The sequence below is a fragment of the Streptomyces sp. bgisy027 genome (assembly GCF_057710365.1).
On sequence record NZ_JBYIVZ010000038.1, the window covers coordinates 1 to 57671 of the forward strand.

44 protein-coding genes and 5 pseudogenes (1 of these 49 running past the window's edge) are annotated in these 57671 nt (G+C 71.6%); 25 read left to right on the forward strand and 24 right to left on the reverse strand.

Going from position 1 to position 57671, the window contains the following annotated elements; all coding sequences use genetic code 11:
• Window positions 1-4: 4 nt before the first annotated feature.
• The 3 genes from AC3ETA_RS32435 to AC3ETA_RS32445 all read right to left on the reverse strand — a co-directional run bounded on the left by AC3ETA_RS32435 (window position 5) and on the right by AC3ETA_RS32445 (window position 2772).
• Window positions 5-1003 (reverse strand): RNA polymerase subunit sigma-70, encoded by a 999-nt coding sequence (locus tag AC3ETA_RS32435; RefSeq protein WP_432196467.1) that lies wholly within the window; start codon window positions 1001-1003, stop codon window positions 5-7.
• Between the two features lie 498 nt (window positions 1004-1501).
• Window positions 1502-2029: a DUF1062 domain-containing protein gene (locus tag AC3ETA_RS32440; RefSeq protein ID WP_432196468.1), complete on the reverse strand. Its 528-nt coding sequence runs from the start codon at window positions 2027-2029 to the stop codon at window positions 1502-1504.
• Window positions 2030-2139: 110 nt separating this feature from the next.
• Window positions 2140-2772, reverse strand: a complete 633-nt coding sequence (locus AC3ETA_RS32445) for an ankyrin repeat domain-containing protein (protein WP_432196469.1) — start codon at window positions 2770-2772, stop codon at window positions 2140-2142.
• A gap of 187 nt (window positions 2773-2959) precedes the next feature.
• Between AC3ETA_RS32445 and AC3ETA_RS32450 the strand changes: the two genes are divergently transcribed.
• Window positions 2960-3484 (forward strand): MepB family protein, encoded by a 525-nt coding sequence (locus AC3ETA_RS32450; protein WP_432196470.1) that lies wholly within the window; start codon window positions 2960-2962, stop codon window positions 3482-3484.
• A 71-nt stretch (window positions 3485-3555) separates the two neighbouring features.
• On the opposite strand, the pseudogene AC3ETA_RS32455 reads toward AC3ETA_RS32450, so the two are convergent.
• Together AC3ETA_RS32455 and AC3ETA_RS32460 are read right to left on the reverse strand one after the other, a co-directional pair.
• A pseudogene (locus AC3ETA_RS32455) lies at window positions 3556-3675 on the reverse strand (FAD-dependent monooxygenase); the annotation flags it as partial.
• Window positions 3676-3927: 252 nt separating this feature from the next.
• A complete protein-coding gene (locus tag AC3ETA_RS32460; protein WP_432196471.1) occupies window positions 3928-4392 on the reverse strand; it encodes a winged helix-turn-helix transcriptional regulator in 465 nt (154 codons plus the stop codon).
• 105 nt (window positions 4393-4497) lie between these two features.
• Between AC3ETA_RS32460 and AC3ETA_RS32465 the strand changes: the two genes are divergently transcribed.
• The 5 genes from AC3ETA_RS32465 to AC3ETA_RS32485 all read left to right on the forward strand — a co-directional run bounded on the left by AC3ETA_RS32465 (window position 4498) and on the right by AC3ETA_RS32485 (window position 12031).
• Window positions 4498-4992 (forward strand): PaaI family thioesterase, encoded by a 495-nt coding sequence (locus AC3ETA_RS32465; protein WP_432196472.1) that lies wholly within the window; start codon window positions 4498-4500, stop codon window positions 4990-4992.
• 445 nt (window positions 4993-5437) lie between these two features.
• On the forward strand, window positions 5438-5587 hold the full coding sequence (locus AC3ETA_RS32470) for a hypothetical protein (protein ID WP_432196473.1): 150 nt from the start codon (window positions 5438-5440) through the stop codon (window positions 5585-5587).
• A 126-nt stretch (window positions 5588-5713) separates the two neighbouring features.
• Entirely contained in the window at window positions 5714-6703 is a 990-nt protein-coding gene (locus tag AC3ETA_RS32475; protein WP_432196474.1) for a hypothetical protein, read from the forward strand.
• Window positions 6704-6959: 256 nt separating this feature from the next.
• Window positions 6960-8798: an HSP90 family protein gene (locus AC3ETA_RS32480; RefSeq protein ID WP_432196475.1), complete on the forward strand. Its 1839-nt coding sequence runs from the start codon at window positions 6960-6962 to the stop codon at window positions 8796-8798.
• 2 nt (window positions 8799-8800) lie between these two features.
• On the forward strand, window positions 8801-12031 hold the full coding sequence (locus AC3ETA_RS32485) for a hypothetical protein (RefSeq protein WP_432196476.1): 3231 nt from the start codon (window positions 8801-8803) through the stop codon (window positions 12029-12031).
• 103 nt (window positions 12032-12134) lie between these two features.
• Here the strand turns inward: AC3ETA_RS32485 and AC3ETA_RS32490 are convergent, their stop codons facing one another.
• A complete protein-coding gene (locus tag AC3ETA_RS32490; protein WP_432196477.1) occupies window positions 12135-13142 on the reverse strand; it encodes an alpha/beta fold hydrolase in 1008 nt (335 codons plus the stop codon).
• Between the two features lie 384 nt (window positions 13143-13526).
• Between AC3ETA_RS32490 and AC3ETA_RS32495 the strand changes: the two are divergent.
• Window positions 13527-14425 (forward strand): annotated as a pseudogene (locus AC3ETA_RS32495) (GNAT family N-acetyltransferase).
• Between the two features lie 182 nt (window positions 14426-14607).
• Here AC3ETA_RS32495 and AC3ETA_RS32500 read toward each other — a convergent pair.
• Both AC3ETA_RS32500 and AC3ETA_RS32505 read right to left on the reverse strand, forming a co-directional pair.
• The gene (locus AC3ETA_RS32500) at window positions 14608-16617 is read right to left on the reverse strand and encodes a spermine/spermidine synthase domain-containing protein (RefSeq protein ID WP_432196478.1); all 2010 of its coding nucleotides are present in this window, start codon (window positions 16615-16617) and stop codon (window positions 14608-14610) included.
• A 120-nt stretch (window positions 16618-16737) separates the two neighbouring features.
• Window positions 16738-17616, reverse strand: coding sequence for a S1 family peptidase (locus tag AC3ETA_RS32505; RefSeq protein WP_432196479.1), 879 nt, complete (start codon window positions 17614-17616; stop codon window positions 16738-16740).
• A gap of 210 nt (window positions 17617-17826) precedes the next feature.
• Here AC3ETA_RS32505 and AC3ETA_RS32510 point away from each other — a divergent pair, with 210 nt between their 5' ends.
• Entirely contained in the window at window positions 17827-18804 is a 978-nt protein-coding gene (locus tag AC3ETA_RS32510; RefSeq protein WP_432196480.1) for an MsnO8 family LLM class oxidoreductase, read from the forward strand.
• Window positions 18805-18850: 46 nt separating this feature from the next.
• Here the strand turns inward: AC3ETA_RS32510 and AC3ETA_RS32515 are convergent, their stop codons facing one another.
• From AC3ETA_RS32515 to AC3ETA_RS32540, 6 genes are all read right to left on the reverse strand, one after another.
• Window positions 18851-19534, reverse strand: a complete 684-nt coding sequence (locus AC3ETA_RS32515) for a TetR/AcrR family transcriptional regulator (RefSeq protein WP_432196481.1) — start codon at window positions 19532-19534, stop codon at window positions 18851-18853.
• Between the two features lie 62 nt (window positions 19535-19596).
• On the reverse strand, window positions 19597-21255 hold the full coding sequence (locus tag AC3ETA_RS32520; protein ID WP_432196544.1) for an allophanate hydrolase: 1659 nt from the start codon (window positions 21253-21255) through the stop codon (window positions 19597-19599).
• 5 nt (window positions 21256-21260) lie between these two features.
• Entirely contained in the window at window positions 21261-24851 is a 3591-nt protein-coding gene (gene uca / locus AC3ETA_RS32525) for an urea carboxylase (protein ID WP_432196482.1), read from the reverse strand.
• Complete coding sequence (locus AC3ETA_RS32530; protein WP_432196483.1) at window positions 24848-25657, reverse strand: urea amidolyase associated protein UAAP2; 810 nt, start codon at window positions 25655-25657, stop codon at window positions 24848-24850. The genes uca and AC3ETA_RS32530 overlap by 4 nt, the downstream gene beginning before the upstream one ends.
• A gap of 1 nt (window position 25658) precedes the next feature.
• On the reverse strand, window positions 25659-26612 hold the full coding sequence (locus tag AC3ETA_RS32535) for an urea amidolyase associated protein UAAP1 (protein WP_432196484.1): 954 nt from the start codon (window positions 26610-26612) through the stop codon (window positions 25659-25661).
• 80 nt (window positions 26613-26692) lie between these two features.
• The gene (locus tag AC3ETA_RS32540) at window positions 26693-28291 is read right to left on the reverse strand and encodes an amino acid permease (protein WP_432196485.1); all 1599 of its coding nucleotides are present in this window, start codon (window positions 28289-28291) and stop codon (window positions 26693-26695) included.
• Between the two features lie 230 nt (window positions 28292-28521).
• Here AC3ETA_RS32540 and AC3ETA_RS32545 point away from each other — a divergent pair, with 230 nt between their 5' ends.
• The 6 genes and pseudogenes from AC3ETA_RS32545 to AC3ETA_RS32570 all read left to right on the forward strand — a co-directional run bounded on the left by AC3ETA_RS32545 (window position 28522) and on the right by AC3ETA_RS32570 (window position 34678).
• On the forward strand, window positions 28522-29703 hold the full coding sequence (locus tag AC3ETA_RS32545; protein WP_432196486.1) for a cytochrome P450: 1182 nt from the start codon (window positions 28522-28524) through the stop codon (window positions 29701-29703).
• 165 nt (window positions 29704-29868) lie between these two features.
• Window positions 29869-30045 (forward strand): annotated as a pseudogene (locus AC3ETA_RS32550) (PucR family transcriptional regulator); the annotation flags it as partial.
• 147 nt (window positions 30046-30192) lie between these two features.
• A complete protein-coding gene (locus tag AC3ETA_RS32555) occupies window positions 30193-30819 on the forward strand; it encodes a hypothetical protein (RefSeq protein WP_432196487.1) in 627 nt (208 codons plus the stop codon).
• Window positions 30820-31020: 201 nt separating this feature from the next.
• Window positions 31021-32280, forward strand: a complete 1260-nt coding sequence (locus AC3ETA_RS32560; RefSeq protein WP_432196488.1) for a low temperature requirement protein A — start codon at window positions 31021-31023, stop codon at window positions 32278-32280.
• 161 nt (window positions 32281-32441) lie between these two features.
• Window positions 32442-33233, forward strand: coding sequence for an SAM-dependent methyltransferase (locus AC3ETA_RS32565; protein WP_432196489.1), 792 nt, complete (start codon window positions 32442-32444; stop codon window positions 33231-33233).
• Window positions 33234-33493: 260 nt separating this feature from the next.
• A complete protein-coding gene (locus tag AC3ETA_RS32570) occupies window positions 33494-34678 on the forward strand; it encodes a beta-ketoacyl-[acyl-carrier-protein] synthase family protein (RefSeq protein WP_432196490.1) in 1185 nt (394 codons plus the stop codon).
• Window positions 34679-34732: 54 nt separating this feature from the next.
• Here the strand turns inward: AC3ETA_RS32570 and AC3ETA_RS32575 are convergent, their stop codons facing one another.
• From AC3ETA_RS32575 to AC3ETA_RS32605, 7 genes and pseudogenes are all read right to left on the reverse strand, one after another.
• Complete coding sequence (locus AC3ETA_RS32575; RefSeq protein ID WP_432196491.1) at window positions 34733-36895, reverse strand: ATP-binding SpoIIE family protein phosphatase; 2163 nt, start codon at window positions 36893-36895, stop codon at window positions 34733-34735.
• A gap of 207 nt (window positions 36896-37102) precedes the next feature.
• Window positions 37103-37246: a hypothetical protein gene (locus tag AC3ETA_RS32580; RefSeq protein WP_432196492.1), complete on the reverse strand. Its 144-nt coding sequence runs from the start codon at window positions 37244-37246 to the stop codon at window positions 37103-37105.
• Window positions 37243-38025 (reverse strand): respiratory nitrate reductase subunit gamma, encoded by a 783-nt coding sequence (gene narI / locus AC3ETA_RS32585; RefSeq protein ID WP_432196493.1) that lies wholly within the window; start codon window positions 38023-38025, stop codon window positions 37243-37245. Before narI ends, AC3ETA_RS32580 begins: the two co-directional genes overlap by 4 nt.
• Entirely contained in the window at window positions 38022-38837 is an 816-nt protein-coding gene (narJ, locus tag AC3ETA_RS32590) for a nitrate reductase molybdenum cofactor assembly chaperone (protein ID WP_432196494.1), read from the reverse strand. The genes narI and narJ overlap by 4 nt, the downstream gene beginning before the upstream one ends.
• Window positions 38834-40390 (reverse strand): nitrate reductase subunit beta, encoded by a 1557-nt coding sequence (gene narH / locus AC3ETA_RS32595; protein ID WP_432196495.1) that lies wholly within the window; start codon window positions 40388-40390, stop codon window positions 38834-38836. Before narH ends, narJ begins: the two co-directional genes overlap by 4 nt.
• Window position 40391: 1 nt before the next feature.
• Complete coding sequence (locus tag AC3ETA_RS32600; protein ID WP_432196496.1) at window positions 40392-44090, reverse strand: nitrate reductase subunit alpha; 3699 nt, start codon at window positions 44088-44090, stop codon at window positions 40392-40394.
• A 774-nt stretch (window positions 44091-44864) separates the two neighbouring features.
• Window positions 44865-45185, reverse strand: a pseudogene (locus AC3ETA_RS32605) (pyridoxamine 5'-phosphate oxidase family protein); the annotation flags it as partial.
• Between the two features lie 432 nt (window positions 45186-45617).
• Here AC3ETA_RS32605 and AC3ETA_RS32610 point away from each other — a divergent pair.
• Window positions 45618-46829: a nitrate/nitrite transporter gene (locus AC3ETA_RS32610; protein ID WP_432196545.1), complete on the forward strand. Its 1212-nt coding sequence runs from the start codon at window positions 45618-45620 to the stop codon at window positions 46827-46829.
• Between the two features lie 33 nt (window positions 46830-46862).
• Window positions 46863-47330, forward strand: coding sequence for a hemerythrin domain-containing protein (locus AC3ETA_RS32615; RefSeq protein ID WP_432196497.1), 468 nt, complete (start codon window positions 46863-46865; stop codon window positions 47328-47330).
• Window positions 47331-47336: 6 nt separating this feature from the next.
• Here the strand turns inward: AC3ETA_RS32615 and AC3ETA_RS32620 are convergent, their stop codons facing one another.
• Window positions 47337-48326 carry a GAF domain-containing sensor histidine kinase gene (locus tag AC3ETA_RS32620; RefSeq protein WP_432196498.1) on the reverse strand — a complete coding sequence of 330 codons (990 nt, stop codon included), beginning with the start codon at window positions 48324-48326 and terminating at the stop codon, window positions 47337-47339.
• Window positions 48327-48343: 17 nt separating this feature from the next.
• On the opposite strand from AC3ETA_RS32620, the pseudogene AC3ETA_RS32625 reads away from it, so the two are divergent.
• A pseudogene (locus AC3ETA_RS32625) lies at window positions 48344-48929 on the forward strand (RNA-guided endonuclease InsQ/TnpB family protein); the annotation flags it as partial.
• On the opposite strand, the gene AC3ETA_RS32630 reads toward AC3ETA_RS32625, so the two are convergent.
• Window positions 48910-49878: a universal stress protein gene (locus AC3ETA_RS32630; protein ID WP_432196499.1), complete on the reverse strand. Its 969-nt coding sequence runs from the start codon at window positions 49876-49878 to the stop codon at window positions 48910-48912. The pseudogene AC3ETA_RS32625 and the gene AC3ETA_RS32630 sit on opposite strands and share 20 nt — an antisense overlap.
• A 66-nt stretch (window positions 49879-49944) precedes the next feature.
• Between AC3ETA_RS32630 and AC3ETA_RS32635 the strand changes: the two genes are divergently transcribed.
• From AC3ETA_RS32635 to AC3ETA_RS32670, 8 genes are all read left to right on the forward strand, one after another.
• Entirely contained in the window at window positions 49945-50847 is a 903-nt protein-coding gene (locus AC3ETA_RS32635; protein ID WP_432196546.1) for a universal stress protein, read from the forward strand.
• 14 nt (window positions 50848-50861) lie between these two features.
• On the forward strand, window positions 50862-53552 hold the full coding sequence (gene ppdK, locus AC3ETA_RS32640) for a pyruvate, phosphate dikinase (protein WP_432196500.1): 2691 nt from the start codon (window positions 50862-50864) through the stop codon (window positions 53550-53552).
• Between the two features lie 162 nt (window positions 53553-53714).
• Window positions 53715-54155, forward strand: a complete 441-nt coding sequence (locus AC3ETA_RS32645; protein WP_432196501.1) for a pyridoxamine 5'-phosphate oxidase family protein — start codon at window positions 53715-53717, stop codon at window positions 54153-54155.
• Between the two features lie 115 nt (window positions 54156-54270).
• Entirely contained in the window at window positions 54271-55101 is an 831-nt protein-coding gene (locus tag AC3ETA_RS32650; RefSeq protein WP_432196502.1) for a universal stress protein, read from the forward strand.
• 135 nt (window positions 55102-55236) lie between these two features.
• The gene (locus tag AC3ETA_RS32655; RefSeq protein WP_432196503.1) at window positions 55237-55977 is read left to right on the forward strand and encodes a hypothetical protein; all 741 of its coding nucleotides are present in this window, start codon (window positions 55237-55239) and stop codon (window positions 55975-55977) included.
• Window positions 55978-56093: 116 nt separating this feature from the next.
• Window positions 56094-56276: a hypothetical protein gene (locus AC3ETA_RS32660; protein ID WP_432196504.1), complete on the forward strand. Its 183-nt coding sequence runs from the start codon at window positions 56094-56096 to the stop codon at window positions 56274-56276.
• 6 nt (window positions 56277-56282) lie between these two features.
• Window positions 56283-56621, forward strand: coding sequence for an ArsR/SmtB family transcription factor (locus tag AC3ETA_RS32665; RefSeq protein WP_432196505.1), 339 nt, complete (start codon window positions 56283-56285; stop codon window positions 56619-56621).
• A 207-nt stretch (window positions 56622-56828) separates the two neighbouring features.
• Window positions 56829-57308, forward strand: a complete 480-nt coding sequence (locus tag AC3ETA_RS32670; RefSeq protein WP_432196506.1) for a hypothetical protein — start codon at window positions 56829-56831, stop codon at window positions 57306-57308.
• A 19-nt stretch (window positions 57309-57327) separates the two neighbouring features.
• Here AC3ETA_RS32670 and AC3ETA_RS32675 read toward each other — a convergent pair whose 3' ends face one another.
• A protein-coding gene (locus tag AC3ETA_RS32675) for an ArsR/SmtB family transcription factor (RefSeq protein WP_432196507.1) crosses the window boundary here: on the reverse strand, window positions 57328-57671 show its 3' portion. The gene runs 7 nt beyond the window's last position; only the last 344 of its 351 coding nucleotides appear in the window; the start codon falls outside the window, past its right edge; the stop codon is at window positions 57328-57330.

Here is a 57671-nt window from a genome sequence, read left to right on the forward strand (position 1 = left end):
GGGACTACACCGTGCCGTCCGCAGGCAGACGCTCCGGCAGCCCGAGTCGCGGGAACTGGTCGTCGTGGAAGGTGACGATCTCGGCGATCGCCCCGTCGGTGACGCGTAGGACGTCGATCGTCAGCGGCAAGTACGCGCCTTCCTGCTTCTGCCAGATGTAGAAGGCGACGGCGGGCTGCCGGTTGACGGACGTCTGGAGGCCGCGCAGGCCCTTCATGCCCTCGAAACCGCTCTCGATCCAGTCGCTCACCACCGCGTCGCGGCCGACGTACAGGCCGGGCGTGGGCGGCATCGAGCACCGGATGTCGTCCCGCAACATCGAGGCGAGCACCGGGATGTCCGTGGCCACGCTGGCGTCGGTATAGCGGCGCACCAGCTCGCGCGTTCCGGCGTCCTGTTCGCCGCCGGTCCAGTCCTGCCGCTCGGCGGGCAGGTGCTCCCGCATGCCGGCGCGAGCCCGCTGCAGAGCGCTGTTCACGGAGTTGACGGAGTCGCCGAGGAGCTTCGCGACGTCCTTCGCCGGCCAGCCGAGCACGTCCCGCAGGATCAGCACGGCCCGCGGGCGCGGTGCGAGGTGCTGGACGGCGATCAGGTACGCCAGCTCGATCGTCTCCCGAGCGACGGCGACGGCCTCCGGCTCGTCCGCGTCGCCGGCGGGCAGCTCGTCGAGCAGCCGGTCCGGGTAGGGCTGCAGCCAGAGCACCTCGCCGCCGGTCGCGGGCTCAGGACGGCGCTTGGCAAGCAGATCCAGGCAGGCGTGGGTGGCGATCCCGTACAGCCAGGCACGGAAGGTCGACCGCCCCTCGAAGGTCTCCCGTCGGCGCCAGGCACGGAGGAACGTCTCCTGCACGGTGTCCTCGGCGTCCTCGAACGACCCGAGCATCCGGTAGCAGTGCACGTGCAGCTCCCGCCGGTGCCGCTCGGCCAGCTCCGAGAACGCCGATTCGTCGACGTCACCCAGCCCGCTCACACCCAGCTCCTCCAGCCGCATGTCCGCACTCATCACGTCATCCTTCCGCCTCGTCGTGTCCCGTCGTAGGTGTGACGGGCGGGGGCGCGAAAACTCATCACTCGGGTCGGTCGGCAGGTTGAGCGTTCCTTTGTGCAACCGGCAGTGACGTCGGCAGGCCAAGGGATGGCCAGGGGCGGGATGCGCCTCGGAGGTTCACTTCAACCGGCGGGCCCGACGAGGGCGACGGAAGCGCTGCCGCAGAACGCCGTCGCGCCTCCGGCCGCCCGGCCGGCACCGCTCCTCCCGCGATCGTCGACGGGGGAGTGCGATGACCGACTTCAGCGCGATCGACGCGCTGCTCGCCGGGTCAAGGGAATGCCCCCGGGCATGGGCTCCCGGGCATGGGCTCCCGGGCATGGCCTCTCGGGCATGGGCCCCCGGGCAGGGCGAATCCGCCGAGGCGATTTCGCCGAACTTCGATCAAGCCAGGTGCAGCGGACATCAGCCAAGATCGTCCCGCTCGGGGGGCCCTGCGCGTCCCCGGAGGGCTCAGCGTTTGAGCGTGAAGGTGAAGTCGCCGGCAAGCCTGCCGCTCAGCCGGACCGCCGAGACGAGCTTCCCTTCCGAATTCAGTCGCTCGACCTCGGCCCGTGAAAGACCGCAGCCTTCGGCGATGAGCCGCACCGGCCGGACCGGAATCTTCGCAGCGAAGCGGACCGAGACGTCGATCACCTCACGGTCCAGGTGATCCGAACCGCCGGTGTCGAGACGCCAGGCGCCGTCCCAGTCGAGGGCGACGCGATTGCGGCGCTGCAGTGCCGGATCCTGGAGCAGCTCGGCTGCCAGACCGGGGTCGTTGTCGTGCATCCGGTCCAGCAGTCCGGACGGTATGGAACGCACGTTCATGCGCTCCAGGACCGTGAGCTTCGCCGTGTCCCCGCAAGAGGCGCAGAGCACGAGGAGCCAGGCGTCCAGGAGCTTGTGGTGGGCGTTGACGCGGAATTTGCCGTTCGCCAGGAAACGCTCGGACGCGCACGAATGGCAGCGCCGGACGACGAGCGGAAGGCAGGTGGGCATGACCACCCAGATGTTGAGCACAGAGGTACACCGGTTTCAGTGAGAAGTCCGCAGCAAAAATCAGCGCGGCGCAGATGCGCGACGCGCGACAGATCAGCTCTCGGGAGGTCTCACACGGTGTACAACGGCACGTCCTTGCCTGGACTACTCGGGTCGGCAGCACGGTAACGGCGCCCGGTGGCGCCGTTCCACCGAATTACGGCCGTCCAGTCGTCACCCGCCGTCCGGGTTCGCCTTCCGCCGTTCCCACCGCCACAGCCCGTCGGCGCGATGGTCGTGCTCGAAGCCTGGGCCGAGCGGCCCCACCCGCTCGATCGCCTCGGCAGTACGCGGATCGTCGTGGCCGGACCTGTCGTGCCGGTCCTGCGCCGCAGTTCCTCGGCCGCGCCCCTCTCGTACCAACTCCGTGCGCAGGAGAGCAGCCGTTCACATTCGGGCTCCGGAAGCCGCAGGCGCGGTTCCTTGCCCAGCACCGCCGAGCAGACGGCCGCGGAACCACCCTCGACGGCTCGCCACAGCGGCGTGGTTCCGTCCGGCAGCGGCAGATCGGGATCCGAGCCGCCCTCCACCAACGCCTCGGCGACCGGCTCGTCGTACGCCGCTACCGCCAGGCACAGCACCGGCAGCCCGTCCGCGTCCGGCGCGTCCGGATCCGCGCCCTTGTCCAGCAGATCCCGCACCGCCTCGGCGTCCCCTGCCCGAACCGCCGATCTGAGCCGATCGTCGAGCCCGCCCGCGCCCATGCTGCCGCCCCCTGTTCGAACTGCAGTGCCATGCCGCCGTGGGGAGCCCCGTACTTGCCGGGAATCCGGCGGGCACTGCATTCGCCATCAGATCTCGGTCCACTCCGGGACCGTGTGCGCTTCCTACTGCGAGACGGCGGAGTGACCCCGGGCAGGGACGCGACGAACGTGATGGCACGATGTCTGGATGGTGGCGAATCAGTCCTGGTCAGGGCTTCATGGAGACCTGCTCGCGGCGAAGACATCGGTGTACGACCCGATGGGCTTCGCCTGCTCGCAGCCGGTGCCCGAACCGGAGAGCGCCGAGTACGCGGCGCACGCGTTCACGCTCGACGGCCTGTCGGTCAGGTTCCGCGTGGCCAGGACCACCCCGACGAAGGCCGGCCAGTTCGTCACCGTGTGGCAGCGATCCGAACAAGGCCCGATCCGGCCCTTCGACGCCGAGGACGGGGTCGATCTCGTCATCGTCAGCAGCCGCGGCAGCGGCCACTTCGGACAGTTCGTCTTTCCGCGCGAGGAGTTGCGCCGGCGCGGCGTCATGTCCCGCAACGGTTCCGGCGGCAAGCGAGGTTTCCGTGTGTACCCGCCGTGGGTGACCACGACCAGTCGTCAAGCGGGCAACTCGCAGGCGTGGCAGGTGCGGCACTTCCTGAGTCTCGGGGAGGGGGAGCCTGTCGACGCGGCGCGTGCCCGGGCTCTCTACCACCCGTAGGTGCGTGGACGCCTCCGCGCGCCGACGTTCCCCGTCCGCCCGGTCCGCGAGACCCGCGGGGCCACCTCGTGACGCGCCTCGCCCAGGGCATCGGCCTCGTGGACCGTGGCCGGGCTTCCGTGGACGTGCAGGACGCGGGCCAGGGTGAGGCCGTCGAGTCCGGCGCCGATGATCGTGACGGGAGTATGCATGGTCGCTCCTTCGGGATCGGGCCGACCGGTGTGTTCCGGCAGGCCGTCCTCGAAAGGTGCCGAGCCCCGCCGACGAGCCGCCTACCTCGGACCGACAGCCCTGACGGGCGACCGACACGGCCGACCAGCCCCGATACCTGCCCGGTACGGCGACCGCGCCCAAAAGCCGATCGAGCGCCATCGCTACGGGCGACGCGGCCCCGGCATCAGGACGGCCACGCCAGAAGCCGAACGGCTTTCACAGCCGTCCAGTCACAAGGCGTGCGCCGCGGAACCAGGCCGTGTGTAGGCCTGCCGCGGGGTGAGCGGCTCGTGATCGCCGGTGCAGACGACCACAGCCTCGACGGGTGCACCGCAGTCACGGTGGAGGACCTCCAGCGGCGGCCCCTCGGCGTCCGCCGTGTACCGGTCCCCCCACTGCTTCAGGGCGATCATCACCGGCCACAGGTCCCAGCCCTTGCCGGTGAGCCGGTACTCGTGCCGGGTGCGGTGGCCCGCCTCCCGGTAGGGCACGGTCTCCAGGACCCCGGCGGCGACCAGCTTGCGCAGCCGGTCCGCCAGTACCGCCTCCGACAGCCCCACATGCCTGCGGAAGTCGTCGAAGCGGCGCACGCCGTTCATGGCGTCACGCAACACCAGCAGCGACCACTTCTCGCCGATCAGATCGAGGGTGCGCTGCACCGTGCAGTTCTCCGTGCTCGTCTCCAGCCACGTCATGACGCCATCGTAGGCTGGCTTCGCCATTGACAGCCAGCTCCTCGCGCAGCTAACTTCGATTATCGAAGCCAGATGGGCGAAATCCGGACGGGGAGGAACGGACGTATGACGAGGTCACGCACGTACGAGTGGCAGGATCCGGGCATCTCCGCGGCCGACGTCGGCCAGGAAAGCGGCCTCGACTTCCTGCGCAAGGTGCTGAGCGGACGTCTGCCCGCCCCGCCCATCGCCGCGACCCTGGGATTCACCCTGGACCAGGTCGAGTTCGGTCACGCCGTGTTCGCCCTGGCGCCGGGGGAGGAGCACTACAACCCCATCGGCAGCGTCCACGGCGGCGTCTACGCCACGCTCCTGGACTCGGCCGCCGGCTGTGCCGTGCAGTCCGTGCTTCCGGCCGGCATGGGATACACCTCGCTCGACCTGAACGTGAAGTTCCTGCGCCCGATCACCGTCGACACCGGCAAGGTCCGGGCCGTGGGCACCGTCCTCAACCACGGCCGCCGCACCGCCCTGGCGCAAGCCGAACTGCTCGACTCCGAGGACCGGTTGCTGGCCCACGCCACCAGCAGCTGCATGCTCTTCCCCGTCCCGCCGAACTGAACGCGGCAACCGCATCCCTTTCAGCCGACGGCGCCCCGCTGCAACCTCCGCCCCGCTGCAACCTCCGCCCCGCTCGCAGGTCTGACGCATCGGGGAGTTCATGGGATCGCAGCGGCAGATCGCCTTCTTCCTGGTTGCCGAGGGGCTGCGCCGGTGGGAGCGTCATTCCGTGGCTCGGGCGCTGGTGGCCCACCTCGCCGCCGGACCCGACCACGGTCTGGCAGACGCACAACGCGCTCATCGGTCTGAGGGAGGCACTCCCGGGGCTCCGGCGGACCGTGGACCGGACCCCTTCGGCCGATGTCCGTGCCGCCGCGCTGTCGCTTCTCGACACGCACAACGCCACCGACGAGGACACGAGGCACGACCTGGCGCGCTCCGTACGCGCCCTGGACGACCCGGACGAGACGGTCCGTCACCACGCCGCCGAGGCCTGGCCCACTGGGTGGTCACCACTGGCGTGCTGCCGCGGGACGAGCAGCGGTTGCACGCCCGGCTCACCGACCTCGCCGCGAACGCCTCGCAGGCGCGGACCCGTGCGGTGGCCGAGGAGGCGCTGCGAGCGCTGGAGGGATGCGGCCGCTCCTCGTCGTGACCGGGAAAGCGCGAGGGCGGCTGCGCCCAGACCGTGGAACTCGGGTGAAAACCCTGTGGAAGCGGTGTCAGTGGTGCCGTTTATGCTGCCCCAGATGATCACGCGGGACCCAGGGGAGGGCGCGGCATGTTCGGCAAGCTGTTCGGTAGGGACGCGGAGAGACCGGCGGGGGATCCGCATGTCCTTCCCGCGCGCAAGCAGAAGCACGGGACGTACGCGCTGCGCGCGCTGGGGGACACACGGGTACTTGCGTTGGTCGAGGCCGCCGACGTGGGTGACTGGCAGGCGGTCAAGGCGGCGCTGGCCCCCTTCGACCTCGGCCACGAGCAGGCGGTCCTCGGGCAACTGGCCGTTGTGGACGGTGTGGAGGAGTGGATCGGCCGGGCTGCCGAGGAGGACAGGGGCGACGAGGAACTCCGGGCGACCGCCCTGCTCATATCGGGTGCGCGCCATGTCTCCTGGGGCTGGGAGGCGCGTACGTCCGCCCGTGCCGTGGACGTCAGCCGGGAGCAGTGGCAGACGTTCTACGAGCGGCTGCGCATCGCCGAGGAGCACCTGCTCGAAGCCGCCGAGCTGCGGCCCGACTGGGTCACGCCGTGGCGGCACCTGCTCACCTCGGGACGCGGCATGTCCGTCGACGACAGCGTCCAGGAGGCCCGGCTCGCCGCCGGTCTGCGCCGTGATCCGCTGAACCTGGACCTCCACCTGGAGTGGGTGTCGCACCTCCAGCCGCGTTGGGGCGGAGAGCCGGGCCAGGCCCTGGAGTTCGCCCAGAAGGCCTTCGCCGCCGCGCCCGACGGGCACCGGCTCGGCTGTGTCGTCGCCATGGCACATATCGAGGAGTGGGTGGAGTCCGACGACCGCGACTGCCTCCAGCAGCCGCGCATCCGGACCGAGCTGAGGGAGGCCGCGGAGCGCAGCATCCTGCACCACGCCTACGAGCGCCGCCTGGGCTGGCAGGGTGACTACAACATCTTCGCCATGGCCCTCTCGCTGGCGGGCAGCAGCAAGGCCTCCAATGTCTTCCGCGAGCTGGACGGTGTGATCACCGAGTGGCCGTGGACCTTCATGGCGGAGCCGGAGAAGGCGTACGCGCGCTTCCGCAAGGCCTTCTGAACCACCCGTTCGCACCGGCCACGGGTCGCACTGGCCATCCGGCCACCGGTCGCACCGGCTACCGGCTACCGGTCGCACTGGCCATCCGGCTATCGGTCGCACCGGCCACCGGCCACCGGTCGCACTGGCCATCGGCTACCGGCCGCACCGGCCACCCCGCCACGTCGGCTTCCCGGTCACACCGTCACCGCCCGTCCTCGGCCGGTCCCACGGACCACCGCCCACCCCTGCCGTTCCCTTCACCCCGGACTGCCCCATGCCCTTGCGCGACACCTCCGCCGACCACGCCGCCACCGACCGCACCTTCCAGGTCGACCTCCGCGGCCTGGTGGACCTCCTCTCCCATCACCTCTACTCCAGCCCTCGCGTCTACCTGCGCGAACTCCTGCAGAACGCGGTCGACGCCCTCACCGCACGGCACGCCGTCGAGCCGCACGGCAACTTCGGCATCCGCCTGTACGCCGACGGCAAGGTCGTACGCGTCGAGGACGACGGCGTCGGTCTCACCGAGGCCGACGTACACACCTTCCTCGCCACGATCGGCCGCAGCAGCAAGCGGGCGGAGCGCATCGCCGAACAACGCGCCGACTTCATCGGCCAGTTCGGGATCGGCCTGCTGTCCTGCTTCCTGGTCGCCGACGAGATCCACGTCCTCAGCCGCTCCGCCCGCACCCCCGACGCGCCCGCCGTGGAGTGGCGGGGGCGCGGCGACGGCAGCTACACCGTCCGTACCCTGCCCGCCTCCGCCCGTCCCCGACCGGGCACCACCGTCACCCTGACGCCGCGAGCCGACGCGGGCGAATGGACCCGCCCGCAGGAGGTGCACGCACTGGCCCGGCACTTCGGCTCGCTCCTGCGTCACCCGGTCACCTTCGAGGACGGCTCGGGCGGCCCGGGCGCGCCCGTCAATCCCGAGCCGGCGCCCTGGGCGCGCAGTTTCCCCACTCCGGGAGCCCGCTCCCGCGCGCTGGCGGCGTACGGCGAGGAGGTCTTCGGGTTCACCCCGCTCGACACCATCGAACTGGACCTGCCGGCCGTCGGTCTGAAGGGCATCGCCTGCGTGCTGCCCGAAGCGGTGCCCGCCGGACGCCGCCACGGCCACCGTGTGCACGTCAAGGGCATGCTGCTGTCCGAGCAGGCCGAGGAGATCCTGCCGGACTGGGCGTTCTTCGTGCGCTGCGTCGTCGACGCGGAGAGCCTGCGCCCGACGGCGTCCCGTGAGTCCCTCTACGAGGACGACACCCTCGCCGCCGTCCGTGACGCCCTCGCCGAGCGGCTGCGCGAGTGGATCGCACGTGCCGCCGCCAGCGACCCGGAGCTGCTCGGCCGCTTCCTCCAGACCCACCACCTGGCCGTCAAGTCGCTCGCGGTGCACGACGACGAGATCCTGCGGATGCTGCTGCCCTGGCTGCCGTTCGAGACCACCGACGGGCACACCACCCTCGACGAGTTCGCGCGCACCCACCGCACCGTGCTCGTGACGTCCAGCGTCGAGGAGTTCCGGCAGGTCGCGGCGATCGCCTCGGCCGCCGGACTCGGAGTCGTCAACGGCGGCTACACCTACGACCGTGAACTGGTCCACAGGACGCCCGAGATCAGGCCGGAGGTCACGGTCGCCGACCTGGACCCGGCGACCCTCACCGCCCACCTCGACCCGGTCGACCGCGAGACGGAACTGGCCGCCGCGCTCTACCTGGCGCAGGCCCGTGACGCGCTCGCCCTCTTCGACTGCGACGTCGCCCTGCGCACCTTCCAGCCCGCCTCCGCCCCCGCCCTCCTCGTCGACAGCCGCGAGGCCCGGCACGAGCGCACCCGCTCCCGGCTCGCCCGCGAGCAGGAGGGCGGCCTGTGGGGCGACATCCTCGGCGCCCTGCGCCAGGAGGCACCGCGCGCCCAGCTGATCCTCAACCAGCTCAACCCACTGGTCCGCACCGCCGTCACCATCGACGAGCCCGAGCTGGCCCGCACCAGCGCCGAAGCCCTCTACGGGCAGGCCGTGATGCTCTCCCGACGCCCCCTCAGGCCCGCCGAGTCGAGCCTGATCAACCGCTCCTTCCTCGACCTTCTCGCCCACGCCCTCCGCAAGGACAGCTGACGATGCCGACCGCACCCCAGAACACCGACGAGCTGTACCAGGCGCTCCAGGAGAACGACCGGCGCCCCTACGGCCGCACCCGTACCGTCACCGCCGAGGAACTCGTCGACGCCGCCGAGCAGTTCGACGAGCCCGGCCCGCTGGTCCACGCCCTGCTCGAACTCCAGGAGGCGTACACGTACGGCTCCGAACCCCGGAAGTCGCCCGTCGTCTTCGCCCGCCTGCTCAATCTCTTCGACGAGCAGCCCGACGTCTTCGACGACCGACTGCGCCACCTGCTGTTCTGGCGTTTCAAGTGGGTGGGCCACGCCCTGCGCCAGCTGCCCGAGGTACCGCTGAGCGGACTGCGCCAGTGGCTGACGGAGATGCGGGACCGGTACGAGAAGGCCGGCCTCGGTCTCCAGCCGTACTACGGGCAGGCGTACCAGCTCGCCGCCCACCTGGGCGAGGGCACCAACCTCGCCTACGAGCTGTGGGCGAGCCGCACCCGCACCCAGCTCAGCGACTGCGAGGCCTGCGAGATCTGCGATCGCGCCCTGTACCACCTCATGGAGGGCGACGACGAGCGGGCGCTGAGGGTGTGGGAGCCCGTACTGGCCGGCAAGGAGTCCTGCCAGGAGGAGCCGGCCCGTTCGGTGTCGTACGCGCTGCTGCCCCTGCTGCGCACCGGCCGCACCGACCGGGCCCGCGAACTGCACCTCGCCGGCTACCGCGGCTGCCGCCGCAACCCCTCCATGTCCCAGGAGGTCGGCCGGCACCTGGAGTTCTGCGCGCTGACCGGCAACGAGGCCCGCGGCCTGGAACTGCTCGCCGAGAACCGGAACCTGTTCGACGAGGTCGGCTCGCCGCTCGACCGGCTCGGCTTCCTCACCGGAGTGGAGGTCCTCCTCCAGCGCGTCGAGAGCGTCGGCCACGGCGCACTGCCCGCCGCCGGTTTCGCCGGCCGTACCTGGACGGTGGCCGACCTGCGAGCCGAAGTACGCAGTCGCGCCGATGACCTGGCCGCGCGCTTCGACGCCCGCAACGGCACCACGGCCCACGCCGACCACCGCCGGGCCCGCCTCGAACGCGCGCCGCTCGTGGACACACTGGAACTGACGCTGCGCGCCCGAGCCCTCGACGACGTGGCTCCGGCCGCTGCCGTCCCGGCGACCGCGCCCACCTCCCGCACGGCCGCCGCCGTCCCCGACGCGCTCCCCGAACTGATCATCCACGCAAGGACCCTGGACGAGCAGGGTCACCCGGACGCACAGGCCTGCTGGGCGCGCCTGCGCACACTCGTCACCGCCCCCGACTACACCCACCCCGACGACCCGGCCGTCGGCCCGCTCGTGCGGCTGCGCGCGGACCTGCTGGCCGAGGAGGCGAGCCGGGCGGGCGACAAGGACGAGTTCACGGTCGCCGCCGACCTCCACGAGGAGGCCGCGGCTCTGTACGACGACGCCGGGGAGGCGGGGCACGCGGCGGTCTCCCGGGCCTGCGCGCTCCTGGCGATGGCCGAGAATGCCGAGGAGGGCGCCGAGGCAGCGGCTGGGAACGCCGCGGAGGGCGCTGAAGCGCTGGTCGGGAATGCCGGGGAGGGCGCCGATGCGCGGGCAGTGCAGTCTGCCGAGGGCGTCGACGCATTGGCCGAACAGGTCGCTGAGGGCAGCGACGCACCCGCGGCGGGCGCCGTGGAGGGTGCTGAAGCGCTGGTCGGGAACGCCGGGGAGGGCGCGGACGCGTGGGCAGTGCAGTCTGCCGAGGGCGTCGACGCACCGGCCGAACAGGTCGCTGAGGGCAGCGACGCACCCGCGGAAGGCGCCGCGAAGGGCACCGACGCCGCCGCGAAGGTCGCCGCGCTGACCACCGCCCACGCGTCCATGGTCCGCCTGCATGAGGAGACCCGCGGCCTCACCCCGTCCCAGGAGGCCCGTCTTTTGCGCCTCAGGGCCACCGCCCTCGGCCTGCGCCTCCAGACGTCGAGGAGCGCGGAGCACGCCGGTCCGGTTCAAGCCGAGATCGACAAGCTGCTCGCGTTCGCCACCGAGCACGACATCGCCGTACAGGTCTCGGGAGCGCTGCTGCTGCGGACCAGCACCCACGCCCTCTCCGGCGACCTGCCCACCGCGGTCACCGAGATCGACGCCCTCCTGGACCGGCTGAGGACGGACGGCCCCGCCTGGCACCTGCCCCGCACGCTCGGTCTGCGCGGCCGGCTCCAACTCGGCCTCCGCGACGCGCAGGCCGCGCACGCGGACCTGGCCGAGGGCCTGCGCCTTGCCGCCGACTGGCCCGCCGACGCGGTCGACACCGCCCGCCTGCACGGCGACCTGGCCGAAGCCGTCATGCACCTGGGCCGCCCCGACGAGGCCCTGCGCCACCTGACCCGCTCGGCGGAACTGGAACTCCGCCGCGGCAGCCGTACGGACGCGTACTGCACCTACAGCAACGCGGCTCAGCTCAGCCTCGACCTGGGGCGGGTCGAGGACTGCATAGCCCTGCTCGACTCGCTGCTGGCGGAAGCGGACATGGCCGCCGGCGACCTGGACGACCGACTGGTCGCCCAACTGCGACTGACCCGCGCCCGCGCGCTGCACGCGGGCGAGGACCTCAAGGCGGCCACTGCGGAGTTCGTCGCCCTCGCCGCAGAGTCGGCCGGCTGGGACGACGACCCGGGCAGCCACGCGATGATCGCCGCGGAGACGGCCGTACTCCTCGGCGAGTCCGGCGAGTTCGACCGGGCCCGCGAGGTCGCGGACCAGGCCCTCGCCGCCCACGCCAGGGCCCCGCGCTACGAGCACCTCAGCAACAGCCTGCGCGAACTCGCCCGCCTCCAGGCCCAACAGCAAGGCCGGCACGGCCTGGACGACGCCCGCGCTTTCCTCACGGACGCCGGCCGAATCGCGGACGAGGCCCGCACCGCCGAGTACGAGACGCACGGCCGCTCCCTGGACACGGCCCTGGCCTACGAGCACGGACGGGTGGCGGCCTACGCAGGCGATTACGAGGACGCCCTCGTCGCCCTGGACAAGGCCCTCGCTCTGCTCGGCGAGCCGGACCGGGACGGCGACGCCGGCGAATGGGCCGAGTGCGTCCGCCTCGCCGGTGCCGTGGAGGGCCTCTATCTGGAACGCCCCGCCCCTGCCCTCACCCGCCTCGACGCGGCGATCGACCGCTTGACGGCCTTGGGCCACACGGAGGAGGCCGAGGCGCTGACGTCGTTGGCGGCCCGGCTGCGCGACGAGGAGTGACGGGCCGGTGCCGGGGCGGGCGTCCAACCGCTCCGGCACCCGGACCGGCCACCGCGACGGCGGAGGGCCGGCCGGCCTCCTTCGCAGGGCGTTGGAGCGAAAGTCAATTGAGGAAGTCCCGAAGCACGGCGGCCATTTCTTCGGGGGCTTCGAAGGGCCAGAAGTGGCCGGAATCGAAGAGGTGCACACCACTGCCTTCCGGGAGCTTCGCCACCACGTCGGGGTCGGTGTAGAACTCACGGGGCTGGAGGGGGTCGTTGGCGCCCTGGAGCAGCAGGACGGGGCATTTCCACTGAGAGATGAGCCGGGTGCGCCGATCGATCCATTCCTGGCGGAACGATGATGAGTTGAAGTAGCGGGGGACGGCGGTGTTGATGCCGTCGTAGCTGAACTCCTGCACGGTTCGCACGAGGTCCGACACCTTCACTTCGCGTTCGCCGAGCACGGAGTACGCGGTGACGACGACGCGGCGGGCATCGGCCAGCACGGCCGGTGCCTCGGGCGAGGTGAACATGTCCTGCTGCGGGTGGAGGTCGGGATGGAGATGCCAGAGGTGTTGCTGCCCTCGGCCGTAGCGGATGACACGGTTCCCCATGCGTGCCGCGAGGTGGTCGCCGACCGGTGTTCCCCTGTCGTGCGTGACCAGGCTGAACCTCTCGATCCGAAGGTGGTCCAGTAGCGCTTCCAGCTGGATGGCGACTCCCTCCTGACGGAAGTCGCCGGTGCCCTTCTCCGACTGGCCGTAGCCCTTCAGATCGATGGCCAGGCAGCGGAAGTCGGAGCCGAGGGCCTCGATGGCGTAGTGCCACTGCCACCACGAGTCGGGTACGCCGTGGAGGAACACGACGACAGGTGCGTCGAGGGGGCCGCCCTCCACGTAGTGCCAGCGCACGGTTTCGCCGTCGCCGGGGGCGTCGACGAACCGGTGCGTGACGGTGACCTCGCCCAGGCGCTCCTGGTCGCCGTCCGCTTCCGGAGCACGGGGCGGTGTTTCAGGCAGCTCAGCCACGAGTTGGTCCACGCGCGACAGTCTGTCCACCGCTTCTTCCAGGCCCGTGCGGACCCGGGGCGGGGGCGTTGTGTAGGTGTACGCGGTTGCGTGCTGTGACATTGCGAAGTCCTCCAGAGTGTCCCGGCACGAGCTCAAACTGAATCTTTCTTCAGCAGTGATGGAATCATCAGAAAATCCACCCGTCAAGGAATCGGTACTGCTTGTGGGCGGTGTCGAGGAGGCAGCGCAGGGGCGCGTCAGGGGCAATCGGGCGTCTTGGAAGGCCTCGGCGCCGCAACGCCGCTGTGGCCGGCAGCGTCACCGCCAGCGGGCCCAGTCCCACCACGCCCCCCGGGCGGTGAGGCGCAGCGGGAGCAGCACGTTCCGCTCGGCGGTGAGGTCCGCCGGGGGTGGTCCGCGACACTCATGCGGCGGTCCGCGTGCTGCCGCCGGCGACGGCGAGGGCAGTGTTCCGCCCCCGGGCTGAGTCCGGGACCATGAATCATGCTCCGGGATGACTGGCACCTCACGAACGACGTTCACGACTTCCTCGCCCGAGCCGGGGACTTCCTGCGTTCGCGACCCGCCTTGCACAACACGCCGCTCACCGACCTGGAGAAACTGCGAACACGCGGAACGGACCGAGAGGGCGCCGAAGCCACGGTCCTCGGCCGACTGGACTCAGGAGGCGAGACCCACGCCGTCTTCTACCGCACTCCCCGCGGATACCTGAGCATCACCCCTCTCTCCGCCGGGCGGACCGGTACCCTCGCCGCTCATCTGGCCGGCCTCGGGCACCGCCCCTGCGGCGTCATCGCGGACCACGACACCGCCACCGCCTTCGCCGAGACATGGCAGCGGCACACGGGCGCAGCGCTGACCCCCTTCTGGCGGACTCACCTCTACCGACTCGGCACGCTCGCCCCGCCGTGGCCGCATCCGGAGGGCCGGGGCGCGTCGCGAGCGCGCAGGACCATGAGCACATCGTGCGCTGGTGCCGCGAGTTCTGCGTCGACGTCGGCGAGCAGCCGTCGATCGACTTGATCGACGCGGGCTCCTGGGCCGACTCGCGCTTCGGCGACCGGCACTTCACGTTCTGGGACACCCCGGGCGGCATCGCCGCTTCCATGGCCGCTACGACCTCGATCGTCGCCGGCATGATCCGGGTGGACCCCGTCTACACCCCGGCCCACCTGCGGGGGCACGGCTACGCGGCCGCCGTGACGGTCGAGGTGAGCCGGGCCGCGCTGGCCGAGGGCGCGACGGACGTCGTCCTCTACACGGACCCCGCCAACCCCACGAGCAACGCCCTCTACCAGCGCCTCGGGTACGTCCGCGTCGCCGACTTCACCGGATACAGGTTCAGCTACGGCACACCACAAGCCGACTGGTCCCGTCCCTGACGCCCCTCAGTCGAAGGGCGTCAGAAGTCGCGTGTGGACAGCGCCCTGTTCGCGATGCGGGTGTCGCCGCTCCAGGACGCTGTACGGCACCGTGCCGTGCATGCCCTTGCAGGTGTCCGCGGCGAGCCGGGTGCCGGCAAGAGCCTGAACGGCGGACCCGCACAGGGCGCATGCCGCGGACGCTAGGTCTTGACGGCCACCGATTCCTTCGGCGCCGGTGTCGCCCCAGTGCCAGGCCCTCGTCCGGTGAAGCGCATGGCGATGCATGCCCCGAGATACAGCATGGCCACGATCAGCAACAGCGCCTGATAGCCCGTCACCAGGGCCAGGTACTCCAGTGCGCCCCCGGTCAGCGCGCCCAGCAGGTTCGCGCCGAATGCGGAGGTCGGGTCGGGGGCCAGTGCCAGCCGGTCGGAGAAGATGAGGTTGGCGCAGAAGATGGGCGCGAAGGCCAGCGCGATCGCTGCGGCGAGCCGACCGGCGAAGGGCAGAGAGAGGACGGACTGCACCGGGACCAGCCAGGCGACCGCCAGTGAGCCGAAGAGCAGGAGCTGGAGGAGCAGCAGGTTGACCCGTCGCAGTCTGCGTCTGACCTCGACCGCGGCGAGGACGGAGACCAGGACGCCGAAGAAGACGAGGGCGTTGACCAGCCAGGTCGTACCGAAGTAGAGGGCGAAGCCGATCACGTTCTTCGTTTCGAGCAGCATGAAGGCCGCGCCCAGGAGGAACATGTCGGTGTAGCGCAGCGTACTTCGGATGCGAACCCCGGCCATGCGCACCGAAAGCAGCGTCACCAGCAGGATTGCGCCGAGCGCGCCCAGGTAGATCGTGGGGACGGTGCGGTGCAGCAGATACGGGAAGGGGTGGTCGTCGGTCGCGGCCGCGGGGACCGGGCCGCTGGGCGTCCAGATCTGCTTGCAGGACTGGTCGCCGGGGGTCATGCCGGCCACCAGCACGGCCGCGTTGCGCTTGTACGTCGTCATGCAGGGTGCGTGGCCGTAGAGACTGTCGAGGTCGCCGGCGAAACGGTCGACCAACCAGCTCTTGCGGTAGTAGTTGTACATGGCGAACGCGCCGTCAGGCTTCAGATGGTCGCGAGCCGCCTCGAACGCCTGCCGGGTGAACAGGTAGCTCTCCAGCCGCAGATTGCTCGCGCCGGAGACGAGTGTCAGGGAGTCCGGCAGGGCCAGGACGATGAGGTCGTACTTGGCGTTCGTGCGTTCCAGGAATGCCCGTCCGTCATTGATGTACGTGTGCACTCTGGGGTCGTCGTACGGCTTGGCGGGGTGCAGTTGTGCGCCGATCTCCTGCAGACGGGGATCGATCTCTACGGCGTCCACACGCTCGGCTCCGTGCGCCAGCGCTACGGCGACGTCGTTGCCGTTGCCTGCCCCGATGACCAGGACGCGTTTGTGCGGGTTGCGGGGCGTCTGCTCGTAGGCCTGCCGATAGGGGGAGTTCTCCCGCAGCAGGACCGGCAGAGGCGCGGTGCTCTGGTGCGGGACGCCGTTGGCGGAGATGAAGTAGGTGCGGGTGGTGGCCGGCGAGGCTTCGAGCTGGATCTTGTAGTAGGGCGACCAGGTGATGCCGGCCGTGGTCGTCTCCAGGAACAGCGCGGCGGTCATCGCGGTGAGGGGGATGCCGTACAGCAGGGTGTTCCGGCGCCCGCCCAGGATCAGCAGGGCCACCGCGGCGAGTACGCCCCACACCACCGAGGGGGCGCGGAGCCACGACAGCACGGCGAAGGAGACCGAGCCGGTGATGCTGCCGAGCAGGTCGTAACGGTAGGCATCGAGCGAGGCGAGCCGGCGGAAGAGGTCGGCGGTGATTTTGCCGATCCCCGCCATGATCAGTGCGGTCAGCAGGAAGATCGCGGGCAGCGTCACCCACTGCGGCAGGCCGGTGGTCTTCACGGCGGTGAAGTAGATGACCTCACTGCTGCTCTGGCGCACCTGCACGGGGTAGGCGCGGACGAAGACGACGAGAAGCGCCAGGGGGATGGGTGTCCAGCGTTTGAGCCACTGGCCGCGAGCGGCCGGGATCAGGAATCCGATGCCGATGCCGAGGAACGACCCCAGCAGGATGAAGTTCGAGAAGTAGCTGAGGTGGACGACATTGGCGCCCGCCCATCTGATCAGCGCCAGCTCGACGAAGAGCATGGTGGCGCTGGCCAGCACCAGCCTCCAGCGCACCGAGCTTTCCGTTTGTCCGTATTTGTTCACCTTCACGAGGGTTTACGGTGTCAGTTTTGGTTCGTCGAGTCGAGGTGCCTTGCCGGTGGGCGCGCAGCAGAGGCCTGTTCGTGTGTGTCGTCAGTACACCGACACGCCGTAGGCGCTCAGTGCTTCCTGGATCGGCTGGTAGTAGGTGGTTCCTCCCGTGGTGCAGTTGCCGGAGCCGCCGGAGAGGATGCCGATGACCTTGTCACCGGCGTAGAGCGGACCGCCGCTGTCGCCCGGTTCCGCGCAGATGTTGGTCTGGATCAGACCGGTGACGATGTCGCCGCCGCCGTAGTTCACGGTGGCGTTCAACGCGGTGACCACGCCGCAGCGGACTCCGGTCGTGGCACCGCGGGTGCAGACCCGTTGGCCGACGTAGGCGGACGCGGTCCCGGTCACGTCGACCGTCCCGACGGTGCCGGGGTGCGGCACGGCCGGGTTGGCGTAACGGACGACCCCGAAGTCGTTGCCGGGGAAGCTGCTGCCCGTGGTGGGGCCGACGGCCGTGTCCATGGCGGCGCCGGTGTACCAGGTGGGCAGTCCCTCGGTGCAGTGTCCGGCGGTGACGAAGTAGTACGTGGACCCGCTGTGCACGTTGACGCCCGCCGTGCAGCGCCGGCCGCCGGCGTGGATGCCGTCGCCGCCGGACAGGAGCGTGCGCAGCCGGCCGTCGAGCCGTTCGAGGGTGAGTCCGCCGGCGAACCGGTCGGCCGCTCGCCGAAGTCGGGCGAGTTCGGTGTCCGAGACGGTCGAGTCGGCGAGGACTCGCAGCCTCCCGCTGCGTTCGTCCACGGTCCATGCCATCCCGTCGATCCCCAGCCCGGCAACGGCCGAAGCCAGGCCGGGCGCGGGAGCCGCGGCGGGTGCCGCTGTCGCGCTGGTGCCGGACACCGTGAGGGCGGCCGCCCCCAGCAAACTCAGCAGGTACGCGATGAGTTGTGAGCGGCCCTTGGTCGTACGGCGTGCTGTCATCCCGGATCTCCCCGAGTACGGTCGGTCGGTTTCGGACACGCCCCACTGGTCACCGGGCGTGCCGGGCTTGCATGCCGTGGTGCTGATGTCGTACGGGATGGGCAGCGCTCATTGTGCCCGCGCGGGTCCGGCGGGGGTAGGGCGTGTTCCCCGCTCGACGCATGGCTGGAAATCCCAACGGTCGTCGGGGAGTTGGGACATGATGATCACATGATGGCGGTACCGCTCTCCGTGCTGGAAGTCGCGCTGGTTCAGGCCGGCAGCAGGGCTGCCGACACCCTGCGGGACACGACCACGTTCGCCCAGCAGGTCGAGACCATGGGCTACCGGCGGCTGTGGTACGCCGAGCACCATCATTCGCCTGCCATCGGTGCCTTCCCGCCGGTCGTGCTGATCGCCCACGCCGCCGCGTCGACGTCGACGATCCGGTTGGGATCAGGGGGCGTTCTCGCTCCCAACCACAGTCCGATCATGCTGGCCGAGCAGTTCGGCACGCTTGCCGGGCTGCACCCGGAACGCATCGACCTCGGCATCGGACGGGGCCCCGGCACACTGGACGAGCCGACGGCGCGGGCCCTGCGACGCGGAGCGGGGCCGACCACCGACGACGAGTACCGGGGCGACGTGGCGGCCACACTGCGGTTCCTCGTGGACGAGGTCGCGCTCGACGACCTGCCCGAACCGTGGCTGCTCGCCTCCAGTGCCGCCGGTGCCGCGCTCGCCGCGGACCTCGGCCTGCCGGTCGCGATCGCCCACCACATCCGACCCGACAACACCGCCGCCGCGATCGAGGAATACCATGCCCGCTTCCGACCCTCGCGCTGGTGCGCCGGCCCGCGTGTACTCGTGTGCGTGGAGACGGTGTGCGCCCCCACGCAGCAGGACGCGGACCGGCTCGCCGGACCGATGAACGTCATCAAGGCCGGCCTGCTCCAAGGCCGCGGCGACACTCCCTTTCCCACGCCGGCCCAAGCCGCGGAACACCCCTTCACCGAGCGGGAACGTCAGGCCCTGGCCGGCTTCCTCGCCCATCAGGCGCACGGCACTCCGGATGCCGTCGTCCAGCGCCTCACCGAGATCGTCGAGGCGACGGGGGCTGAGGAGTTGATGCTCGTCACGCCCGTCCACGCATTGAAGGACCGACTGCGGTCCTACGAGCTCGTCGCGATGGCTGCTGGCCGAGCGTGACACGGGGACGGACCGGCCCCGGCGGTGTCACCGGGTTACGTGTTCGTCAAGCCAGGCCGGTCAGCAGGGCGTGTGCCTCGTCCCTTGCGGCGGCCACCGCCGGCTCGCCCAGCCCGCACAGCCGCAGACACGACGACGCGATGACGTCCGTGTCCGCCGAATCGGGATCACGGGTACGGCGTATCTGGATGACGACCTCCACCAGCTGGATCAGGAGTTCCCCGATCCGCTCGGGCTGCATGCTCCCGGAGACGCCCTCGGCCGCCGCCGCAGCGCCGAGCGCGCCGTAGCTCTGCTGGAGTTGGCCCCGGTCGGCGCGGAAGACGTCGAACCGCTCGGTCAGCACTTCCGGCAGGAGATAGAGCGTGCCGATGTTGTACGGGGTGCGGGACAGGGTGCGTACGTCCGTCGCGGCCACCGCGTAGAGCGCCGCGGCCGCGCTCGCCCGCTCCGGCACCAGTGCCTGGATGCGCTCCACCATCTCCAGGCTCGGCCGGACCGAGGTGGCCAGCAGCTCGGCGAGGATCTCGTCCTTCGTGGCGAAGTGGTAGTACAGCGAGGCCTGCCTGATACCGACCCGTTCGGCGATCATGCGGGTGCTGGTGGCGGAGATCCCGTGTTCCACGAAGAGCGCACCGGCGGCGTCGAGGATCTGTTCCCGACCGGAGGCGTTGGGGTCGGACGGCGGTGTGTGCCGGGGTCTTCCTTGGCGGGGCCGCGTCCTGGTCATGATCCCATCCTGCCACCTCGGCCAACGGCCGGTGCCGGGTTCAGCACCGGTGCCGTCTGCGGTCACGTCGAGGCCAGGTAGGCCCTCCAGCCTCCGAAGCGGGTGATGTCGGGTGCGTCCGCCACGGCGTACGGCTCGACGAGGAAGCCGCTGATCTGCCGTCCGTCGGCCAGTTCGACGGTTCCGATGGCCATCGGCGCGGGAACGGCGGCGGTCAGCGTGCCGAAGCCTGCCGCGGGCAGCCGCCACATCTCGCCCTCGACGCCTGAGGTGCCCGGGTGGCCCTCGGCGGTTCGGACCAGGCCCGGCTTGGGTGGCTGGGTGGCCAGGGCGTGCAGTCGGTAGCGGGCGGCGGTGCGGGCCGGGCCCACGAGCGTGCCGCCTGCTTGCACCAGCTGGGCGTTGAGGGGCTGTCCGGTGAGGTGGGCGCCGACCACGAACAGGTCGAGCCCGGGATCGGCGAACCGCGCGGCCAGAACCGCCAGGCTACGGTCGGAGAAGGCCGGGCCCGTGAACATCACGCCGAACGGCAGGCCGTCCACGCATCCCGCGGGGACGGCGAGCGAGGCGTGGTCCAGCAGGTTGGCGAAGTTGGTGAAGCGGCCCATCCGGGCGTTGGCACCGACCGGGTCCTGCGCCACCTCGTCGAGGGTCGGGTGCCAGGTGGTCGTCGGGGTGAGGAGCGCCGCGCAGCCGTCCAGGGCCGTACGTGCGGCGGCACCGAGGGCGGCGAGGCGGGCGGTGTCCGCGGCCCAGTCGGCGGCGGTCTTCTCCCGGCCGGCCAGCACGATGGAGGCGACGGTGGGGTCGAGGTCCGTACCGATCAGGTCGTGGTGCTTGTCGAGGTGTTCGCCCACGGCGGCGTAGCGCTCGGCCACGAACGCTCCGCCGTACAGCAGTTGGGCGGCTTCGAGGAGGGGAGCGACATCGGCCTCCACGATCTCCACGCCGGTGCCCGCCAGACGGGCGACCGCGGTGTCGAAGGCTTCGCGCCAGCCGTCGGCCATTCCCCGCAGGTGCTCCTCGGCCGGGACGGCGACTCTGGGGCGTGCGGGTGGCGGGGGCAGCTGGGTGCCGGTGCGGGAGAGCGGGTCGGCCGGGTCGGGGCCCTCGACAATCTCCGCGGCGGTGCGGGCGAGTCGCAGGTCGCGGGCGAAGACGGTCACGCAGTCGAGGGTGTAGCAGGCGGGCACCACCCCGGTCACGGGCACCAGGCCCTTGGTGGGCTTGACCCCGACGACGCCGTTGAGGGCGGCGGGCACCCGCCCGGAGCCGGCCGTGTCGGTGCCCAGTGCGATGTCGGCGATGCCCAGCGCGACCGCGACCGCGGAGCCGGACGACGACCCGCCGGAAATGCGCGCCGGATCCCAGGCGTTGCGCACCGCACCGTGGGGACTGCGGGTGCCGACCAGGCCGGTGGCGAACTGGTCCAGGTTGGTCTTCCCGAGCACCAGCGCGCCGGCCGCGCGCAGCCGTGCCACCGCGGGCGCGTCGGCGTCCGGCCGGTAGGCGTACGACGGGGCGCCGGCGGTCGTGGGCAGTCCGGCGACGTCGATGTTGTCCTTGACCGCTGCGACCAGGCCGGCGAGCGGAAGCCCCGGATCGATCCCCGCGGCCTCGGCGAGCACCTCGTGGCGGGGCCTGAGGGCGATCCAGATCTCGGGCCGGCCGACGGCCTCGATGCGGTCGTAGGCGGCCTCGACGCGTTCGGCCGGTGTCATGGCGCTCATGCCTTCACCGCCGCGAGGATCTGGCCCGGGGCGACCTGCTCTCCGGGGCTGACGTAGATCTTCAGGAGGGTCCCGGCGGCGGGGGCGCTCACTTTGGACTCCATTTTCATCGCCTCCAGAGAGAGGATCGGGTCGCCCTCGGCGACGGTGGTGCCCGGCTCCGCGACGGTCTGCCAGACGGTGGCGGTGAACGGTGCGGTGACCGCGACAGCGCCGTCCGGTACGACGACGGCGTCGGCGGCCGGAGGTTCGGGATCGTCGTTCCGGTCGAACTCGCCGGCGGCCCGCCAGCGTTCCTTCTCGGCCTCGAACGCGGCGCTCTGCCGCTGCCGGAACGCGGCGATCGAGTCGGCGTTCGCACTCAGGAAGGCGTTGTACTCGGCGATCGAGAAGGTGCCCTCCTGCGTGTCGCAGGGCCCTCGGCCGGCATCGGTCTCGGCGCGCAACTCCAGGAGTTCCTCCGCCGTGACGGGGTACCACTCGATGCGGTCGAAGAAGCGCAGGGCCCACGGGGAGTCCTGGAACAGGCCGCCCCTGCGGAACCGGTTCCAGATCTGCACGGTGCGCCCGACGAACTGGTAGCCGCCGGGGCCCTCCATGCCGTAGACGCACAGGTAGGCACCGCCGATGCCGACGGAGTTCTCCGCGGTCCAGGTGCGGGCCGGGTTGTACTTGGTGGTCACCAGGCGGTGCCGCGGGTCCAGCGGGGTCGCCACGGGGGCGCCGAGGTAGACGTCCCCGAGGCCGAGCACCAGGTACGAGGCGTCGAAGACCGTGCGGTAGACGTCGTCGGTGCTCTCCAGGCCGTTGACGCGGCGGATGAACTCGATGTTCCAGGGGCACCAAGGGGCGTCGTCGCGCACCCCGGCCATGTACCGCTCGATGGCGAGGCGGGTGGCCGGGTCGTCCCAGCTGAGCGGCAGCCGGACCGTGCGGGAGGGGACCGTCAGCTCGTTGGTGGGCGGGACCTCGTCCTCCAGTTCGCGCAGCAGGGCGGTGAGGTCACGGGCCCTCAGGCGGCGGGCGTCGGTGTGGACCTGAAGCGACCGGATGCCCGGGGTGACGTCGACGAGGCCGTCGGGCGCGTGCGCGGCCAGGGTCACCTGCAGGGCGTGCACCCGCATCCGCAGACCGAGGTCGAGTGCCATGGGGCCGTACTCGACGAGGACGTTGTCGTCGCCGTCCCGGCGGTAGGTGACCGAGGGGCGGGTATCGGTGGCTTCCAGACGGCCCAGTATGCCGTCGTCGCCGTCTCCTCCCGTGCTGATCAGCGCCGGTGAGGCGCGGCGGGCGTCGAGGGCGGCCGCCTCGGCCTCCTTGACGGGTACGAACCGGACGGTGTCGCCGGGGCGGAGCTGGCCGAGCTTCCACAGTTCGCCGCTGGCGACCACCGCGGGGCAGACGAACCCGCCTAGGGACGGCCCGTCGGGGCCCAGGACGATCGGCGTGTCGCCGGTGAAATCCAGGGCGCCGACCGCGTAGGGCGTGTCGTGGATGTTGGACGGGTGCAGTCCGGCCTCACCGCCGTCCTGGCGGGCCCAGCGCGGCTTGGGGCCGATCAGGCGGATGCCGGTGCGGGCCGAGTTGTGGTGCACCTTGTAGTCGGTCGCGCAGAGGGTGTCGATGTCCTCGCGGGTGAAGAACTCCGGTGCGGCGTGCGGGCCTTCGGTGACACCGATCTGCCAGCGCGAGGTGATCGCGGGACGGCGTCCGGGCGAGGTCGGGCCACCGGCGGCGGCCACGGACACCGCGGGACGCAGCACGTCCCCGGCGAGCAGCGCCCGGCCGCCGTGGCCGCCGAAGCCGCCGAGGGTGAACGTCGAGGCGCTGCCCAGGTATGCGGGCACGTCGATGCCGCCACTGACGGCCACATAGGTGCGCAGACCGGGGCCTTGCGCGGCGCCGAGGACCAAGGTGGCGCCGGCGGGGACCCGCACCGGCTCCCACAGAGGCACCGTGGAGCCGGCCACGGTGACGGGGGTCGGGGCCCCGGTGACGGCGACGACGGTCGCGGCGGAGAAGCGCAGGGTCAGACCGCCCGCGGTGACTTCGAGCGCGGGTGCCCCGGCCGGATTGCCGACGGCCAGGTTGGCCTCGGCGAAGGAGACCGGGTCGAAGGGGCCGCTCGGCGGCACGCCCACGTGCCAGTGGCCGAGCCGGCCGGGGAGATCCTGGACGGTGGTCATCGCTCCCGGCACCAGGACGTCGATGCGCGGTTCGGGGTCGGCGGTGGTGGCGAGCGTGCTGGTGCTGTGCACGGCCTCGCGCACCTCAGCGCGCACGGTCAGCGAGCGCAGCAGACCGAGGTTGGTGACGATGCCGTCGATCCGGCTCGCGCCCAGCGCCTCGCCCAGGACGTCGAACGCGCTGTCGCGGGTGGTGCCGTGCGCGATCACCTTCGCGAGCATGGGGTCGTAGTACGGCGAGATCTCCAGGCCGGTCTCGGCGAACCCGTCGACCCGCACACCGGGCATCGGATCGGCTCCCTGGCCCGGGAAGAGCGCCCGGGTGATCAGGCCCGAGGAGGGCAGCGAGTCCTTGCCGGGGTCCTCGGCGTAGACCCTGGCCTGCACGGCATGCCCGGTGGGCGTCCACTCCCGCTCGAACACCGGGTCGTCGACCCGGCCGTCGCGGGCCAGTTCGAGCATGAGCGCGACCAGGTCGACGCCGTACGCCTCCTCGGTCACCGGATGCTCGACCTGGAGCCGCGTGTTGACCTCCAGGAAGGCGGCCTCCTCGCGGACCGGGTCGTAGACGAACTCCACGGTCCCCGCGCCGCGGTAGCCGACCGATGCGAGCAGCCCGCGCGAGGAGTCGTGCAGCAGGGCGCGGACCCGGTCGGGCAGGGCCGGGGCAGGGGACTCCTCGATCACCTTCTGGTTGCGGCGCTGCAGCGAACAGTCGCGGTCGCCGATGACGGCGATCCGGCCGGTGCCGTCACCGAAGACCTGTACCTCGACGTGCCGGGCCGGGCGCACCAGGCGCTCCAGGAACACCCCGGCCGATCCGAAGTTGGACTCGGCGAGCGCGGCCACGCGGGCGAACGCCTCGCGCACCTCGTCCGCGGTGGCGCAGGCCTGCATACCGATGCCGCCGCCACCGCCGGTTGCCTTGACCATCACGGGCAGCCCGATCGACTCGGCCGCGGCGACGGCCTCTTCGGCGCTCGCCAGCAGTTCCGTCCCGGCCAGCAGCGGCACCCCGGCCGCCTTCGCGAGGGCGCGGGCGGTGTGCTTCTCGCCGAAGGCGGTGATCTGGTCCGCGGTCGGGCCCGCGAAACGCAGGCCGGCCTCCTCGACGGCGCGGGCGAAGGCGGCGTTCTCGGAGAGGAAGCCGTAGCCCGGGTGGATGATGCCGGCGCCGTGGCCGAGCGCCGCCTCGACGATCGCGTCGCCGCGCAGATACGACTCTCGGGCGGGCGCCGGACCGAGCCGGACGGCGTGGTCGGCCTCGCGGACGTGCGGGGCGGCCCGGTCGGCGTCGGAGAAGACGGCGACGGTGGCCAGCCCCATCCGCTTGGCCGTGCGGATGACACGGCGGGCTATCTCACCGCGGTTGGCGACGAGAACGGTGACGGGGCGGGTCACGCGGCATCCTCCGAGGTGCTCTGCGAGTCGGCGTCGTGCGAGCTCGCGGGGCTGCTCGGGTCCACGACGAGCATCCGCAGCGGGGTCGGGTTGAAGTCGTTGCACGGGTTGTTCATCTGCGGACAGTTGGACACCAGCACCAGGACGTTGGTCTCGGCGCGCACCGCGACCCGTCGGCCGGGCGCCGACATGCCGTCGACGATGCCCAGTGCGCCGTCCGCCTCGACGGGCACGTTCATGAACCAGTTGAGGTTGGAGACGAGGTCCCGCACCCCCAGTCCGTGCCGGGACGCCTCGGCGAGGAAGTTCTCGCGGCAGCCGTGATGGAACATCACATGGTGGCCGTAGCGCAGGGTGTTGGACTCCTTGCCGCAGGCGCCGCCGATGGTGTCCTGACGGTCGATCTCGTTGGCGACGACGGTCATCAGCGGGCGTCCCTCGTTGCTGCGCAGGACGGTGCCGGTGCGCACGTAGGCGTTGCCCTGCCAGGCCAGCGTGTCGGGGACGCTGTAGCGCTCCTCGGGATCGGCGGCGTCGTAGAGGAGACAGTCGGCGGACTGGTTGCCGCCGACGTCGACGATGGTCAGGACGTGCCCCCGCTCCACCACCGCCGACCAGGGCGCGTTGGGTGCCACCCTCTCGTCCAGGACGACCGTGCCCTCGACCAGGCTCGCTCCCCAGTCCAGTACGGAGCCCTCGGCGTACCCGGCACCGACCGGGACCGTGGAGGCGACGGTGCCGCCCGAAGCGGTGGGGTGGGTGTTCACGACGGTCTCGTCGGCTTCGGCGGGCTGTCCGGTCGCCATGTCACAACCCCCGGGCTTCGCAGTAGTCGACGGTGTTGAGGTACGCCCGGTGCAGTTCGGGCGTCGCGGTGAACCGCTCCTCGTGCGGACCGGTCGCGAGGCCGCGCCAGGCGTGCACACGCAGGGGTCCGACGGCGTATTCGGAGCGGGGGTCCAGGGGGTGAGCGACATTGGCGATCAGCACCAACAGGGGCATTTCCGCCACGAGTTCGACGTGCGTGCCCGGCCCCGCGCCGCCCTGCCAGGTGAGGGCACCGTCGGTCCGCACGCGTACGCCCTGGAAGAAGGACACACTCGGCGGCAGATCGCGTCGGCTCAGACCGTGCTTGGCAGCAGCTTTGACGAACAGTCCGCGGCCGGACGGGGACGGTCCCTCCGGGCGTGCGTCACCGTACTTGCGTTCGTTCCACGCGTCGGTGGTGGTGCCGCAGAAGGCGTCGTGCCGGCCGGAGGAGTCGCCGGTGACGACGGCCATGACCCGGCCGTCGCCGGACAGCAGCGGGTGGTTCACGCCCAGGTAGGCCTGCCAGGGGATCTTCAGGGTGTCGGCGACGTTGAGCCGCTCGACCGGTTCCAGGGCGTTGAAGAGCAGCAGATGGGCGCAGGCGTCACCGGTCGGGTCGTCGAAGCGCAGTCGGCTGCCGCGGGCGAGGACCTTGTGGGTGTAGCCGCCGGGCGCCACCGTCTCCGCCCACACCAGGGCGGTACGGTCCACTCCGGGCGGGCGGTACGGGCCGGCGGACGCCGGGAGGTACGGCATCCAGTCGCCGGCTCGGCCGCCCTGGGCGCGGGCGTCGTCCCGGGCGCTGTGGACGCTGTCGGTCAGGTGCAGGCCGCGGACGGTGACGGGGGCCCGCTGCGGGAGAGGGCCTCCGGTGGCCGGCTGCGTGTCGGCGTCGCCGGTGGGGGGCCGATCCTGCGGAGTGCCGGCCGTCGGCCCTTCGGTCGTCGTCATGGGAGTGCCGTCGTCCCTTCGTGGGTGTGCCTCGTGTGCGGGCGGGTGGTGCGTGGCCGGGTGACTGTGCCGGTACGCCGTCAGGCGGGCTCGGGTACGGCCTCGGCCGGCGGCTCGAGGTGGGTGTGGGGGACGTGCCTCAGCTCGATCCGGAGGTGCAGCCGGCGGGCGATGAAGTAGCCGGCGCCGATGGCGAGGCTGAGCCCGATGAAGAGCAGCGCGCTCCACTGCAACCACCAGGTGCCCTCGGTGAGGTCGTAGATCTCCGCGCGCGGCCACAGCAGGTTGACGGCCATACCGACCTGGAAGAGCACGGCGAGGGCGTTGACGAGGGTTCCCCAGCGGCCCAGTGAGAACAGCGGCCGGCCCGTCTCGTCGACGCCGTCCGGAAGCCGGTCGGTGCCCCGGTGCCGGATCCGGGCGACCAGCAGCGGCAGGGTCACGCCCAGGTACGCCAGGTAGAGCATGGCGATGCAGAGGCTGGAGAGCGCGGTGAAGATCGCCGCCTGCCGGATGTTCACGAGGAGCGCGACGGCGGCGCCCACGCCCACGACGATCGAGGTGATGATCGGCGTGCCGGTGCGGGCCGAGACCTTCCCGAGATACCGGTGGAAGGGCAGGGCTCCCTCGCGGGCCATGGAGTAGATCATGCGTGCGCCGGAGGTCTGCACGGCGAGGGTGCAGGCGAACACCGCGACGGCGACGCAGCACAGCAGCAGTCGCCCGAGGACGTCTCCGAGCCGGTCGGTGAGCACCCAGGAGAGGCCGCCGGCCGCCAGGTTGCCGTCGGTCAGGCTCCTCGCGGCCAGCAACCCCGAGAGGATCAGCAGCGCACCGCCGATGCCCGAGATGATCAGCGCCCGCAGGATGGTCCGGGGTGTGGTCCGGCGCGGGCTGTGCGTCTCCTCTGCCAGCTCGCCGGCCGAGTCGAAGCCGACCATGACGTAGGCCGCCATCAGGGAAGAGGCGAGGAAGGCCCCGAGGTAGCTCCCCTCGCCGGCCCAGCCGGTGTTGTGGGCCACCACCTGCGGGCCCCGCTCGGGCAGGAAGAACAGCACCAGGACCAGCATGATGACGCCGACGATCTCGATCGTGACGCCGATGCTGGTGGCGGCCGCCATCTGACGGATGCCGAGGATGTTCACGACGGTGGTGATCACCAACAGGACGCACCCCAGAAGGACCGCGTTCCGCGCGCCGGTCGGGGAGGCGACCGATGGGTCCGCGCCCGGTCCGCCGACGAACTGGAAGCCGGACCAGATGCCGGGCAGCACCGCCTGCGCGGCGATCGCGGCTGCCGCGACGGTGAGGATCTGCCCGATGATCATGATCCAGCCGGTGAACCAGCCGACCGTGGTCCCGGCCAGTCGGCTCGACCACTGGTAGATCGCCCCGGAGATGGGCCAGCGCGCGGCCAGTTCGGCGAAGCAGAGCGCGACCAGCAGCTGACCGACGAAGACCAGCGGCCAGGTCCAGAAGAACGCGGCCCCGCCGAGGCCGAAGCCGAGTCCGAAGAGCTGGAAGACGGTGGTGAGGATCGACACGAAGGAGAACCCCGCGGCGAACGACGCGAAGCCGCCCATCCCGCGGCGCAGTTCCTGGTGGTAGCCGACGGGAGCGGCGCCGGTGGCGACGCCGTCGACGGGATGTGACACAGGGGTGAGCTCAGATCGGTTCATCACCGCACCTCCGAACGAGGGTTACCTATCGAGTGACAGGTATTGCGATGGTGAGGTGGAGCGGTCTCACGACCGAGTCACGGGCGTTAACGTCGTGTAACCGGGCCCTCTCATGGGGGACTTGCCGGATCGGCCGCAGCAGCTCGCCGCCGCCCGCTCTCCGGCCACCCCTCAGCGAGATTGTTAGCCTTGGCCATGATCGGTTTCCCAGCGCATGGCCGAGGTGTGCGATGAGCAAGGCCCGCTCCTTCCCGCTGGGCGCCGCGACCACCCTCGACGAACTCGCCCGGGATCCGCATGCGCGGCTGGCGCAACTGCGTGCCCATGAGCCCGTGTCCTGGCTGCCCGAGCTGGACGGCTGGCTGGTGACCCGTCGCGACCTCGCGATGAACGTGATGCGCGACGCCGCGACCTTCACCGTCGACGACCCCCGGTTCTCCACCGCACAGGTCGTCGGGCCGAGCATGCTGTCCCTGGACGGTGAGCGGCACGCCCGTCATCGTGAGCCCTTCGCCGCGCCGTTCCGCCCCCGGGCGGTGCACGACGGCTTCTCCTCGTTCATCGAGCGGGAGGTCGATCGGCTCATCAGCGCACTGGAACCCGCCGGCGCCGCCGATCTGCGGCGTGCCTTCGCCGGACCGCTCGCGGTCGCCGTCGTGACCGAGGCGCTCGGGCTGGTCGGCACCACCGCGGACACGGTGCTGAGCTGGTACGACGCCATCGTGCGGTCGGTCTCGGACATAACCGCGGGACGGGCGCCGGGGTCTGACGGCGACGTGGCGTACGCGCGGCTGCGAGCCGCCGTCGACGACACCGTCGCCTCCCGGGGCACGTCGTCGCTCCTCGGCTCCGCCGCCGGGCGGCTGACGGAGCCCGAAGTGGCCTCCAACGCGGCGGTCCTGATGTTCGGCGGCATCGAGACCGTCGAGGCGATGGTCACCAACGCGCTGCTGCACCTGTTGCGGGACCCCGTCCAACTGGCCCTCGTCCGAGCCGACGCAGACCTGCTGGACGGTGCGATCGAGGAATCGCTGCGCCTCGAACCCGGAGCGGCGGTCGTGGACCGCTACGCCACGCGCGACACGGTGCTCGGCCCGGCCGGGATCGGTCAGGGTGAACTGGTCACCGTCTCCCTCGCGGGAGCCAACCGCGACCCGGCCGTCTTCCCGGACCCCGACCGGTTCGACATCCGCCGCGAGAACGCTCGCCTCCAACTGGCCTTCGCGCAGGGCCCGCACCACTGCATCGCCGCGCACCTGGCCCGCCTGGAGACACGCATCGCCCTCCGGCGCCTCCTCGAACGCCTCCCCGCCCTGCGCCTCGACCCCGAACGGCCCACAGCCCCGTACGGCTTGGTCTTCCGCAAGCCTCCCGCCCTGCGCGTGCTGTGGGACCCGCCGACCGGCCGCTGACAGTCACCGGCGCCCGCACGGCCGTCGGCGTCGGACGACCGCCTCGCCCAGGGCCTCGTCGGGCTTGCCGGTGTCCTGCTGGACCGGGCCCTTGAAGCCGTCGTCGGTGAAGGTCGGCATGCCGCGGTCGGTGTGTGGATGACGACGATCTCATGGGCCCGGTGATGCGTGGCCGCCGAAACCGCCCGCCGGCCGGCACCGGGCGTGCGCGCCCTCACCTGCCGCCTGGACCGCATCCACACCCTCACCGGCACGAACCCCGCCGACCCCGCGCACTGCCACACCCTCCAGACCGCGGTCGTCGGCGCCCGCCTGCTCGACCGGCCCGGAAGACCCTGGTGACCGTAGCCGCGTCGGCGGCCCAACAGGTCCCGCGAAAGGGGCCGTTCAGCCCTACGGGTGCGGACCATCGGCATCGGCCCGTGGGGTGCCCGAAGCCGCGACAGTGATTGCGTCAACAACGGAATCCGCTGCGAAGGGAACATCATCATGGCTGTGCACGAGCATCCTCACCGGCGCGCGGGGTTCCAACTGCCCTCGTTCCGCAGGTCGCGTCCCGAGTCGGCCGACGGCACCGCCCAGGAAGTCGCGGTGACCGCCTCGGCGGCGGCCTACGCGCTGGCATCCCTGCGTCTGCTCACCGGGTTCGTCTTCCTGTGGGCGTTCCTGGACAAGACCTTCGGCCTCGGTTACGCCACCCCGTCCGGCAAGGGCTGGATCGACGGCGGCTCGCCCACCAAGGGCTTCCTCGGCGGGGTCGCGGCGGGGCCGATGGAGTCGACCTTCCACGACTGGGCCGGCGCCGCGTGGGCGGACTGGCTGTTCATGCTGGGCCTGCTGGGCGTCGGTCTGGCGCTGATCCTCGGCATCGGGCTGCGACTGGCCGCCATCGCAGGCACGTTGATGATGGCGCTGATGTGGATCGCCGAGTGGCCGCCCGCCAAGCACCTGTCCGACGGTTCGCCCAGCATGTCGACCAACCCGTTCGCCGACTACCACCTCGTCTACGCCGGCGTCCTGATCGCCCTCGCGGCCGCGGGCGCGGGAGCGGTGTGGGGGCTGGGCCGGGCGTGGGCCCGCCTGCCGTTCGTGAGCCGCAACCCCTGGCTGCGGTGAACTCGTCGGCCGCTGGTCCCCGGCCGTGCCCGGCCGGGGACCAGCGGCCCGCGCCGGCTCCTGGACACGAACCTCACTGCTCCGCCTTGCCGAATCACCGACAGCTGTTCGACATACTGCGGCGTGCCCGCCGTTGCCGCGGGAGAGCAGCCGTCACCATCGCTTCGCCACACGTTCGGCCGCGCCACACAGGAGCCTCATATGTCCGACAGTGCCCCCGAGCCCCGTCCCGCCGGCGCAGAGGCGGTCCCGCTGGGCGCCGGCACCCGCCGCTGGCTCTTCCGCCCGCCGCGGCGCCACGGCGAGGCCGACACCGGTCGCAGCGTCAGCTTCCTGGAGCTCTTCTACGACCTCGTCTACGTCGTCCTGATCGGCGAGGCGGCCCACACCCTCGCGGAGGACATCTCCTGGCGGGGCACGGCGACCTTCGCCGTCGTCTTCGGACTGATCTGGATCGCCTGGCTGAACGGCACACTCTTCTACGAACTGCACGGCCGCGAGGACGGCCACACCCGTTCGCTGATCTTCGTGCAGATGCTGCTGCTGTCCCTCATGGCCGTCTACGTCGGCCACGCCGACGGCGACGACGGCCGGACCCTGGCGGCCCTCTACGCACTGCTGCTGGCCCTGCTGAGCTACCAGTGGTACTCCGTGTACCGGCAGGACCGACCGGAACTGCGCAAGACGCCCCGGCGCTATCTGATCGTCATGGTCGTGGGCATCATCGTGATCGTGGCCTCGGTACCGCTGTCGGCCGACGCCCGCCTCGCCGTCTGGGCGGCGTTCGTCGTCGGGTGGTGCGGCGTGGAGTGCGTCATCCTCATCTTCTGGCGCAGGACGCCGAGTTATGACGTCGTCACCGAAACCATGGTCGAGCGCTTCGGACTGTTCATCATCATCGTGCTCGGCGAAGTCGTCATCGGTGTCGTGAACGGCCTCACCGACACCGAACGCAGCGCACTCGTCACGACCACGGGGCTGCTCGGGCTCGCCGTCGGCTTCGGCTTCTGGTGGAACTACGCCGACCTGGTGTCCCGGCGCCTGCCGCGCGAGAGCGGCCACTCACTGGCGACATGGATCTTCACGCACCTGCCGCTGACCATGGCCGTGGCGGCGGCCGGCGCGGGCATGGTCGGGCTGGTGGAGCACGCCACCGACCACCGGTCGCCGGTCGCCGTGAGCTGGCTGATGGGCGGGTCCGTGGCGGTCATGCTGATCACCACCGTGGTGCTGCTGCCCACCTTGGCGGACTACGACCGCTTCCCCGCCGCCTACAAGTCGGTGCAGACCGTGCTCGTCTTCGCGGCGGTCGTCGCCCTCCTCGTCGGCTGGTCCCGCCCCGCCCCCTGGCTCCTCGCGCTCGCCCTGCTGCTCGTCCTCTTCGCCACCTGGGCCTTCGCGTTTGTGCGATGGCTGAGGCAGGGCTCCCTGATCAACGAGATCCCGGCCGGGCCGAGCTGAGCGGCCCGGCAACCGGGACGGGCGGATCCGGGGCGGCCGGCGACCCTCGACCGAGCGGGCCGGGCCGCTCAAGTCGGCCCGCGTGCAAGGGAGATGAGACCGCATGAGTATGATCATGAAGAATCTCGGTCCGCACCTCTCAGCCGCGCGATGGAGCTGCAATGACGACCAACTCACAGCCGTCCCGGCCGGTCGACACCAGCAGGGCGCACCCCGCGCGGGTCTACGACTGGCTGCTCGGCGGCAAGGACAACTACCCGGTCGACGAGGCCGTCGGTGAGATGCTGCCGCCCGAGGCGAGGGACGCCGCCCGGCAGAACCGTCAGTTCATGCACCGGGCGGCCGCGTGGCTCGCCACGCAGGGCGTCGATCAGTTCCTGGACATAGGCACCGGAATTCCGACCGAGCCGAATCTCCATCAGATCGTGCAGAACGTCGTGCCGTCGGCCAAGGTGGTGTACGCCGACAACGACCCGATCGTCCTGCGGCACGCCGAGGCGCTGCTCGTCAGCCGTCCCGGGGGAGTGACCGACTACATCCAGGCCGATGTGCGCGACCCGGAAGCGATCGTCCAGCATGCCCGGCGCGTCCTGGAGTTCGACCGCCCCGTCGCGCTGTCGCTCATCGCGCTGATGCACTTCATCACCGACGAGCAGGACGCCCACGGCATCGTCCGCGCCCTGGTCGACACGCTGCCGCCGGGCAGCGGTCTGATCCTGTCGCACGCCGCGTCCGACCTGTTTCCGGAACTCGCCGAACTGGTGGTCGCCCAGTACGCCAAGGGCGGTATCCAGCTCGCCTTTCGCCCCCGCGGAGAAGTGGAGCGCTTCTTCGACGGCCTGGACCTCGTGCCACCCGGCCTGGTGACGGCGACCGACTGGCTCACCTCCACCCCGGCCACGGAGCCGGAGGCCAGCGGCATCTACGCGGGAGTGGCTCGCATCCGCCCCTGAACCGTGGACTGACGGTGTGCCAGGCGAGTGGGGCAGCCCGTCATGCCCTCATGCAGCACTGTGCGCCGTGTCACGCACGCCAAACGTGATCCAAGTTGCCCAGGTCACAGCGTAAATGTCCATTTAGCGTCCATGCTCGAAACGGACTCAGCAGCCCGAAGTAGAGCGCACAGGCATCGACTTGGATGCATCGTGCCGAAGTGATCCATGACACAGCGGTCGTGCCGTTCTGCCTCGCTCCCCTCAGAAAGGTGCAAACCATGGCCGCTTTCCTCTGCCCGCCTGCCGTGATACACGGCGAGCACACCGTCAAGACCAGCCAGATCGTGGAGGAAGTGCGCGGTCGGCACCCGGACGCGGCATGGGCGCCGCGGATCGACGGCATCGCTGCGAGCACCGGCATCGAAAACCGCGGGTGGATGCTGCCGCTTGAGACCGCAGTCGCGCCCGGCAAGGGCAACGGCCTGCCCGCCGCCGGTGTCGGACCGGCCCGAGAGGCGCTGGCCGGCGACGGGTTCACCGAGCAGGACGTGGATCGTGTGATCGCCGCCCTCGAGTCGATACCCGCGCCGCAGACCGTCCAGGAACGCACCGCGCCGGCCTGGGAGGCCGTGCAGTCCTACGGGGAGCGCGCGGCGCGCGGGGCCCTCCAGATCGCCGGGCTCGACGCCGCGGACGTCGACTGCGTGATCACCAGCAATTCCACCACTCCGGCACTGCCGGGTCTGGATGTCGCCCTGGCCAACAGGCTCGGGCTCCGCAGCGACGTGATGCTGCTGCCGGCCACGCAGTGGGCCTGCATCGCCGGGACCCGTTCCCTGGCGCTGGCGGCGGACCTCGTGGCCGCGGACCCCGACCGGGTGGTCCTGGTCGTGATCGCGGAGGCGCTGAGCACCACGTACCAGCCCGCGGACGACACCCTGGAGTCCTTGATCGTCCGGCTGCTGTTCGCGGACACCGCGGTCGCCGCCGTGGTCACGGGCCGCCCGCGGGCCGAGTCGGTGCTTCGACTGGACGCCGCCTGGAACCACACCCTGCCCGGCACTCAGGACCTGCACCGTCTGGAGACCCGGGAGGACGGCACCCACTTCGTGATGGACCGGCGCGGGCCGCGCGCCGTGCAGGAGACGGTCACCGCCATGTGGGACTGGCTGGGCGCCCGGTACCAGGACGACCCCGACTCCTGGCACCCCGACGTCCTGCTCGCGCACCCCGGCGGGACGCGAGTGCTGGAGTACATGGAGCAGACGATGCCCGACGGCTGGCCCTCGGGACTGCTGGACCACAGCCGGGACAGCTACACCACCGGCAACCGCGGGGGCGCCGCAGTGTTCGACATCATGCGCAGGGCGCACGACGCCGGGCAGAAGCCGGGCAGCCGTGCCGTCCTGTACGCGGCGGCCCCGGGCCTCACGGCGACCGCGCTGGAAGGGCAGTGGCTGTAGAGCGAACCCGCGCATACCGCACAAAGGGTCACCGCCGTCCCACCCGCAGCCGCGTCACTTGGCGATCGAAGCCCAGACCACCTTGCCGGTGTCGGTCCACCGCACCCCCCACCGGGTGGTGAGTCCGTGTACGACGTGCAGGCCGCGACCGGCGTCGTCGAGGAGCTCGTTGCGGCCGAGCCGGGGCCTGCCGTTGCCGGTGTCGCCCACCTCGCACAGCAGCCCGTTACCCGTCCGGATCAACCGCAGGGTGATGGGTCCTCGGGCGAACCGGACCGCGTTGGCGACCAGCTCGCTGACCACCAGCAGCACGCTGTCCCGGGTGTCCTCCCTGGAGCACCACCGCCCCAGCAGCCCGGAGACCAGCGTGCGGGCCTGGGCTGCCGCATCACCGCGGGCCGGCAGCCGCCAGGTCGCGGTGTCCCCCTTGCGGTAGCCGATCATGCGCGCCAGCAGCAGGGTCACGTCGTCGCGCCTGCTCGCGGGCGCCAGTTCGGAGACCACGCGCCGCGCCGCCTCCGGCAGGGCGTCCCAGGGGTGCACCTTGGACACGGCGTCCGCCAGCCTGCCGATGCCCTCGTCGATCGACAGCGCGGGATCCTCCACCAGGCCGTCGGTGTAGAGGGCGAGCAGCGAGCCCGGGGGCGCGGCGAAGGCGTGCACGTCGAAGGGCTCCCGCAGCGCGAACTCGGCGCCCAGCCCGGGGTGGGGCCGTGCCGCGACCGGACCACCGAGCCCGTCCGGGAGCATCAGGACCGGGGGAAGGTGGCCGGCGCTGGACAGCGTCACGCGATGGCTGACCGGGTCGTAGACGGCGATGCAGCAGGTCGACCCGAGGGCGCTGTAACCGGCGGCCAGCCCGGACTCCGCGTCGTCCAGCAGCGACACGGTCTCGTCCAGGTGCTCCAGCACCTCGTCGGGCGCCAGCCCCGCGGACAGCAGCGCGCGGGCCTCCATGCTCAGCTGCCCCATGGTCGCCGCGGCGCCCAGGCCGTGCCCGACGACGTCACCGACCACCAGCGCCGTACGGCCGTCCGGCAGCGGGAAGCTGTTCACCCAGTCACCGCCGACGCCCGCGCTGTCCGGGGTGGCGGGCTGGTAGATGCTCGCGGTCTCGATGGTGTCGCCGCTGGAGCGCGGCAGCAGTCGGCGCTGCAGTGCCAGGACCTGTGTGTGCTCGCGCTGGTGCTGACGGGCCAGGTCCACGTGATGAGAGGTCCTGGCCACCAGTTCCTGAAGGTCGAGCAGCTCGCTGTCGTCGAAGGGGCGGCCCGCCCGCCGCCAGACCTCCGCCACACCCAGCACGACCGGCGGCGCACCGTTGAGGACCAGCGGTACGTATGCCACGCCCGCCGCTCGGTCACCGGGGACCAGGGCATGTATCAGCCGCTCACTGCCGAGCACCCGCTCGATCGCCGCCCGGTCGGGCAGGACGATGGCCTGGGCGGCATCGTCACGCCGGATCGCCTGCGAGAGCAGGCGACTCGCATCGCTGGGAAGATCGTCGCCCGGGGTGACGTAGCCGTCGGGCCAGGCCCGGTCCGGTACCAGGGCCGCTCGCCGCAGCCGGATGCGCCGCTGCGGCTGCTCGGTGACCACTTCGCCCGTCCACACGGCGAGATCGAGGTCGATGGCGGCCACGTCTCCCCAGGCCAGCAGGGACTCCGCCAGCGACTGTGCGGTTTCGCCGATGTCCAGCGATGTGCCGATCGCGGTCTCGGCGGCGTACAGGTGCAGCCTCCTGGCCATGGCGATCAGGGTGACCGTCAGCCCCTCCTGCGGTGCCGCGGCGGCCAGGATGCTCATGGAGACCACCAGCTCCGATCCGTCACTGCGGCGCAGGCGCTGGACCCGGGCGACGTGCGGCTCACCCGTCTCGAGTACCTGCCGCAAACGCCTGGTGACTGTCGGTACGTCCCAGGGAGGCAGAAGATCGACGAAAGGGCTCCCGGTCACGGCCTCCACCCCCGCGAAAACGGGGGGGTCGAGATTGGAGCGGGTGATTCTCAGATCCCGGTCGAGGCCGACCGCGCCGAGGATCTGCTCCTGGCGGCCGGGCGTCGGATTCGAGGGTTTGTGCGGGTGGGCGGCGCTGTCCCCCTGCGTGTCGGCAGAGCCGGCGGCCGCTGCCGCCGCGCCGCGCGGGATGTATTGCCCCAGAGCCCTGCTGACCATGTCGAATGGCGAGGCAGACGAGGGGGAGGGGGTGGAGTCCATGCGGCTCTCTCAGCTCGCTCGCCAACCCCGGCACAGCGCCGGGGCCGTAACGGAACCCCGGCGACAGGGTCCCGAGATTCCTGACCGCACACTTCATTCAATAACACCCCGGGCTGCTTCGCCTACATCAGCAGATCACGCACTGTGCACGGAAAGTGATGAAGGTGGCGCTCGGTGATTCGGGTGGTGTCGGAGCAGGGTGTTCCACTACGTCCGGAAGCGGGTGAGCACGAGGAGTGCGATCACCCCGTACCAGGCGGACAGGAGCAGCCAGTGCGTGTCACGGAGGACCTCCAGGACGCTCCGGGGCGCGGGGACGACGCCCTGTTGCAGGCAGTGCACGTGGCTCATGCGGCTCGGCGGGAGCCCGGCGCCGACCGGGGCCGGCCCGGTGGTGGCATGGCCGCGGTCGTCGCGGCCCGTCGGCGGTAGACCAGATACGGCCGGACCAGGTAGCCGACCGGGGCGCTCCACACATGTACCAGCCGGGTGAACGGCCACGCCGCGAAGAGCAGGAAGGCGGTGAGGGCGTGCAGCTGGAACAGCAGCGGGGCGCCGGCGACGGCCTCCGGCCGGGGCTGGAGGACGAACAGGCCGCGGAACCACACGGAGACGGTGGAGCGGTAGTCGTAGCCCGCGCCGAACACGTTGTGGGCGAAGGTGGCGGTGATGCCCAGCACGACGGTCGCGGACAGCAGCGGGAAGAGCAGCTTGTCGCTGCGGTCGGTGCCCAGGCGGATGCTGCGGTTCAGCAGGCGCCGGGCGCACAGCATGCCCAGCCCCGCGACCATGGTGATGCCCGCCACCGAGCCCGCCCAGACGGCCGTGGTGTGGTAGGCGTGCTCGGTGATGCCGACGGCCTCGGTCCACGAGTCGGGGACGGCGAGGCCCATGACATGCCCGGCGATCACCATGAACGCGCCGAGATGGAACAGCGGGCTGCCGAAGCGCAGCCAGCGGTGTTCGAGGAGCTGGCTGGTGCGGGAGGTCCAGCCGAACTGGTCCTGCCGGTAGCGCCAGATGTGCCCGACCACGAACACGGCGAGGCAGATGTAGGGGACGGCGACCCACAGGAGGAGATCCGCACCGCTCGCCGAGGCGGCGGCCGAAGGGGGGAGCGCGGCGTTCATCGAGGGCCTTCCGTACGGGGTGTCGGGGCGGGCGGTACCCGGGTCGGCGGAGCGGACACCGGCGGCACGAAGGTGCCCGGAGGCGCGAACTCCCCGTCCCCGTAGGTGCCGTAGGGATCGAGTCCGACGTCTTCGTTCGGCGGCCCCTCGGCGGCGAGCCGGGCCACCTCGGCGAGGTCGGCCTCGGTGGCCGGCGGCAGCAGGGTGAGCAGCGCGGCCAGGACATGCCGGTACGGCGAGTCGGCGTCGGCCAGCGCCCGGTGGATCAGCTCCAGACCGCGCCGGTGCAGGCGCAGCGGTGCCTCGCCGCCACCCGGCCCGGCCAGGGCGGCGAACTCCAGCACGACCGGCAGATGGTCGGGCAGTTCGCTGCCGTCGGTGTCCCAGCCGGCGGCCCGGTACCGCTGGGCGAGGGTGAGCAGGGCCATGCCGCGGCGGCGGGTGTCGCCGTGCAGGTAGTAGGTGAGGTAGAGGCTGCTCCTGCGGCGCAGGTCGAACGTCTCGACGTAGTGCCGCTCCAGAGCGTCGGGCTCCTGGCCGGCGAACCAGGCGGTGAAGTCGGCCAGGTGCTCGGCGGCGGGCGAGGCCGGCAGCGTCTCGACGGAAGCGGTGAGCACCGGGCGGGCGGCGGTGAGTTCGGCGTCCGGGTACTGCACCAGCAGCGAGCAGAGCCGCAGCAGCAGCGCGCGTGCCTCGGCCTCCTCGCGGGTGAGGCGAGCCGGGCGGCGTACCGCCGCGCGGACACGGGCGCGCACGAGCGCGGGGATCGACGGGGGTCCCCCCGGGCGGCCGGGGGAAGGCAGCGGGGTCACGAGTGGCCTCCGGCGTTGTCGCGGCGCAGGGTGGGGAAGCCGAGCATCACCCGACGGCCTGCGGCGTCCCCGGGGCCGTCGGAGGACTCGACCGGGCAGCGGTTCTCCATCGCGGTCAGCGCGGCGGCGTCCTCCTTGTGGGCGGCGGGGACGACGTACCGGTCCTCGTACTTGGCGACGGCGAGCAGCCGGTGCAGATCCCCCGCCTCGCGCGCCGTGAGCCCCACGGCCTTGAGCGCGGCCTTGTCGCCGTCCTCGCCGAGGGTGCGTTCGCGCATGTACGAACGCAGCGCGGTCAGCTTCATCAGCACCCCTGCGACCACGTCGGTGTCCCCGGCCGTGAACAGCTCCGCGAGGTACTCCAGCGGAATGCGCAGCCGGGTGACGGCGGCGAAGACATGGTCGGGGTCGTCCTGGTCGCCGCCCGCAGCGTCGACGGCGTCCAGGACGGGGGAGAGCGGCGGCACGTACCAGACCATCGGCAGGGTGCGGTACTCCGGGTGCAGCGGCAGGGCCACCTTGAACCGGGAGACCAGGTCGTACACCGGGGAGCGCCGGGCCGCCGCGAGCCAGTCCTCGGGGATGCCCGACTCCCGTGCGGCCGCGGCCACTTCGGGGTCGTGCGGGTCGAGGAACACGCCCCGCTGGGCGTCCAGCAGATCCTTCTCGTCCGGGGTGGCCGCCGCCTCGCCGACGCGGTCGGCGTCGTACAGCAGCAGGCCCAGATAGCGCAGCCGGCCCACACAGGTCTCGGAGCAGACCGTGGGCTGTCCGGCCTCGACGCGCGGGAAGCAGAAGGTGCACTTCTCCGCCTTGCCGGTGGCGTGGTTGACGTACACCTTCTTGTACGGGCACGCCGTCACGCACATCCGCCAGCCGCGGCACCTGTCCTGGTCGACCAGGACGATGCCGTCCTCGACCCGCTTGTACATCGCGCCCGACGGACACGCCGACACACAGGCCGGGTTGAGGCAGTGCTCGCACAGGCGCGGCAGATGGAAGAGGAAGGTCTGCTCGAACTCGAACCTGACCTTCTCCGCCCACGCACCGCTCAGGTTGGGATCGGCGCCCGCGTTCTCCGCGGCGCCGCCGAGGCCGTCCTCCCAGTTGGCGCCCCATGTGATGGCGGTCGGTCTGCCGGTGAGGACGGAGCGGGGGCGGGCGACCGGCATGTCCGGGCCGGCGGGGGCGCTGACCAGGTTGTCGTAGTCGTAGGTGACCGGCTCGTAGTAGTCCTCGATGCCCGGCAGGTCGGGGTTGGAGAAGAGGGACAGCAGCCGCTTGACCCGGCCACCGGAGCGCAGCACCAGCCGGCCGCGCCTGTCGAGCATCCAGCCGCCCTTCCACTGCTCCTGGTCCTCGTAGCGGCGGGGGTAGCCGACGCCGGGCTTGGTCTCGACGTTGTTGAACCAGGCGTACTCGACACCGGTGCGGTTGGTCCACGTCTGCTTGCAGGTGACCGAGCAGGTGTGGCAGCCGATGCACTTGTCCAGATTCATCACCATCGCGATCTGAGCCATGACACGTCCGATGGTGGCTTCGCCACGGGGCATCTCAGTACTCCACTTGCTGGCTGCGGCGGCGGATGACGGTGACCTCGTCGCGCTGGTTGCCGGTCGGGCCGTAGTAGTTGAAGGCGTAGGTGAACTGGGCGTAGCCGCCCGCGAGATGGGTGGGCTTGAGCAGCAGCCTCGTCAGTGAGTTGTGGATGCCGCCGCGCCTGCCGCTGACCTCGGTCCTCGGGACGTTCACGTTGCGGTCCTGGGCGTGGTACATGTACACCGTGCCCTCGGGCATCCGGTGCGTGACCACCGCGCGGGCGGCGACGACGCCGTTGCGGTTGTACGCCTCGATCCACTCGTTGTCCTTCACGCCGATCTTCTCGGCGTCGACCGTCGACATCCAGATCGTCGGGCCGCCGCGGGACAGATCGAGCATGTACTTGTTGTCCTGGTAGTTCGAGTGGATCGACCACTTGGAGTGCGGGGTGAGGTAGCGGACCGTGACCTCCGCCCGGCCGTCCTCGTGCAGGTGCTCGTCGCCGTAGTGCCTGGGCGTGTTCAACGGGGGCCGGTAGACGGGCAGTTGCTCGCCGAGTTCGGTCATCCAGTCGTGCTGGACGAAGAAGTGCTGGCGGCCGGTGAGGGTGTGCCAGGGCTTGAGGTGCTCGGTGTTGATGACGAACGGCGAGTAGCGGCGGCCACCCGTCTCGCTGCCCGACCACTCGTACGACGTCATCACGGCGCGCGGCTGGGTGCGCGTGTCGGCGAAGGTGATCCGCTCCGCCTCCCGCTCGGACGCCAGCGCCACCAGACCCTCGCTGCCGGTCTGCCGCTCCAGCTCGCGGAAACCCTCCGTGGCCAGACGGCCGTTGGTGGTGCCGGACAGCGCCAGGATCGCCTCGCACATGTCGCCGGCGGTGGCCAGGGACGGGCGGCCCGCGGCGACGCCGTCGTGGACGGTGCCGCACCGCCGCCGCAACTCGTCCAGCTCCTGGTCCGGATGGACGGTGACGCCCTTCGTGGTGGTGCCCAGGGTGTCCAGCAGCGGACCCACGGCGCGCATCTTCTGCGCGGTCGCGCCGTAGTCCCGCTCGACGACGACCAGCTTCGGCATGTTCCTGCCGGGCACCGGCTCGCACTCACCGGTCCTCCAGTCCCGTACGACACCGCCCGGCTGGGCGAGTTCGTCCGGGGTGTCGTGCAGCAGCGGGACGGCGAGGACGTCGGTGCGCGTGCCGAGGTGCTCGGCGGCGAGCTCGCTGAACCGGTCGGCGAGGGTCAGGAACGTGTCGTAGTCCGTGCGGGCCTGCCAGGGCGGGGCGATGGCCGGCGTGAAGGCGTGCACGAAGGGATGCATGTCCGTGCTGGACAGGTCGTCCTTCTCGTACCAGGTCGCGGCCGGCAGGACCACGTCGGAGAGCAGACCGGTCGAGGTCATCCGGAAGTCCACGTCGACCAGCAGGTCGAGCTTGCCCTCGGGCGCCTCCTCCCGCCACACCACGTCCTTCGGACGCCCCTCGGGAGGGGTCTCCTCCGAGCGGACCGCCGCGTCCGTGCCCAGCAGATGCCGCAGGAAGTACTCGTTGCCCTTGCCCGAGGAACCGAGGAGGTTCGCCCGCCACACGGTCAGGACGCGAGGGAAGTTCGCCGGGTCGTCGGGATCCTCGGCGGCGAACTTCAGGCGCCCCGACCTCAGTTCGTCGACGATGTGCTCGGCGACCGGCCTGCCCGCCGCCCTCGCCTCGTCCGTCAGGTCCAGCGGGTTGCGGTTGAAACCGGGATGGCCGGGCGTCCAGCCCAGACGTATCGCCTGCGCCAGACAGTCCGCGAAGCCCTTGCCCTCGAACCGCCCCTCACCGAGCGGGGAGGCCAGCTCCTGCGGCCCGAACGCCTCGTAGCGCCACTGGTCGGAGTTCAGGTACCAGTACGAGGTGCCCGCCATGTGCCGGGTGGGGCGCTGCCAGTCGAAGGCGAAGGCGAGATGCTGGAGCCCGGTGACCGGGCGGATCTTCTCCTGGCCGACGTAGTGCGCCCAGCCGCCGCCGTTGACGCCCTGGCAGCCGGTCATGGTGAGCAGGGCCAGGAACGCGCGGTAGATGGTGTCCGAGTGGAACCAGTGATTGGTGCCCGCCCCGAGGGCGATCATCGACCGGCCGTCGGTCCGCTCGGCATTGCGGGCGAACTCCCGCGCGATCCGCGCGGCCTGCTCTGCCGGGACCGAGGTGATCGTCTCCTGCCAGGCCGGGGTGTACGGTTCGGCCGCGTCCTCGTACGACGTCGGCCAGTTGCCCGGCAGACCCGGCCGCCGAACGCCGTACTGCGCCAGCATCAGATCGAAGACCGTGGTGACCAGGCGCCCGCCGATCCGCCGCACCGGTACGCCGCGCACCATGACCGAGCCGCCCTCCGTGCCGCCCTCGTCGAAGCGGGGCAGGGCCACGGCCACCGTCTCCTCCGCGCTCTCCAGCAGGCTCAACTCCGGCACGGTGCCGCCCAGATCGAGGTTCCAGCGGCCCGGCTCGGCTTCCCCCCAGCGGAAGCCGAGCGAGCCGTTCGGCACGACCGGTTGCCCGGTGGCCGCGTCGAGGAGCACCGTCTTGGACTCGGCGTGCTCCGTGTCGCGCCCCAGGTCCGCCGCGCTCAGGAACCCGTCGGGGACGAGTCCGTGGTCGTTCTCGCACAGGGCGACCAGGAACGGCGCGTCGGTGAACCTGCGCAGATAGTCCCGGAAGTACGGCACTTCGCGGTCGACCAGGAACTCGCGCAGGATCACGTGGCCCATGGCCATCGCCAGCGCGCCGTCGGTGCCCGGGTGCGGGGACATCCATTCGTCGGCGTGCTTGACGTTGTCGGCGTAGTCGGGGCTGACCGCGACCACCTTGGTGCCGTTGTAGCGGGTCTCGGTGAGGAAGTGGGCGTCCGGCGTGCGGGTGACGGGGATGTTCGAGCCCCACATGATCAGATAGCCCGCGTTCCACCAGTCGGCGGCCTCGGGGACGTCCGTCTGGTCGCCGAAGACCTGCGGCGAGGCGACGGGCAGGTCGGCGTACCAGTCGTAGAACGACAGCAGCGTGCCGCCGATCAGCGACATGAACCGGGCGCCCGCCGCGAACGACGCCATCGACATCGCCGGGATCGGGGAGAAACCGGCGACGCGATCGGGCCCGTACGCCTTGATGGTGTGCACATGGGCGGCGGCGACCAGCTCGGACACCTCGTCCCAGTCCGCGCGCACCAGGCCGCCCTTGCCGCGGGCCCGCTTGTAGGCGTGGGCCTTCGCCGGGTCGCCGGTGATCTCGGCCCAGGCGGCCACCGGGTCGCCCAGGCGCCGGCGGGCCTCGCGCCACAGCTTCAGCAGGGTGCCGCGGACGTACGGGTAGCGGACCCGGCTGGGGGAGTAGGTGTACCAGGAGAACGACGCACCGCGCGGGCACCCCCGGGGCTCGTACTCGGGGCAGTCCGCGCCGATCGACGGGTAGTCGGTGGCCTGGTGCTCCCAGGTGATGATGCCGTCCTTGACGTACACCATCCACGAGCACGAGCCCGTGCAGTTCACGCCGTGCGTGGACCGCACGACCTTGTCGTGGGCCCACCGGTCGCGGTAGAAGCCCTCCCACTGCGGGTCGCCCGTGCCGAACACGGCGCGACCGTCCGCGGACACCTCGCCGCGGGTGAGCAGCCTGCGGGCGGCCAGCGGCCAGTCCTCCCCGGCGCGCGGCGCCCGACGCGGTGCCTTCCGATCGTTCTCCATGGCCAGAAAGCTAGGGGGCACGCCCTCGGATGCACCTGGGGCCTGCGGTCCTTGCCGTGCGACCTTCCGGCCCAACATCGGCCGTCTCCATAGGGCCCAATGGTCCCGGTGGTGGGACCGGGTCGGCCGGTGGCCACGCGCGTGCCCCGCTGCATGCTGGGTGTCGATCGAACCGCAGGCGCCCATCTGCACGACCGCATTCCGTGCCTGCCGGGCGGACAACTCCCCCGTCCCCGCCCGCGGCAGGCACAGCGCGTACGGCGCTCGCGGCGCCCGGTCCGGTCACACGTCCGGCCGCACTTCGCGGCCGGACGTGGCACCCCTCGGACTCGCGGCGGTCCCGGGCCCCGGGACGTGCCCGCGCGTGTCATCGCTCGCCGCAACCGCGTCTCAGCGCGCGAAGAGGGACCAACGGCCCTGTGGGACAAGACCATCGGCCGCCGCGCCGACCACCGCCGCCGGCGGATGCTGACGGCGACCGCTCCGGAGGTGCCCCGTGCACGACCCCGCCGACCACCCCAGAGGCCGCTTCCACCGCTGTCGCCCGCGGCGCGCGCCGCGCACCATCCGGCCGGGTCACCGTCCTGCCGCACGCCTCGGCTGCCCCGACTCCAGGGCCGCCGGCCACAGCCCCGGGGCGCTGTGCAGGGCCGCGCGATGAACACCACCGCCCAGGCCGTCCGACACCAGCGGCACGACGCATGAGAACGGCCCTTCATCGTCATCTGGGAGTCCACCGGGCGGGCCGGGTCGAGGGGCGGCGCGTTCTGCCGCCTACGGCACGACCGTGCACAGCATTGCGCTGAGTTCGCGTCCGGTGGCCCTCTCCGACTCGATCCGCACGAACACCGCGTCCCGCAGCGGCATCCAGGACGTCGGGCCGACTTGCAGCAGACGCTCGTGCTCGGCGGTATCGGTCACCACGGTCGCCCGTGCGGTCACGACCACGCTCCAGCCGGACCGGGTCACCGCATCGAACTCGTCCGCCTCGAAGGCGACCACGACGCCGTCGATGGGGCGCACGAGATCCGAGTCCGGCGAGGTGCGCAGCAGCACGGAGGCGTCCGTGTCCAGGGAGAAGTTGATCGGGAGGACCGGCCGGGTGCGCGAAAGGCGCCGTTCTGGAAGATCAGTCCGTAGTCCACGGGGGCGCGGTGACGGGGTAGGGCCGACAGGCCCTACCCGGTTGGGACGTGAGGACCGCTGATCACGGGCCCTTGATCGGTGCGGACCGCTCCGGCCGTGCGGCACCGGGGTCGGGGAGGAGGGACGGTTGGGTCCCATTCCCGGGACCGTCCGGCCGTCGGCAGGGGGCTGACGGCCCGTGCGCGTGGCGAGTCGTGGAGCGGAGGGTGCTTCCGGGACGGCGTTCCGCCGCTCCGCGGCCCCGAGGGCCACGGCGTGCGGACCCTCCCCGTGGCGCGGTGCCACCTCGAAGCGGAGGGGACGGACAACATGGTCCAGCAGTCGAAGTCGCAGAACGGCAGCTCGCCGTCAGGCGCACCGGTCTCCGGGCAGGCCTGGCGGATGCTGGCCCTGGCCACGGTCGGTTTCGCCGTGAACTTCTGGGCATGGGCGCTGCTCAGCCCTCTCGGCCCGCGCTTCAAGGACAACCTCGACCTGTCCTCGTTGGAGCAGTCGCTGCTGGTCGCGGTGCCGGTCGTGGTCGGCTCCCTGGGCCGCATCCCGGTCGGTGCCCTGACCGACCGGTTCGGCGGACGGGTCATGTTTCCGATCGTCTCGGCGGCCACCATCGTGCCGGTGCTCTACCTCGGTCTCGCCGGACACTCCTCGCTCGCCGCGCTGCTGGTCGGCGGCTTCTTCCTCGGCATCGGCGGCACCGCGTTCGCCGTCGGCGTGCCCCTGGTCAACGCCTGGTTCCCGCCGGAGCGCCGCGGTCTCGCGATCGGCGTCTTCGGCGCCGGCATGGGCGGCACCGCCCTCAGCGCCCTCACCACGGTGAAGCTGGTCGACGCGAACAGCATGTCCACCCCGTTCCTCATCACGGCCGGTGTCCTGGCCGTGTACGCCGTCACCGCCGCGCTGCTGCTGCGTGACACACCCGGCCGCACCGTGCCGACCGAGCCGCTCGCCCGCCGTCTGGCCGCCACCGCCCGGCTCCCCATCACCTGGCAGGCGTCCGCCCTGTACGCCGTCGCGTTCGGCGGCTACGTCGCCTTCTCGGTCTACCTGCCCACCTACCTCAAGACCGGCTACGGCCTCACCCAGGCCGACGCCGCGAACCGTATGGCCGGGTTCGTGCTGCTCGCGGTGGCGATGCGCCCGGTCGGCGGCTGGCTCTCCGACCGCGTGGGCCCGGTCCGCGTGCTGGCCGCCTCACTGGCCGTGGTCGTGACCGGGGCGATCGTGCAGTCGTTCACACCGGCCCTGGCACCGGTGGGCACCATCGCGTTCCTCGCCATGGCCACCGCGCTCGGCGCCGGCAGCGGAGCGGCCTTCGCCCTGGTGGCGCTGCTGACCCCGGCCGACAAGGTCGGCTCGGTCACCGGTGTGGTCGGTGCCGCGGGCGGCCTGGGCGGCTTCCTGCCGCCGCTGGTGATGGGCTCGCTGTACGGCCGGTACGGGACGTACGCGGCCGGGCTGGCCCTGCTCGCGATCGTGGCCGCCGCCGCGCTGGCCTACACCCTCACCGGAGTCCGGGCCGCGACCGAAGGCGGCGTGCGCAAGCAGGCCACCGGACGCCGGAGCGAGCACCGCACCGCGGGGACCGGCGCGTAAGGACGAGCGGTAACGCAAGGACGGAGACGAGCGGTGTGCGAGTACTGCGGCTGCCAGGTCCTGGAGACGATCGACGAGGTGACGCACGAGCATGACGAGGTGGTCCGTCTGATCGGCCATCTCCGTCGCGCCCATCAGAAGAGCGGGGTGGCGCCGATGGCGGAGGTCGCCCAGGAGATCGCGCGGGTGCTCGGTCCGCACACCCACGTCGAGGAGCACGGCCTGTTCTCCGCCCTGGCCGGGGACTTCCCCGACCGGATCGCCGCGCTGGAGGCCGACCATCGTCGCATCGAGGCGGTGCCGGCCGAGGCGGCCGACGGTACGACGCCTGCGGACCCGACGTGGCCGGACCGCCTGATGGAGGAGATGGCCCTGCTGCGGGACCACATCCTCAAGGAACAGGACGGCGTCTTCCCGGCCGCCCTCGCCAACCTCAGCACCGAGGAGTGGGAAGCGGTCGAGGCCGCGCGCGCCGCGGTCGGCGGGGCCTTGTCCCGGTGACCTGGCTCAGGCCTCCGGCTGCGCCGGCAGCGGCACCGTCCACTCCGCGACGGTGCCGCTGGGCTCGTTCGGCCGGACGGTGAAGCCGCCGCCGAGATCGGTGGCACGTCGACGGAGGTTCTCGAGGCCGCTGCGCCGGGTGACGGCGGGATCGACGCCCGTCCCGTTGTCCGCGACCCGCAACCGGAGTCGGCAGCCGTCGGTCTCGGCCGTGACCTCCGGTTGGGTGGCATGTGCGTGCCGGGCGGCGTTCGAGAGCGTCTCCCGCAGTACCGCCAGGAGGTGATCGGCGTATTCGGAAGGGACGTCCGTGTCCAGCAGGCCGGTCATCCGCAGGGCCGGGGTGAAGCCGAGTGCCTCTGCGGCCTTGTCGGTCTCCGCCAGCAACTTGGCACGCAGCCCGCCTCGCGCCCCGTCACGGTCGCGCTCACGCAGTGCGTAGATCGTGCCCCGCACCGTCTTGATGGTGTCGTCGAGGTCGTCGATCACCCGCTGGACGCGCTCGGCCGCGTCGGGCCGGTCGGCGATCCGGCCGAGCACCGGGTTCAGCGTCAGCCCGGAGGCGAACAGGCGTTGGATGGCCAGGTCGTGCAGATCGCGGGCGATACGGTCGCGATCGGACAGGACCATCAGCTGCTCGGCCTCGCGCCGGTGCTCGGCGATCTCCAGGGCGAGCGCGGCCTGGTCGGCGAATCCGCTGATCAGGGTCATGGTGGCGTCGGAGAACTCCGGTCGGCCGGGCAGATTGGCGACCTGAAGCACGCCGCGCGCGTGTTCCGTGCCGCCCAGCGGAAGCAGGAACCCCGGCCCCAGGTCGATCTGCCCCGCCGAGCCGCAGCCGTCCTGCGGCTCCTCGGACAGCGCGGCGCTGGTGATCCGCTCGTTCGAGTGGTACACCTTCGCGGCCGGCGTGGCGGACGGCAGTCCCAGTCCGCGCACCTGCTCGGAGTCCTCCCCGTCGGCGGCCTCGATGACCAGTTCGTCGCCACTGTCCAACGGCACCGCCACCGTCAGGGCTCGGACACTTCGCGGCCCTCTCCGACGGCACGAAGAGCGACGGCCCGCGCTTCCTGCGTCGCGCGGAGAAGCGCCTGAAGAAGGCGCATCGCGATCTCTCCCGCAAAGTCAAGGCCTCCAGCAACCGGAACAAGGCCAGGACGAAGGTCGCCCGCGCTCATGCGCGGGTCACCGACGCGCGCCGGGAGTTACACCACCAGCTCTTCACCAGGCTGATCCGCGAGAGCCGAGCGGTCGCCGTGGAGCACCTGGCGGTGAGGGGACTCGCGGGTACGCGCTTGGCCGAGCCGGCTTCCGCGTGTGGCGTCGAGGACGGCCCCCAAGCCCCTCGGCGTCCGCGTGTGGACCTGTGGGGCGTCGTGCGGGGCTGTCCTGGACCGGGACATCAACGCGGCGGTCAACGTCGCCAAGACCGCCGGGCCGGCGGTGTCTGCCTGTGGAGTGCAGGTGAGACCGGGACTCGTCCCGGCACCGCGCAGCGAAGCAGGAACCCACCCGAAGCGACCCGCACGGCTTGTGCGGGAGCAGGCGGGAATCCCCGGCCTTCAGGCCGGGGAGGACGTCAAACCGGTACGACCATGACCGGGCACCCGGTATCCGGCAGCAGCGCCAGTGCCGTACGGCCCGAGCGGCGGCCGACCACCACCAGACCGGAGTTCCCGGCGGCATGGGCGAGGGCCACTTCCGGGGCGAGCAGGACGACGTCCGCGAGCACGTCCACCTCCGGATACTTGCCGCGCCACGGCCGCAGCGCATCCGACAGCCGTTGCACCTCGTCGTCCTCCCAGGTGGCGCGATCCTCCTCCAGCGCGGGAAAGGGCCGCTCCGCAGCCTGTGCGGGCAGGGTCCAGGTGTGAACGGCGTGCAGCTGCGCGCCGCACGACCTGGCCGCCTCGAACGCGAGCCCCACGGCGCCGCTCGCGGGGTTGCGGGCGTCGACGCCGACCGTCACGGCGTCGGCGCGGCCAGGTGGCCGTTCGCCAGGGACCAGCACTACGGGCCGTTCGCACGCCCGCGTCAGCGCCATGGCGGTCGAGCCCACGGGGACCTCGGGACGACTGCCGTCGCCGCGCAGACCGACCACGAGCAGCTCGGCCTCCGCGGCCACCGTGCACAGAGCCGCCACCGGGTCCCCGGTGAGGCTCAGGCACTGGGCGCGCAGAGCCGGATGCCGGTCGGTCAGCTCGGCGGCCACACGTTCCGCCGGTGTACTTCCGGGGCGGTCCCTGGCCACAGGCTCCGCCACCGTTTTTCCGGGGCGACCCGGCCGCTGCCCGTCCGCACCCGGACCGTCCGGCGGCGACACGTGGACCACCCGCAGAGGCAATCCGCGCAGCAGCGCCTCCCGCGCTGCCCAGTCGGCCGCGGCGCGACTGTGTGCCGACCGGTCCACGCCGGTAATGATCACTCGTTCCATCACCTTCCGCCTTCCACAAAGGGGAACCAGGGGCCCGGGCATGCCCAGTGTCGCCGCGGGCCGGGCCCGCACGCAGGGGCCGAACGGACCCGGATCGCAGCCCTGGCGGCCCATATCGGCCGGTGAGCCGCAGCACGACGCCGGCACCGAGGAGCAGACCGACCACAGGAGGCGCCCGCCATACTCGCGCCCGCCGTGGCCGGAGTCGACGGTTCCGTCGAGAATCTCGCCGCCGCCGAGTGGGCCTCTCGCGAGGCGGCGCGCCGGGTCCGGCCCCTGTGTCTCGTGCACGCCTGGAACCGGCCGCCCCGCAAGGGCACCGGGCCGTGCGCTGCGGTAGGCCGGCGGTGCCCGGCCCGGCGTGCGCTGCGCCAGGCCGAGGACCGCGTCCGCCGTACATGCCCCGGCCTCGAAGCCGAAGCGGAACCGGTCGAGGAACCGGCGGCCGACGCCCTTCTGCATGCCGCCGAGCGGGCCGGGCTGCTCGTGCTGGGGTCACGTGGCCTGAGCGGCTTCACGGGGTTCGTGGTCGGGTCGGTCGCGCTGGGCGTGGTGGCACCGGCCACGCTGCCGGTCGTCCTCGTGAGTGCGGGGGAGGAGGCGTCGGACGAGCGTCTCGCCGCCGACGACGGCAGCCCGTCCACACGGACCGGCTACCAGGACGTCGCCCTGGGCCTCGACCTCGGCGACCCCTGCGGCGAAGTGATCGAGTTCGCCTTCGAGGCCGCGCAGCCTAGCGGCGCACGCCTGCACGTCGGGCACGCCTTGCAGGAGCCGTCGCAGCTGGGCCTCGGCCCCGGTGCGATCGGCCTGGTGAACGGCCCCGAGCAGGCCGACGAATGGCTCGGTTTCCTCGACGCGGTTATCAAGGTGTGGAGGGACAGATACCCCTGGATCGAGGTGGTGGGGACCGTGACCGAGGGCTGTGCCCGGTCCGTGCCGGCCTGTGCCGCCTCCGGGGCGGGCCCGCTCGTGGTCGGCCGCCGGACGACCGAGCGCCCGGCCGGCCCCCGCACCGGACCCGTCAGCCACGCCGTCGTCCAGCACGTCGGCCGCCCCGTGGCCGTCGTCCCCCACGAGTGAGAGGAGCAGACCTCATGAGCCCGCCCACCAAGTACGTGTACGAATTCGCTGAGGGCAGTCGTGACATGGCCGGCCTCCTCGGCGGCAAGGGAGCCGGCCTCGCCGAGATGACGCGGCTCGGTCTGCCCGTCCCGCCGGGGTTCACCGTCACGACCGAGGCCTGCAAGGTCTACCTGGCAACGGGCGAGGAACCGGACGAACTCGGCGTCGAGGCCGCCCGGGCGCTGGCCGGCCTGGAACGCGCCATGGGGCGTACGCTCGGGGCGCCCGACGACCCCCTGCTGGTGTCCGTGCGCTCCGGCGCCCGGTTCTCCATGCCGGGCATGATGGAGACCATCCTCGACATCGGGCTCAACGACATGTCGGTCGGCGGGCTCGCCAAGGTCTCGGGGCGGGAGCGCTTCGCCTGGGACTCCTACCGCAGGCTGATCCAGATGTTCGGCCGCACCGTGATGGGCGTGGACGGCGACCTGTTCGAGCGGGCCGTCGCCGCTCACAAGGAGCGACGGGCGGTCGCCGGCGACCATGAGCTCGACACCGGTGAACTCCTCGCCCTCACCGACGAGTTCAAGGACGTCATCCGCAAGGAGACCGGCGAGGACTTCCCGCAGGACCCCGCGGAGCAACTCTCCCGGGCCGTCCGGGCCGTCTTCGACTCGTGGAACGGCGAACGCGCCCACATCTACCGCCGGCGCGAACACATCCCCGAGGACCTCGGCACCGCCGTCAACATCCAGGCCATGGTCTTCGGCAACCTCGGCCCGGACTCCGGCACCGGCGTCGCCTTCACCCGCGATCCCGCCACCGGCGAGAGCGGCGTGTACGGCGACTACCTGCCCGACGCCCAGGGCGAGGACGTCGTCGCGGGCGTCCGCGACGCGCTGCCGCTGAGCGAACTCGCGATCATCGCCCCGCGCATCTACGCCGAACTCGGCGACCATCTGCGCGTCCTGGAGGACCACTACCGCGACCTGTGCGACGTCGAGTTCACCGTCGAGCGCGGCAAACTGTGGATCCTCCAGACCCGCGTCGGCAAACGCACCGCCGAAGCCGCCTTCCGCATCGCCCACGACCTCCGCGCGGACGGCAGGATCAGCCGGGACGAGGCCCTGGTGCGCGTCGACGGCGCCGAACTGACCCGGCTGATGTTCCCGCGCTTCGACACGACCCCCGCCGATGTGCCGCTCGCCCACGGCGTGCCCGCCTCGCCGGGCGCGGCGGTCGGCGCGGTCGTCTTCGACTCCGCGCACGCCGAGCGTCGCGCGGCGGCCGGCGAACACGTGGTCCTGGTCCGCCGGGAGACCACCCCCGACGACCTGCCCGGCATGATCGCCGCGCAGGCGGTCCTCACCAGCCGCGGCGGCAAGACCAGCCACGCGGCGGTCGTCGCCCGGGGGATGGGCAAGGTGTGCGTGTGCGGCGCCGAGGCCCTCACCGTCGACCCCGTAGCCCGCCGGTTCACCACGGAAGCGGGTGTGGTCGTGCACGAGGGCGACATCCTCTCGGTGGACGGCACCGCCGGTACCGTCCACCGCGGAGCACTCCCGCTCACCGCTTCCGACGTCGGCCGAGCCCTGGAGACGGGCACCGGCACCGGACCGGTCACCGAGGCCGTCCTCGGGGCGCTGGCCCACGCCGACTCCGTACGCCGCCTCCAGGTGCGGGCGAACGCCGACACCCCCGAGGACGCGGCACGCGCGCGTGCCCTCGGCGCCCAGGGCATCGGACTGTGCCGCACCGAGCACATGTTCCTCGGCGAACGCAGAGCGCTGATCGAGTCGATGATCCTGGCCGCCGGCGACGACACCGCGCGAGAGCGGGCCCTGGCGGCTCTGCTGCCGCTGCAACGCGAGGACTTCATCGGCATGCTCGCTGCGATGGACGGCCTGCCGGTGACGATCCGGCTGCTGGACCCGCCGCTGCACGAGTTCCTGCCCGACCGCACCGAACTTGCCGTCCGCGTGGCCTCCGCCGTCCACCCGGACCCGCACGACCGCCAGGTCCTGCGCGCCGTGGAGCGCATGCACGAGGAGAACCCGATGCTCGGCCTGCGCGGCGTGCGCCTGGGACTTGCCGTGCCCGGCCTGATGGCCATGCAGGTGCGTGCCGTCGCCGAAGCCGTGACGAACCGCCTGGGCGCGGGAGGCCGGCCGTACGCCGAGATCATGATCCCGCTCGTCGGCACGGTCGAGGAACTGCGGCTGGCCCGAGCGGAGGCGGAACACGTGCTCGCCGAGGTCGCGGCGGAGACCGGCACACACCTCGACTGCCCGATCGGCACGATGATCGAGCTGCCTCGCGCCGCCCTCACAGCCGGACGTATCGCCGAGGCCGCCGACTTCTTCTCCTTCGGCACCAACGACCTCACCCAGACGACCTGGGGCCTCTCCCGCGACGACGCCGAGGCCTCCTTCTTCCCGCTGTATCTGGAGAAGGGAGTCTTCGGAGTGTCACCGTTCGAGTCGATCGACCAGGAGGGCGTCGGAAGACTCGTGGAACTGGCCGTGGAAGCCGGGCGCGCCGTCAACCCCAGCCTCGAAACAGGGGTCTGCGGTGAGCACGGCGGCGACCCCGACTCCATCCACTTCTTCCACCGGGCCGGACTGGACTACGTCTCCTGCTCGCCGTTCCGCATTCCGGCGGCGCGACTGGAGGCGGGCCGGGCCGCGGTCACCGAGCGGACCGGGACGAGCGACACCAGGTGAGTGGGGCAACGGTCCATGACCGCGCGGACGGTGCGTCCCGGCACGAAGAGGGGCTGATGTCCGGCGCGACCGGGACTGATGGCCCTGGGCGCGGGCCGTTGCACGGCGAACGATGGAGGGACACCGCATACCGCTGCGACCGGCGAAAGGAGTGGCCGGCTCATGTACCGCAATGACGGATTTCGCGAACTCGCACGACAGGAGTGCCTCCGCCTGCTCGCCGAAGTCCCTGTCGGCCGGATCGTGCACACGCGTCACGCCCTGCCCGCAGTGCTTCCGGTGAACTTCTGCCTGGACGACGACAGTGCCGTGCTGCTGCGCACCGCGACCGACTCCGAGCTCGCCCACGCGGTCGACGGCTCGGTGGTCGCCTTCGAGGCGGACCAGGTCGACGCCGCCGCACACTCGGGCTGGAGCGTGGTCGTCACCGGCCCCGCCAGGGTGATCACCGACGCGGCCGAGCACGAGCGCCTCGTCCGCACCGGCCCACGCTCCTGGGTGCCGTCGCCCAGAGAGGTCTTCATCCGCATCGAACCCGAGCTGGTGACCGGCCGGGAACTCGTGGCCGGACGCAGCCTGTACGGGCTGCACATCCCCTCATGAGGCGGTGAGGCCGGCCCGGGCAGGGCCGTACGGCGGCTCGCCGGGCCGAGTGGCCCCTGCCCGCTCCATCGCTGAAGGACCAGCATCGGGAGAACGGAGCAGAAGGGAGAGGGAGATGACTGCCCATCATGTGGTCGTCGGCGTGGACGGTTCACTGAACGCCGTACGAGCGCTGGACTGGGCCTCGGACGAGGCCGCACGCCGTGGCGCCGTACTGCGCGTCGTGCACGCCGTGCCCGACCGTGACGAGGCGGAACCCGTCCTCGCCTCGGCCGCCGCACGCGTCAGGGAGCGCCATCCGGACCTGTCCGTCGAGGTCAAGGCCATGGAGGGCGGCACGGTGCGTGCGCTCCTGCGCGAGAGCGAGGGCTCGGAGCTGACCGTGGTCGGCACCCGCGGCCTCGGCGGCGTCACCGCACTGCTGGCCGGCTCGGTGAGTCTGCGCCTGGCCGCGCATGTGCGTGGCCCCCTGCTCGTCGTGCGCGGGGACCATGCGTGCGACGGCGAACGCACCGTGCTGCTCGGTCTGGAGGACGACGCCGACGCCGATGCCGCCTCCTATGCCTTCGGCGAGGCGGAGCGGCGAGGCGCCCGGCTGCGTGTCGTGCACTCGACGCACCGGTACGTGACCCCCGAACTGCCCTCCCTGCTCCCCGGAACGAGTCCCGGCCAGCGGCGACGCGCACAGAACGACCTGGCCGAGGAAGCCGTACCCCGCTTCAATCTGGCCCGTCTGCGCGACGAGCACCCCGAGGTCGGCGTCGAGACCCGCACGGTCCGCAGGGGAGCGGCCCGGGCTCTGCTCGACGCCACCCGTGAATCGGGGGTCGTCGTCATCGGCGCGCACCGCAGATCGAGTCGGCTCGGACCGCAGCTCGGACCGGTCGCGCACACCCTGCTGCGCAGTTCCCACTGCCCGGTGGTGCTGGTGCCGACGGCTGGATGACCACCGTAGGTCGTCCGACCCCGGTGGATGGGCCGTTCGGCCCCGGTCAAGGCCGTTCGCCCCGTGCCCGAACGAGCCCGGCACTGCAACCGTGGAGGACGAGGGACATCCCGCTCGCGTCAGGCGGTGATCACGATGACCAGCGCGCAGAAGCAGGCCGCGGTGGCTTTGGCAGCCGCGGTGGCGCTCGCCGGCGCCGGCACCGGGGTCTGGGCGGCCGCGCAGAGTGGCCGGGCGGGTGACACCAGCGCGTCGCGCGCGGCGTACCTCCAGCCCACGCCGAGCGCATCGGGCTGCGGCGGCCACGGGCCCTCGGACTGGGGCATGACGGGCGACCGCGACGGTCGGGGCGACTGGATCGGGCCGTCGATGACGGGCGGCCACCCCTGCGGCCTGAGTGGGAACGGGCGACCGGTGACCTCGATCTCGCAGGCCGAGGCCCGTGCTCAGGACTTCGCCGACCGGCTGGGCCTGCGGGTCGGCGAAGTCATGCAGTTCTCGCGCAACTTCTACGCCGAGCTCCGCACGCCGTCCGGCCACCGCGCCACCGAAGTCCTCGTCCACCCTCGCAGCGGTGCCGTCCGGCTGGAGTACGGCCCGGCGATGATGTGGAACACCGAGTACGGCATGCCCATGCACCGCAACGCCGCGCAGGAGACCGTCTCCGCGGCGGAGGCCCGGGGGATCGCCCGGCACTGGCTCGACAAGCACCTCACGGGCCGGACCCCGGGCGATGCCGAGGCGTTCCCCGGCTACTACACCCTGCACACCCTCAGGGACGGCAGGGTCACCGGCATGCTGTCGGTCCATGCCGGCACCGGCCAGGTCTGGTACCACGACTGGCACGGCGCGTTCATCGCCATGAGCGAGGACTGAGTCGCTCACCGCTCGACCCGGCCTCACGCCCGGAACTCGGTCACCGCTAGAATTGCAGAGTTCTTCAATTGGTCAGTTGCATTGTTCTCTAGATGATCCACGGTCCGGAGGCCGGAATGAGCGAAGTGGCCGATGCGCTGCTGGCGCGGGTACGCGCTGCCCATGCCGATCTGACGGCGGCCCTGCAGGCCGAGGACGTGTACGCCGTCGCGGTGGCCCAGGACGAGCTCGACGACGCCGTACGGCTGGCGAGGCGGCATGGGCTCGACGTCGGTGCCACGGGGATGCCCGAGGGGTGATCGTCCATGCCCATGCCGCTGTACGAGGCCAAGGCCGACTTCTTCCGGATGCTCGGCCACCCGGTGCGCATACGCGTCCTCGAGCTGTTGCAGGACGGGCCGAAGCCGGTGCGTGATCTGCTCGCGGCCATCGAGGTCGAGCCGTCGAACCTGTCCCAGCAACTGGCCGTACTGCGTCGCTCCGGCATCGTCACCGCCACCCGCACCGGCACGACCGTGACGTACGAACTCGTCGGCGGAGACGTCGTCGAACTGCTGGCCGCGGCCCGCAGGATCCTGTCCGTGCTGCTGGCCGGCCGGCAGGACCTGCTCGAAGAGCTCCGCAGGACGCAAGCACCGCGGTGACGGGCGAATGCCGCGTGGCCGGCATCGGCGCAGGCACGTCGGTGGCGGTCCGCAAGGGCCTGCCGGCCCCCTTGCGGGCCTTGTCGGCTCTATGAACCGCCCTCGCTCTTCGGGATGATCAAACGTGTCTGCGGACTGCCTCCACTTCCCTGACGGCGGTCCGGGAACGCGTTGTCTCCTTCAGGTGGCGAGAAAGGACCGTGTGAAGTGATCGCTGTCGTGGGACACCCCGACCTCACCGCGCCCACGCTGAAGCTGGTGGAGGAGGAGTTGCGCCGGCGGCTGGCCGAGTTCGCGCGGGCGGGCAGGGCCGGGCTGGTGCGGGCCGGGCAGGGACTGCCGGTCGCCTTCGGCAGAGCCGCCCGAGCCGCGGGGCTCGCGTTGGTGACCGTCCTGCCCGCCAAGAACGGTGTGCCCGACGTGCTGGAGTCGAGCGACCGCAGGGCGGCCGGTGAACTGCTGTTGCTCTCGGAGCAGGTGCGGCTGATGGAGTACGACCAGGCCGACCGCGGCGCCTGTGTGGGGGCGGACGAGAACCTGATGCGGTCGTGCGCCCGCGTGCTGGCGGTGTGGGACGGCTCCCCGTCCGACGGCCGTGACGCCACCGCCCATCTCGTGGCCTTCGCTCGCAGCAGCGGCGTGGACGTGGAAGTGCTGTGGCCCGACGGTGCCTGCCGCAGAGGCTGAGGTTCGTTCGGCGCCCTGGCTACGACGGCGGCCGCCCCTCGTTCTGCGCGGCCTTCAGGTCGGCAAGCAGCTCGGCCTGTCCGGCGAGCACGCCGGAGAGGATGGTCCGCGCGACCCGCAAGAGCTCCGCGACCTTCGGACTGGTCAGCGAGTAGTGGACGGTCGAGCCCTCCTTGCGGGTCCTGACGAGATTCGCCCGCCGCAGCACGGCCAGTTGCTGGGACAGATGGGCGGGTTCGATACCGACCTCGGGCAGCATCTCGGCGACCGCGTGCTCGCGCTCGCTCAGCAGCTCCAGGACCCGGATCCGGGCCGGATGCCCGAGCGTCTTGAAGAACTCGGCCTTCAGTTGGTACAGCGGCG

What these genes read in the sequence shown, in the direction of transcription:
- AC3ETA_RS32435 (WP_432196467.1), bottom strand. Translation starts at nt 1,003, where the DNA reads ATGAGTGCGGACATGCGGCTGGAGGAGCTGGGTGTGAGCGGGCTGGGT.
- AC3ETA_RS32440 (WP_432196468.1), bottom strand. Translation starts at nt 2,029, where the DNA reads ATGCCCACCTGCCTTCCGCTCGTCGTCCGGCGCTGCCATTCGTGCGCG.
- AC3ETA_RS32445 (WP_432196469.1), bottom strand. Translation starts at nt 2,772, where the DNA reads ATGGGCGCGGGCGGGCTCGACGATCGGCTCAGATCGGCGGTTCGGGCA.
- AC3ETA_RS32450 (WP_432196470.1), top strand. Translation starts at nt 2,960, where the DNA reads ATGGTGGCGAATCAGTCCTGGTCAGGGCTTCATGGAGACCTGCTCGCG.
- AC3ETA_RS32460 (WP_432196471.1), bottom strand. Translation starts at nt 4,392, where the DNA reads ATGACGTGGCTGGAGACGAGCACGGAGAACTGCACGGTGCAGCGCACC.
- AC3ETA_RS32465 (WP_432196472.1), top strand. Translation starts at nt 4,498, where the DNA reads ATGACGAGGTCACGCACGTACGAGTGGCAGGATCCGGGCATCTCCGCG.
- AC3ETA_RS32475 (WP_432196474.1), top strand. Translation starts at nt 5,714, where the DNA reads ATGTTCGGCAAGCTGTTCGGTAGGGACGCGGAGAGACCGGCGGGGGAT.
- AC3ETA_RS32480 (WP_432196475.1), top strand. Translation starts at nt 6,960, where the DNA reads ATGCCCTTGCGCGACACCTCCGCCGACCACGCCGCCACCGACCGCACC.
- AC3ETA_RS32485 (WP_432196476.1), top strand. Translation starts at nt 8,801, where the DNA reads ATGCCGACCGCACCCCAGAACACCGACGAGCTGTACCAGGCGCTCCAG.
- AC3ETA_RS32490 (WP_432196477.1), bottom strand. Translation starts at nt 13,142, where the DNA reads ATGTCACAGCACGCAACCGCGTACACCTACACAACGCCCCCGCCCCGG.
- AC3ETA_RS32505 (WP_432196479.1), bottom strand. Translation starts at nt 17,616, where the DNA reads ATGACAGCACGCCGTACGACCAAGGGCCGCTCACAACTCATCGCGTAC.
- AC3ETA_RS32510 (WP_432196480.1), top strand. Translation starts at nt 17,827, where the DNA reads ATGATGGCGGTACCGCTCTCCGTGCTGGAAGTCGCGCTGGTTCAGGCC.
- AC3ETA_RS32515 (WP_432196481.1), bottom strand. Translation starts at nt 19,534, where the DNA reads ATGACCAGGACGCGGCCCCGCCAAGGAAGACCCCGGCACACACCGCCG.
- AC3ETA_RS32520 (WP_432196544.1), bottom strand. Translation starts at nt 21,255, where the DNA reads ATGACACCGGCCGAACGCGTCGAGGCCGCCTACGACCGCATCGAGGCC.
- AC3ETA_RS32530 (WP_432196483.1), bottom strand. Translation starts at nt 25,657, where the DNA reads ATGGCGACCGGACAGCCCGCCGAAGCCGACGAGACCGTCGTGAACACC.
- AC3ETA_RS32535 (WP_432196484.1), bottom strand. Translation starts at nt 26,612, where the DNA reads ATGACGACGACCGAAGGGCCGACGGCCGGCACTCCGCAGGATCGGCCC.
- AC3ETA_RS32540 (WP_432196485.1), bottom strand. Translation starts at nt 28,291, where the DNA reads ATGAACCGATCTGAGCTCACCCCTGTGTCACATCCCGTCGACGGCGTC.
- AC3ETA_RS32545 (WP_432196486.1), top strand. Translation starts at nt 28,522, where the DNA reads ATGAGCAAGGCCCGCTCCTTCCCGCTGGGCGCCGCGACCACCCTCGAC.
- AC3ETA_RS32555 (WP_432196487.1), top strand. Translation starts at nt 30,193, where the DNA reads ATGGCTGTGCACGAGCATCCTCACCGGCGCGCGGGGTTCCAACTGCCC.
- AC3ETA_RS32560 (WP_432196488.1), top strand. Translation starts at nt 31,021, where the DNA reads ATGTCCGACAGTGCCCCCGAGCCCCGTCCCGCCGGCGCAGAGGCGGTC.
- AC3ETA_RS32565 (WP_432196489.1), top strand. Translation starts at nt 32,442, where the DNA reads ATGACGACCAACTCACAGCCGTCCCGGCCGGTCGACACCAGCAGGGCG.
- AC3ETA_RS32570 (WP_432196490.1), top strand. Translation starts at nt 33,494, where the DNA reads ATGGCCGCTTTCCTCTGCCCGCCTGCCGTGATACACGGCGAGCACACC.
- AC3ETA_RS32575 (WP_432196491.1), bottom strand. Translation starts at nt 36,895, where the DNA reads ATGGACTCCACCCCCTCCCCCTCGTCTGCCTCGCCATTCGACATGGTC.
- AC3ETA_RS32580 (WP_432196492.1), bottom strand. Translation starts at nt 37,246, where the DNA reads ATGAGCCACGTGCACTGCCTGCAACAGGGCGTCGTCCCCGCGCCCCGG.
- narI (WP_432196493.1), bottom strand. Translation starts at nt 38,025, where the DNA reads ATGAACGCCGCGCTCCCCCCTTCGGCCGCCGCCTCGGCGAGCGGTGCG.
- narH (WP_432196495.1), bottom strand. Translation starts at nt 40,390, where the DNA reads ATGCCCCGTGGCGAAGCCACCATCGGACGTGTCATGGCTCAGATCGCG.
- AC3ETA_RS32600 (WP_432196496.1), bottom strand. Translation starts at nt 44,090, where the DNA reads ATGGAGAACGATCGGAAGGCACCGCGTCGGGCGCCGCGCGCCGGGGAG.
- AC3ETA_RS32610 (WP_432196545.1), top strand. Translation starts at nt 45,618, where the DNA reads ATGCTGGCCCTGGCCACGGTCGGTTTCGCCGTGAACTTCTGGGCATGG.
- AC3ETA_RS32630 (WP_432196499.1), bottom strand. Translation starts at nt 49,878, where the DNA reads ATGGGCCGCCAGGGCTGCGATCCGGGTCCGTTCGGCCCCTGCGTGCGG.
- ppdK (WP_432196500.1), top strand. Translation starts at nt 50,862, where the DNA reads ATGAGCCCGCCCACCAAGTACGTGTACGAATTCGCTGAGGGCAGTCGT.
- AC3ETA_RS32645 (WP_432196501.1), top strand. Translation starts at nt 53,715, where the DNA reads ATGTACCGCAATGACGGATTTCGCGAACTCGCACGACAGGAGTGCCTC.
- AC3ETA_RS32650 (WP_432196502.1), top strand. Translation starts at nt 54,271, where the DNA reads ATGACTGCCCATCATGTGGTCGTCGGCGTGGACGGTTCACTGAACGCC.
- AC3ETA_RS32655 (WP_432196503.1), top strand. Translation starts at nt 55,237, where the DNA reads ATGACCAGCGCGCAGAAGCAGGCCGCGGTGGCTTTGGCAGCCGCGGTG.
- AC3ETA_RS32660 (WP_432196504.1), top strand. Translation starts at nt 56,094, where the DNA reads ATGAGCGAAGTGGCCGATGCGCTGCTGGCGCGGGTACGCGCTGCCCAT.
- AC3ETA_RS32665 (WP_432196505.1), top strand. Translation starts at nt 56,283, where the DNA reads ATGCCCATGCCGCTGTACGAGGCCAAGGCCGACTTCTTCCGGATGCTC.